Origin of the sequence: Photobacterium sp. GB-36, from assembly GCF_003026135.1 — a bacterium.
In the GTDB taxonomy this organism is placed as follows: Bacteria; Pseudomonadota; Gammaproteobacteria; order Enterobacterales; family Vibrionaceae; genus Photobacterium.
The window spans coordinates 1-52421 of sequence record NZ_PYNY01000027.1; the positions used below are offsets into that span (position 1 = coordinate 1).

Below are 52421 nucleotides of genomic sequence, written 5' to 3' on the forward strand. Positions count from 1 at the left end.
GCGTTGAGCTCTTTAATTAAATCCGCTTGCTGCGTCGCATCAATGGCAACGGTGGTTGGATCGAGGCGATCTTCACCCGCAACCAGCGTAAGCTCACCGGTTTTCTCTACCGGATAAGTGGTATCTGCGCCACCTGTGCTTGTGCCGCTGCCATCCACATCACGGTCACCTTCGGTGATTGTGATATCAATGTTTTCACCACCTGCCGCATCTGTACCATCTTTTATCGTGATGTTGAGTTCACCACTAGCCGTATCACCGTCTTTATCTGTCGCGGTAACATCAAGCTTAATATCAGCAATATCGACACTGTTTTGGTCAACAGGCCCAGTTACTTTAACGGTATAGGTACCGTCATTAGCGATCGTCACTACCATCACAGGATTAGAGTCTGCATCAACCACGGTTAATACATTGCCATTAACAGTAAACGTGGTTTGCTGACCGTTGCTAGTAATGTTGGCTAGGCTATCTTGGGTCGTATTAAAGTGGATGGTCTGAATATCATCAGAGCCGACATTTAACGGGATCTGACCCTGCATCACTTTATCAGCGTCGGTGGTTTCATTGATGATGATACCTTTATCGGTACCAAATTCAGGGTTCGCCCCATCAACAATCGTGATATCCACATTGGCTGGTTTGTCTAACCAATCGCCATCGGTATCTTTCGCCTGTACGGGGACTTTAATCGAGATGTCATCACCATCGACAGTGACAAAACCTGAACTGTTACCTGAAGCCTGATGATCCAGTGGTTGTTCTTGGATGATTTTAACTTCGACGTTAACGTTTTGACCCGCTTGCGTTGGGGTTAATTCAACACGTACGGCAACCGTATCAGTACCTGCGATAGTACCGACCAAGTTACCATTGGCATCAATCGTAAAGGTTAATGGTTTGCCGCCGGATGTAAGCTCAGCGTTGAGCTCTTTAATTAAATCCGCTTGCTGCGTCGCATCAATGGCAACGGTGGTTGGATCGAGGCGATCTTCACCCGCAACCAGTGTTAACTCACCGGTTTTCTCTACCGGATAAGTGGTATCTGCGCCACCTGTGCTTGTGCCGCTGCCATCCACATCACGGTCACCTTCGGTGATAGTGATATCAATGTTTTCACCACCTGCCGCATCTGTACCATCTTTTATCGTGATGTTGAGTTCACCACTAGCCGTATCACCGTCTTTATCTGTCGCGGTAACATCAAGCTTAATATCAGCAATATCGACACTGTTTTGGTCAACTGGCCCAGTTACTTTAACGGTATAGGTACCGTCATTAGCGATCGTCACTACCATCACAGGATTAGAATCTGCATCAACCACGGTTAATACATTGCCATTAACAGTAAACGTGGTTTGCTGACCGTTGCTAGTAATGTTGGCTAGGCCCTCTTGGGTCGCATTAAAGTGGATGGTCTGAATATCATCAGAGCCGACATTTAACGGGATCTGACCCTGCATCACTTTATCAGCGTCGGTGGTTTCATTGATGATGATACCTTTATCGGTACCAAATTCAGGGTTCGCACCATCAACAATTGTGATATCCACATTGGCAGGTTTGTCTAACCAATCGCCATCGGTATCTTTCGCCTGTACGGGGACTTTAATCGAGATGTCATCACCATCGACAGTCACAAAACCTGAACTGTTACCTGAAGCCTGATGATCCAGTGGTTGTTCTTGGATGATTTTAACTTCGACGTTAACGTTTTGACCCGCTTGCGTTGGGGTTAATTCAACACGTACGGCAACCGTATCAGTACCTGCGATGGTACCGACCAAATTACCATTGGCATCAATCGTAAAGGTTAATGGTTTGCCGCCGGATGTAAGCTCTGCGTTGAGCTCTTTAATTAAATCCGCTTGCTGCGTCGCATCAATGGCAACTGTGGTTGGATCGAGGCGATCTTCACCCGCAACCAGCGTAAGCTCACCGGTTTTCTCGACCGGATAAGTGGTATCTGCGCCACCTGTGCTTGTGCCGCTACCATCCACATCACGGTCACCTTCGGTGATTGTGATATCAATGTTTTCACCACCTGCCGCATCTGTACCATCTTTTATCGTGATGTTGAGTTCACCACTAGCCGTATCACCATCTTTATCTGTCGCGGTAACATCAAGCTTAATATCAGCAATATCGACACTGTTTTGGTCAACAGGCCCGGTTACTTTAACGGTATAGGTACCGTCATTAGCGATCGTCACTACCATCACAGGATTAGAGTCTGCATCAACCACGGTTAATACATTGCCATTAACAGTAAACGTGGTTTGCTGACCGTTGCTAGTAATGTTGGCTAGGCCCTCTTGGGTCGCATTAAAGTGGATGGTCTGAATATCATCAGAGCCGACATTTAACGGGATCTGACCCTGCATCACTTTATCAGCGTCGGTGGTTTCATTGATGATGATACCTTTATCGGTACCAAATTCAGGGTTCGCCCCATCAACAATCGTGATATCCACATTGGCAGGCTTGTCTAACCAATCACCATCGGTATCTTTAACTTGGACTGGAACATCAATAACAATTTTGTCATCAACGCTTTTAATTAAGCCATCGGTGCCATTGTCATTATGATCAAGTGGCTTAAATTGCGTAATAGACACGTTAATATCAACATCATGCCCATTTACCGCTTGAACCGCGCTCACAGTTACCGTTAATACCGTTTCACCACCCGCAGTACCTGTAATTAATCCCGTTTTAGCATCATAGCTAAAGTTAATTGCCGTACCATTTGCTGTTGTAAGTTCAGTAGTTAACTCATGGATTAACGCATTAACTTGTGTCTGGTCAACGGTCACTGTTGTCGGATCAAGACGATCAACCCCCGCAGCAATAGCTATGGTTGTATTACCACTTACTGGGTAACCTTGCTCATTACCTTCAGGTGTTAAATCACCTTCTGTAATAGTAATAGCTCCTTGCTCATTACCTGATGCATTGGCACCATCATGAATAGTAATCTCAATATTACCTGGCTTGCTTACGTCACCATCTCTATCTTCTGCCACAACAGATAAAGCAATGTTCTCATTATCAGCTGCAGTATCATCGACCTGATCGATAGGTTGTTTTTGCGTTACAACGTAATGACCATTGATATCAATAGTCACTTCCATTACCACTTGCGATGGATCACTCGCTAATACCACCGTCACCGTAGTGCCATCAGCACTCAGTGAATAAGTTGTAGCATGACCATTACTGGTTAAACCATTAAGGGAGTCTTGGTTCGCCTCAAACGTAACCTTAACGACCTGATCACTACCGCTATCAACAGCAATATTCCCCATACCGGTTGCAATGCCATCCTTACCTTCATTTAAGGTCGCTTTGCTATCCACACCAAAAGCAGGGATTTCGCCATCGACAACGGTAATATCAACGGTTGCAGGATCTTTTAACCAATCACCATCGGTATCTTTCACCTGAATAGGTAAATCGATAACAACTTGATCATTATGGTTAGCGACTAGACCATCGATCTCATTACCATTGTGATCTAATGGTCCGTACTGAGTCATGGTAACTTTTACATCAACATCTTTACCATTCGCTGCTTGAAGGGCTGTCAATGTTACGCTAACAACAGTTGCACCATTTGCGCTTCCGGTTAATACGCCCGTTGCTACATCATAAGTAAATGTTAATGGCTTACCGTCAGAACTAAGCTCTGTTGTAAGCTCATTTTTTAAAGCCTCGAGTTGTTTCTCATCAATCGTAATCGAGCTTGGGTCTAATCGGTCAGCACCAGCGGTAATCGTTAAAGAAGTACTTGCTGAAACGGGATACCCGACTTCATTACCTTCTGGGGTTAAATCCCCTTCTGTAATCGTAATACTTGCAGACTCACCGCCACCGGCAATTGCACCGTCTTCTACTTGAATATTTAATTGGCCTTGTGCGGTATCGCCGTCTTTATCTGTTGCTGTGACGTTTAATTCTATTTTCGCAATATTAAGACTATCTTGGTCCAACTCGCCTTCTACAATAACTTTGTAGCTACCATCATTAGCGATAGTAACAGTCATTACAGGCTTGCCTTCAGCATCAACGACGTTAATGGTATTACCTGAAACAGAAAAAGTAACAGGTTTGCCATCACTCGTAATATTCGCTAAGCCTGGTTGTTCAGCATCAAAGTGAATGTGAGATATTTCGTCTGAGCCAATATTAAGGGGGATTTTCCCATCGACAACTTTACCTAGATCATCGGTCTCATTAATTGGATTTTCTGTTCCAAGATCAATACCAAAAACAGGATTATCACCATCATTGATCGTGATATCTACTTGCGCAGGTTTTTCAAGAAAATCACCATCAGTGTCTTTTGCTTGAATAGGAAGATTGATTGAAATGTTACTGCCATTCACAGTAACAAAACCTTGTGAATTTCCAGAAGGGTTATGATCAAGTGGTAATTCTTGAATGATTTGAATTTCGACGTTAACGTTTTGACCCACTTGCGTTGGGATTAATTCAACTCGTACGGCAACTGTATCAGTACCCGCAATGGTACCGACTAAGTTACCATTAGCGTCAATCGTAAAGGTTAATGGTTTGCCACCAGATGTAAGCTCTGCGTTTAGCTCTTTAATTAAATCCGCTTGCTGCGTCGCATCAATGGCAACGGTGGTTGGATCGAGGCGATCTTCCCCCGCAACCAGCGTAAGCTCACCGGTTTTTTCTACTGGATAAGTGGTATCTGCGCCACCCGTGCTTGTACCGCTCCCATCAACGTCAATATCACCTTCCGTTAATGTAATAGAAACGCGTTCCCCACCCGCAGCATCAGTGCCATCATTTATGGTGATATTTAACTCACCTTGAGCGGTATCACCGTCTTTATCTGTCGCAGTAACATCTAATTTAATATTCGCGATATCGTCACTGTTTTGGTCAATAGGCCCAGTCACTTTTACAGTGTAGGTACCATCATTCGCAATGGTCACCACCATCACAGGTTGCGAAGATGAATCTAAAACAGTTAAAACATTACCATCAACGGTAAACGTTGTTTCTCGACCATTACTTGTAATTGCCGTTAAGCCTGCTTGTTCAGCATTAAAATGAATGGTTGCGATTGCATCAGAACCAACATCAAGTGGAACCTTTCCGTCAATAACCTGATCAGCTTGAGTGCCTTCATTAATTGTCACGCCGGTATCAGTACCAAATTCGGGATTTGCACCGTCGATAACACCAATCTCAACATTAATTGGCTTATCTAATGCATTACCACTGCTATCTGTTGCTTGAATAGCAACATCAATATTGATTTGATCGCCATCACGATTGACTAAGCCAGAAACATTATCACCAGAGTGGTCAAGTGGCTGATTAATCGTTGTGGTTACTGTCACCGTTACATCACGCCCATTTTCTGACGTTGCTTCTAATGCAATAGACATAACAGGTTGACCATCGAGAGTACCGATGATCATATTCGTTACTTTATCGTAGACAAAAGTAACAGCCTGACCGCCTGATGTGATCTCACTGTTTAATTCATTTAAAACATTATTGATGGTGAGAGGATCAAATACAAACGATGAAGTATCAAGAGGAAGCGTTGCCGCTTCTACAAAAATAGATGTCGAAGAAACAACAGGATAGGTATTATCACTGAGATCACCCTCAGTAATAAGTAATGAGCCTAGTTCGCCACCATCAGGAACTAAAATAGCCCGTGGATCTAGGTTATCTATATTTCGACTTGGATCATAAGCCGTATCGAAGCCAGCTTCAGCTAAAAGTGCATCGTTATCGTAATTAATCGTTATAAAACTTGCAGCAGAAGATGATCCATTAAGGCCTACATTACCTGCAGATTCATTACCAGCCGCAGGTGCTTCAAAAAGTTGAGTAGGATCCAGACCGTTTAAAATCGCAGCTTGAATTGCATCAATGTCGTCAGAAGCGAAAGTTGTATGTTCCGCTCCCTCATGATTAAACGCGATTTTGTTATTAAGATCCGTTGCTTTAACACCTACAGGCGTTGTTACTACGCAAGTTGGGCATGTCTGATTAATGACTTGCTCAACGCCATTATTGTTAATAATAAATTTAGCGTTACCATTAGTAACAACGATTTCATCAGGTTGAAGAGTATGCTCATCAATAATTGGCTGAACTTTATCACCAGCCTTAAGAATAAAGCCGTCTCCATTCACAAGCTTGATCATGCCTAAATTCTTATTATCAATGGTAGTCATACTCTCTTAACCTTTTTTGTTTATTCAATTTGATAGTAACGATCCCAGTCATACAGAACATGTTACGCACCACCAATTGATGTTTTTATAATCGATAGAGGTTTTCTATTAAAAACGGTATTTTTTTAATTGATTTAAAAAAACATATCGTCAATAATTTGACGACATATTTAGCTAAAAATTCTTATTATTCAACTATGATTTTGCAAGCTTTTGTAACATACTTCATAGAAATATCAATAATAAATACCAATTAAGAACAAATAAGAGCGAAAAAATGCCCTGCAAACTTAATGATACTAGTGTTGATAGCATACAGTAAATAGTATAAAAACTGTAATGCGAACGACCATTTTAAATAACAAAATACATGGACGTCGGTCAGCATTTCCCTTTAGTGAGCATCTAACGCGGACAACTAATGAACAAGAAAAACACTTCTATTTCAGCAGACAACCTAGAGTATGTGGATGATAAATCAGCAGCATTGTTGCTTAATACCCCTAAAAGCGCTCGTGTTATTCTGTGGGTAATGATCTTATTCTTTGTCACGGCTTTCATTTGGGCTTACTTTGCCAAGTTAGATAAAGTGACCACCGGTAGCGGAAAAGTTATTCCGTCATCTCAACTTCAAGTCGTTCAAAACCTGGAAGGTGGTATTGTCAAAAAAGTGCTTGTTAAAGAAGGTGAACAAGTAAAGAAAGGTCAAACACTATTATTAATTGATGACACGCAATTTAAATCCGATTTTAAAGAAAAAACACAAAGCTTAGCTTCTATGCAAGCAGACTCCCAACGTTTAAATGCGTTACTTGCGAGCGTTACAGTGAGCAACAAAGCCGATAATACGCATTGGCGAAATAGTGTCACGATTGAACGTAAACCACCTGTTTTTGATGATACATTTAAAAAAGCACATTCAGCATTAGTTCGTCGGCAGCTCAATCAATTTACAGACAAATTAAATAACCTACAAAACCAGCTTTCTGTTGCTTCTGAGCAAGCATCGCAAAAAGAAAGAGAGTTGGCTGAAACACAATCTCGAGTCAGCAACTTACGTAACAGCTACAATATTGCTCTAAAAGAATACAATATTACGAAACCATTAGCTGAGGAAGGTGTTGTACCACGGATAGAATTACTGAAGTTACAACGGTCACTCAACGATACGAAACGTGATTTAAACTCTGCAAAAATGCAAATCCCTGTCACGCAAGCAGCGATTCAAGAAGCTGGCTTTAAGTACATTGATATTGCATTACAGTTCCGTTCAGATATTCAAGCACAACTAAATGAAACCAGTGACAAATTAGGGAGCTTAAGTGAAACCCAAATTGGTTTAGAAGATCGTGTTAAACGAACAACCGTGGTTTCACCGGTAACTGGCACAATTCAAAAAATATATGTCAATACTGTAGGTGGTGTTATTCAACCAGGCATGCCACTTGTGGAAATTGTTCCAACGGAAGATACCTTGCTCATAGAAGCTAAAATAGCACCGCAAGATATTGGCTTTCTACGACCAAATCTACCTGCAATTATTAAGTTTAGTGCCTATGATTTTACTAGCTATGGTGGTTTACATGGAACATTGGAAACAATCAGTGCAGATACAATCCAAGATAAAGAAGGCAATAGTTTCTATCAAGTCAGAATTCGTACTGATGCGAGTAGTTTAAAGGGACCTAATGGCGAAGCTTTACCGATTATACCCGGTATGACAGCCACCGTTGATATCATTACAGGAAAACGCTCTGTACTTGACTACCTTCTTAAACCAATACTCAAAGCGCGACATACCGCGTTAAGAGAATAATGAAGTGACTATGAAATATAAATTAAAAAAAATTACTCTTCTCATCGGTCTTCAATGTATGGCTGCGCCTGTAATGGCGCAATCATTGGAACAAGCTGTAGCTGAAACGCTCTCAAGTAATCCAGAGATTAAAAGTGCCTACAATGAGTTCCAAAGTAAGCATCAATTGATCAATGCTTCAAAAGGTGACTACCTACCAAGTGTCGATCTTGAAGCGGGTGTTGGCTATGACGATTACAAAGCGAAAAGCCCTTCTGGTGAATATAAACCTCGTAATGCGAAAATCAACATTCGACAGCTAATCTGGGATGGCTCGATTACGTACAACGATATTCAACGTAATAAGTCAGAAACAGAAGCAGAGCGTTATCAATTACTGTCTGATGCACAAGACAAAGCATTAAAAAGCACAGAAGCATATCTAAATGTGCTTCATGCTCAAGATGTACTCGCTTTGTCTGAATCAAACCTTAAAGTTCATCAAAAAATGTATTCAGACATTAAAAAACGTGCAGACTCAGGTATTGGATCAACAGCTGACTTAGCACAAGTCGAAGGCCGTTTAGCCAGTTCTAATACAAATCTACTGGCAGCACAAAGCAATTTGCAAGACAAGATCACCCAGTTTGTACGTATCGTTGGCCAGTATCCTAAAGATCTTGTAAAGCCTGAAGTTGACGTGAACTACCTACCAAAATCATTAGATGATGCATTAGAAAAAGCGAAGAAAAATAACCCTGTGGTACACGTTGCCTCAAATGACATTGACGCTGCTGAATATCAGTACAAGCAAGCAAAAGGTACGTTCTACCCATCATTTAGTATAGAAGCATCACAAGAATGGGGAGATGACTTAAATGGCTCTGAAGGTAAAACTGATGAGCTAAAAGCCATGCTAAAAATGCGCTATAACCTGTATAACGGTGGCAGTGATGTAGCAAAATCTCGTCGTGCTGCATACCAAATTAACAAATCTAAAGACATTCGTGATCGTGCTCACCACATGTTAGAAGAAGGTACTCGCCTATCTTGGAGCGCACTAGATTTAGCGAAAAAACAAAAACTGTTCTTGCAAGAGCACGTTGATGCCTCTGCACGTACCGTTATCGCATATGAAAAACAGTTTAAGATTGGTCAGCGTACATTACTGGATGTACTCAACACCGAAAACGAATTATTTGAAGCACGTAAAGCTTATTTAGCAGCTGAATATGATGGTATTTTAGCAAAATACCGTGTTCTTAATGCAACCGGTCTAATCCTTGATGAGATGCGCGTTGAGATCCCAGAAACTTGGGCAAAGTCTGTTAAATAAAAGGATTAAAAATGAAATACGTAATCACGGTTTTACTGTCTTTTTCTTTACTTGGTTGTTCACTCTCTGTACCGCAGCCTCCTATTGCAAAGCAAACAAAAGATCTGTTTGACGCAGATAGTGATGGTGTGATCAATCAGCGTGACCGCTGTGCTGATACGCCTATAGATGCCGTCGTAGATAACGATGGCTGTCCTACATATGTTAAAAATTCAGAAGAGAATAATATTCACGTATTATTTGCTAATGACTCTGCAGAAATCCCTGAAAGCTATATGGAAAACATTAGCAATATGAGTGAATTTTTAGCCAAATACCCAAAAACACACATTGAACTAAAAGGGTATGCGAGTCCAGTTGGTAACGCGGCATACAATGTTGCGTTATCAAAGCGCCGTGCTGCAGCTATTCGACAAGCACTGATCACTGAAGGGGTTGCACCGTCTCGCATTAAAACTATTGGTTTTGGTGATAGCGATCCTGTGAAAGCGTCAGATGTTGAAGAAAGTAACGCACTTAGCCGTCGCGTTGTCGCTCAAGTTGTTGGATCTCAAGGTAACGTTGTGAAAGAATGGAGTATCTATACTGTTCGTGAAAATTAATAAATAGAATCCACGTTGAAAAAAATAATCTTCTGGGCTCTGTGTTTAGTCGTGGCAGTGAATGTATTCGCTGCCACGAACAAGCAACAGATCGCAAAAATAGAACACTTTTACGGAGAAAGAGCTGGGAAACGAGCGACTGCGTGGCGAGCACTCATCCAAAATTCACAACACTTAAGTGAACAGCAAAAACTGAAAGCTGTTAATAACTTTTTCAATCAATTTGTTTTTATCAGTGATGAGAAGTTATGGGGTAAAGAAGATTACTGGGCCACACCTTATGAATTTGTAGGTGCAGGTGCCGGTGATTGTGAAGATTTTAGTATCGCCAAATACCAAGCATTAAGAGAACTGGGTATACCAGATAAAAAGCTGCGATTAATTTACGTAAAAGCTTTAGAACTGAATCAATTCCACATGGTTGTCGCTTACTACCCTACTCCCTCCTCTGTACCTCTAATTTTAGATAACTTAAAAGGTGAAATTTCACCTGCAACACAACGAAAAGATTTACTACCGATTTACAGCTTTAATGGTAGCAAGTTGTGGCTAATGAAAAATAGAGGGCAAAGCCAAGTCGCAGGAAAAGCGTCACGTCTTAGCCTATGGAACGACCTCCGTGATCGTTCTAATAAAATAATACTACACCGCCCTAAAAATACTTATTAACGAGTGAACATCAATGACACTTTATCGACAGCTTTTACTATGGATGCTGGTTGTATTTTTCGCATTTATCAGTGCGGTCTTTGCAATCCAATTCAGTACTACAAAAGACTATCTTGTTCACCAGCAATCAACAGAGTTAACAAATGCAATAAGCTCTGTTGGTTTTGCCCTGTCTCCTTACCTTGAAAATAAAGACATGGTTGCTGCAGAATCAGTGATAAGCGCAACGTTTGACTCAAGTTTTTACAGTGAAGTTAAACTTGAGCTCTTAGATTCCGACAAGAAAATCGTTCGTCAGTATCCTCAGAAGGTTGCTGGTGTACCTAGCTGGTTCCAAAGCCTCATTAATATTGAACCGATAACGCAATCAACAACACTGGCAAGTGGTTGGATGCAACTTGCAAACCTTACAGTAACAAGTAGCCCAGCCACAGCTTACCAACAATTGTGGAAAGCTACCGTGCAGCTCATGCTAGGTTTCGTTATATGTTCAGTTTTAGGTGCAATAGTTTTATCGCTTGTTCTCAATAAAGTATTACAACCGTTAAAACAGATCCAAAATAGTGCAAAAGAGATGGCATCACAGCATTTCACATCTTCTCTTCCAATGCCTCTCACCCGCGATCTAGCTGATGTGGTTACCGCTTTTAACTCAATGAACCAACAACTTCAAAGTCACTTTGAACAGCAAGCACAAGAGGCAGACAACCTTCGTATTCGTGCTTATCAAGACCCTGTATCAGGTTTGGCTAACCGTAGTTATCTCCTATCAAAAATTAACACCTGGCTATCTCACAAACCAAGTGGCGGTATGGCGTTATTGAAAGCAGATGATATTGAAGATAGCTATACTCAATCCGGCTATGAAGCTGGTGACCAATTAGTTCAAAAAGTTTCTTCTCGCTTAAAAGAACTGTCGAATGACGATGTAACCATTGCACGTCTAAACCAATCAGAGTTTGCTTTAATATCTCCTAACGCGACCAAAGAAGAACTTATCGAAACTGGTCGAAAAATGCTTAACATGACTTCAGAACTTAATTCAGATCCATTAGGCATAGCACCATTACATGCTGCTGTCGGCATTGTGATTTGTTCAGACAATGAAACAATCTCTACATTATTAGCCAGTGCTGATAATGCGTTAAACAAAGCACGACAAGAGCCTAAAGAACCACTCGTGCTGATTGAATCTCATGAGAAGAAAGAAACGGCATCATTAGGTAAGCAACAATGGAAAGCACTGGTTGATGAAGCTATCGCCAATAAGCTTATCCACTTCACATTCCAAAAAGCGATCAATGTTGGCAATAAAATACTGCATAAAGAAGCTTTCGCTTACATTCAAAAAGACAACCAGCGCTTTAATGCCGGTCAATTTTTATCTGCGATAGAACAACTAAATGAAGGTGCTAATTTTGACCGCTACATCGTTGATGCATTATTTAGCGATATAGAGAGAAATCCAACCTCTGTTCCTATTGCGATTAACATTACACAAAGCAGTATTAACGATACGGGTTTCATTCGTTGGTTAAACAGCAAGCTCCAAAGTTCACAGCAAATTAAAGATCGTGTTTTATTCGAATTACCTGAAATTTGCTTTATTAAGCAAATTGACAATGTATCTTTACTGTGTGAAATCATTCATCAAAATGGCTTCCGCTTTGGTATTGATAATTACGGGCATAACTTTAGCTCAGCTGGTTATTTAAATCGTCTCCGCCCAAACTACGTTAAATTAGATTTTGCTTATACTTCACAACTCGATGATCAGATAAAAACGGATGTACTTCAATCTATCACACGTACGGCCAATAACCTTTCTGTCACCACAATTGCAACACGCGTAGAAACGGCTGAGCAAAAAGATAAATTAGTTGCGATGGATATCCTCGGGTTCCAAGGTTTTGTTACTGATCAATTGAATCACGAGAATTAAAATGAAAGATCCTTTACTTCAGTCACTCGTATATGTCAGCCGTTTTTATGGTCAAGCAAATTCACCAGATGCTCTCGTGGCAGATTTACCATTAACTGATGGTTTACTTTCTCCTTTTCTTCTTCCTCGCGCAGCAGAAAAAGCAGGACTGCAAGCCAAAGAAACAAAAATGGAATTGAAGAGTATCTCTTCTCTTCTATTTCCTGTCATCGCTCTACTTAAAGGTGGAGACGCATGTGTCGTTTTAAGTATTGATAAAGAAAAAGGTGAAGCCGAAGTTGTCCTGCCACAAAATGAAGGTAGTGAACAATGGATCAAATTGAATGAATTAAATGCGCAATACACGGGCCGGTTATTTTTAGTCAAAAAGCGCTTCCGCTACGATGAACGCTCGCCTGAAATTTTAAAAACGCGTGATGGCCACTGGTTTTGGAGTACCTTATGGGAATCTCGTAATATTTACCGTGATGTATTGATAGCCTCAATTCTTATCAATATATTTGCCATCGCCGCTCCCCTTTTCACTCGCTTAGTGTATGACAAAATTGTACCTAATTTAGCGTTTGATTCATTATGGGTGCTAGCCATTGGTATTACGGTTATTTTTGTCTTCGATTTGATATTAAAATTGCTGAGAAGCTATTTCATCGATCTTGCTGGTAAAAAATCAGATATATTAATATCAGCAAAAATATTTAGCCGTGTGATGGGTATTCGTATGGAAGCAAAACCAGCTTCTGTTGGTGCGTTTGCTCGCCACTTACAAGAGTTTGAATCTATTCGAGAGTTCTTTACCTCGGCAACCGTATCTTCATTAATCGATTTACCTTTTGCTCTGCTATTCCTACTGATCATCTACATAATGGCAGGGCCTTTAGCATTAGTACCTTTGATTGCTGTACTCATATTAGTGGCGTATAGCTTCTTTATCCAACGCCCACTTCGAAAAAGTATTGAAGAAGGCTCACGTCTTTCTTCGCAAAAACATGCCAACCTCATCGAAAGCCTATCAGGTTTAGAAACAGTTAAAATGTTTGGCGCACAAAGCCAATTCCAATACCGTTGGGAAGAAGCTGTCGCGCATATGTCTAACTGGAGTTTAAAATCACGTCGTTTAACAGACTCTGTACAAAATACCGCAGGTTTCTTACAGCAGTTCGTTTCTGTCGCAATGATTGTGGTAGGCGTGTATTTAATTGCCAATGGCGACCTCACTATGGGTGGTTTGATAGCCTCAACCATGTTAAGTGGACGTGCGGTTGGTCCAATGGTACAACTTGCCCTGCTTTCTACCCGTTATAACCAAGCAAAATCAGCAATGACGGTAATTGAACAATTGATGGCTATGCCACTAGAGCAAGAAGACGGCAAACGTTACATTCATCGCCCTGTTATTCGCGGAAAAATTGAATTTGATAATGTATCCTTTGCTTACCCCAATGCAACACATGCCGCGCTAAAAAATATTAACCTCACCATTAATCCTGGTGAAAAAGTGGCAATTATTGGTCGTATTGGTTCTGGTAAAACAAGCTTAGAACGTTTGTTAATGGGGCTATATAGACCAACAGAAGGTTCTGTTTTAATTGATGATACTGATATTAATCAACTTCATCATATTGATATCCGTAGGAATATTGGCTGTGTTCCACAAGATATCACATTATTCTTTGGCTCGATTCGTGACAATATTACATTGGGGCGCCCGTTAGCCAGTGATAATGAAATATTATTAGCAGCAGAGCGTGCTGGCGTGACAGCCTTTACACAACACGATGCCGCAGGTTTAGAAAAACAAATTGGTGAAGGTGGTCATGCTATTTCCGGTGGTCAACGACAAGCAATTGCGATTGCGCGTGCATTCTTATCTAACCCACCCGTTATGATTATGGATGAACCAACGAGTAGTATGGATAACCGCTCTGAAATGTATATAAAACGTCAACTGACTAATATGACCCCAGAAGAAACACTGATTTTAATCACTCATAAAACCAGTATGCTTGATATTGTTGATCGACTTATTGTTATGGAGCAAGGACGCATTGTCGCCGATGGTCCAAAAGATGCCGTGTTGAAGTCACTCCGTGAAGGTAATGTAAGCCAGCCAAAATCAGAGCAATAATAACCGTCATCTTGTTTAATTAAGTTACACATCAACGCCGATATCTTAATATAATAAAAAAGATATCGGCGTTTTTATTTATTAACAATTACTTAGTTGAAATTTCCCATACCGCAATACTGCCAGAAATTTCATTACCAATAATCACTAACGGCTTTTGAGTTGGGCTGTTTTTTGCTTCCACAAATGTCATGCCTTCAGGTGCCAAATCACCCGTGATCGCTTCACCTTCTACAACACCACGATTAATGAAATAATCGACATAATGCGCTTTACGTGGTTCTGTAATATCATAAACAACTACCCCACCCATGCGCTCTAAACCAACAAAAGCATATGTCTTGTCACCCACTTTTCCGACGGTTAACGCTTCAGGTTCAGCACCTTTAGCGTCAGAACGCGCATCACCTGCATTTTCATCTTCATCATTATTAAATGCTTTACCGTGAATTTTAGCGGTGAGTTGTCCAATCTCATCGCCCGAATCAAAAATCATCTTGCCTTGACTATCTAAAATAGAAAAAGAACGTCCGCCAAAGGTATATAGCTCTTCATACTTACCATCGCCATCTTTATCACCTAACTGAGGATTAACTTTAAGACGACCTATATCCGATTCATCATTTTTTAAATAATTAAAATTATCAGCAAGCATTAATTTTTTTGCGCGAATATCATTAACAAAAGACACACAGCCCTTTTTCTTGTCAAAATCTACTCCGCCTTGTGCTTTACATGATTCCTTATCTTTCGCATCAAAGAAATATTCGCGACCATCACCTTCATTTGCAATAACGACATAGTTGTTTCCATCTACACTATAACTTGCGAGAGTGTCAGGCTGGAACATGCCATAGAGTCCGGAATAAGTCTTCATATTAATGCCGCCATCTTTATCAGATGCATCCATTTTATATTTAGACCAATCTTTGAAACCTAGGCCTTTTAAAGTGAGTTTATTTGTCGCTAAATCAACAATAGCGATACCGTTATTTTCCTGCAACGACACATAAGCAGTTTTACTGTCTTTCGATATAGCGACATATTCAGGCTCTATGTCTTGGGCGACTGTTGTTATAATTTTCGAGCCCTTAATGGTTTGACCGCTAGGATTAGAAAAAACCATCCCTTGTTTTTCTAGTTCTGATTGTCTGCCATTAAAAGAAGTAAAGTCGAGTAATTCTGCTTTATCTGCCACTTTGCCATTATTAATACTAATAATACCAATAGAGCCTTCAGGATCGGTTAAGTAATCCCCTGATGGTTCACCCTCATTGGCGACGACAACTTTGGTTTCATCCGGTGTAAATGTCACCATATCTGGTAGATAACCCACTTCGACATTCTTAATAAATGCAGGTATGTCTTTACTTATGTCATAAAAAGCAATGACGCCTTTTTCACCTGTTTTATTAGCAGCCATAGCAACAGCAGCTAATCCTGATTTTTCAGCAATCGCAATACTATTCGCATTTCCTGCTGTATATTTATTTAAATCAATCGTATAGCTAGATTTTAAATTACTACCATTAACCACCCCTTCAGATGTTCGTTTGAGTTTTTTTAAGGGGGTATTAGCAATATCAACAATTTCTACCGTCGATGTCGAACCAGATCCATTAATTGCAAATATTCGTTTTTTGTTATTCTGGTACGCAACAATTTCAGCTGCACCTTCTGGCGATTCAGCATTAAGCAATGCACGTCCAATTAAATGTATATCAAATTGACTTTCAGCCTGAGCGTTAGAAAAAGGTATAGATAAAGACGAAATCAATAGCCCAGCAAATAATGGTTTTTTCACAGTTGATCCTTAACATTAATAAAAAACCACTACACTTTGGCAAACAAAAATGAAAATTTTACTACAATGGAAGGATGTTTTTATGACGAAGAGTAAAGGTGCAATATTCTCTAACATAATACTTATACTATTAAGTCATTAATTTAGTTATTAATTTTCTGACTAGCATGTAACTTAATAAAGGAATTATCATTAATACATTGCGCTATTTCATTGATTTAACTAAAATTCACTCATCGGATGAGTTAATTTATGCGACACAAAGCACGAAAAAGTTTGTGAAGATGTAATATCTCGCTAAAATACGTGCCCCCCTACAAGTGGGTTATATCAACGAAGGTTATGCTCTATGAAAGAAAAAGTAGTCGATTTTATCAAACGTAAGCGTGAAGACTTAGCGCATCACCAGTTTGAGTTTAAAGACTGGCTATCACCAACAATCCGAGATTACTGGGTTGAGTTCTTAAACAAAGCAAACAATAGCCAAATTGCTTCATGGGTTAAAGATCATAGCTTGGTTTCTGTCGCCAATGACAATGCTATAGAAGTTGAAAAGCCAGAACCTATTGAGATGCACCCTGAAGCTCAAAAGCTAATGAATACCTTAACTGCAACATTAGGTGAAGAAATTCATGTTGGGGAATGGTTAACAGTCGAGCAGTCACGTATTAACCATTTTGCTGATGTCACTGAAGATCACCAATGGATACATACTGATCCAGAGCGCGCACAAACAGAATCACCTTTTAAAACAACTATTGCTCATGGATTTTTAACACTGTCATTATTATCAGTATTAACAGATAGTGTCGATCCTAAAGATCAAAAATTTCCTACAGCCAAAATGACCGTGAATTATGGATTAAACCAAGTGCGCTTTCCATATCCTGTAAAATCAGGCGTAAATGTGCGTGCTCGTACTAAAATTCAATCCGTCACGCCAATTAAACGCGGCTTGGAAATTGTGCAAGAAATTACAGTTGAAATTGAAGGATGTCGTCGTCCTGGCTGTGTTGCTGAATCAGTTGTTCGCCTCTATTTCTAACAAATAAGAATAATAAGTCGCAAAGCCGAACATAATGTTCGGCTTTTTTATATAAAAATTAGCCTCGGAATAACGGTCATAATATGAACTCCATAAGCAACCTAACTTTCCATTAATGGCTCTTTATCGTAAATTTTTGCATGGTATGGTGAGAAGCTATCTCTACTATCGGTATATTAAAATGAAAAAGTGGTTTAAATTTCTTCCTCTTATTCTACTTGTGGGTTACTTCATCACTTATGATGTTGTTACACAAGTTGAAAGTACAACGCCCTCTGCACAAACCAGCCAGCAATAAATTTTCATCACGATTAGAGGCATGGTTTCAGCCATGCACTCATTTCAACTTTTTTAATTATTTGCTTTTCAGGTCAGTATTCTTTAACTACGCTTTATAGGGACAGGTTAGAAAATTAACATTTATGTTATCAACCTTACCTTTCAACAATAGCTATATGTTCTGACAACCTGCAATGTTATCCTAATTTTAAGCAATAAAACGCATTAAAATTCTCTATAGAGAAACATAAATATCATTCCCAAATCATATATTCTTCCAGTTTATAATATGTGATTTGGTTTTTTTTTAACTATTACTTTTATTACATTTAGCGATTTAAGCCAAACCTCACCTCCTTGTACAATAGAAACAGAATCTTCCTCTGCTTTACCTCAATAACGTTACCCTGTAAATTCACTATATTGTCTAGTCATTGTCAGGTCTGTTAAATGTCCGTAACAACACGTGTTTTTATTTCTCAATCAACACAACCTTGGTTTAACCTTGCTGTTGAAGACGCTATTTTCCGAAATATGCCAGCCAATCAGCAGGTTCTCTTTTTATGGCGCAATGCGGATACAGTTGTGATTGGTCGAGCTCAAAATCCATGGAAAGAATGTAACACTAGGAAAATGGAGCAGGATGAGATCACCCTCGCTCGTCGTCAAAGTGGTGGCGGTGCAGTCTTTCATGATTTGGGTAATACTAATTTCACTTTTATGGCAGGAAAACCAAAATATGATAAAAACGTCTCAACAGAGATCGTTTTATCAGCCTTAAAACAACTTGGAATAAACGCAGCAGCAACAGGTCGAAACGATCTCGTTGTATCAACAAAAGACGGTGATCGAAAGTTTTCAGGTTCTGCATATAGAGAGACAATGGATCGTGGGTTTCATCATGGCACTCTTCTTCTAAGTGCAGATCTGACACGTTTAGCTAACTATCTAAATCCTGATAAAAAGAAACTAGAGGCTAAAGGGATCACATCCGTCAGATCTCGCGTTATCAACCTAAATGAACTTCTTCCAAATATAGACCATAAAAGTGTATGTAAAGCGATTACAGCCTCTTTTTTTGCCCACTATGGTGAATGTGTAGATATTGAGTATATCTCACCAGAAAACCTGCCAGACTTACCTGGATTTAAAGAAAAATACCAACAACAAGCAAGTTGGAACTGGAACTTTGGCAATACGCCCCAGTTTATGCATTCTCTTGATGAGCGCTTTTCTTGGGGAGGCGTTGAACTTCATTTAGATGTTAAAAAAGGTCATATCATTTCTGTAAAAATGTTCACAGATAGCTTAGATCCTACACCTATTGAGCTAGTTGAAAAAACACTCTTTGGTCTTGAATATAATGCAGCCACTATAAGTAACGCCATATCAGAATTAACAGTAGAGCAGGAGCAATATAAAAACGAGCTGTTCGATATTAATACATGGCTTAAACAGGTTATTATCTAGTCATTAATAGCGGCTTTATTCTTTCATTAAATTTAGATATTTGCCGCTTATTAATTATCTTCCCAATTAACCAAGTAGCCTTGATTATATATCCCCTACTATAAGAAGGTGTATAGCTGATATTGCTAATAATAGATATATTAAAAAATAAAGAGGTAATGTGCAGCAACAACATCGCCTCTTTAATTTTTTAAATTTATCGCCTCAAAATTAACTAGTTATTGTCATCACAGCTATCACAACAAGGATTTAATATTCGTTCTTGGCAGTTAAAAGGTTCAATGTGAATAATGATATCAACCACTTCATCTAACACTTCGAGTAAATGCATTTTAAAATTTTCTGCAATCGTATGCGCTTTATCTACACTCATTTCAGGATCGACAAGTAAATGAAAATCTAACAAAATTGTACTGCCAGTACGACGACTACGAATGGCATGTACTTCTTTGATATCCCTTTCCTCTGCCGCGTATGCTTGAATTTTATTTTCAATTTCAGCGTCAGCTTTCGCTTCTGTAATTTCAAGTACCGCAGGCCATAAAATTTCAGCCGCTGCTTTTAAAATCATAGCCGTAACAATTAGCGCGGCAATTTGATCTAAATAATGCAGTTCAGGTACAAAATAATTAGCAATAACAGCAATAGCGACAGGAAGAGAGCTAAGAGCATCAGAGCGGTGGTGCCATGCATTGGCATATAATGCCCGACTATTAATTTCTTTTGCTTTCACTGCAGTCCAGCGATACAGCACTTCTTTGACGACAATTGAGGTAACTGCAGCTGCAAACGCCAGCATACCAGGATGACTATGTGATTGTTCACTAATAGACGTCAGTGATTCCCAGCCAATACCAATACCAACAAGAGCGAGTAATATACCAATAAATATATTGGTTAACGTTTCAAAACGCCCATGACCATAAGGGTGTTCTTTATCGGCAGGCGCCGTCCAATAACGCGATCCAATAAGTATTGCAGTATCTGTGACTAGATCAGAAAAACTATGTACACCATCAGCAATAAGTGCCTGACTTCCCGTCATTTTACCAATAGTAATTTTGATAAATGCGAGGCTAATATTGGCGATCGATCCTATCCATGTAACTTTTTGTATAACTTTTACTGCTGTTTTAGGCATAATTAACCAATTAAGTAACTATTATAAACCAACACATAATAGCGAATTTTGTTCATGAATGAGACAAATTTTCTTTAATCATACTAAGTTAAACACTCAATTGTTCACTTACTTTGATTTAGATAATGACAATTAATCAGCGTAAAAATAAATTAAATATTAGTTATCAATTGATTCTCTTAAAGTATTGTTTTCACTATGCCTAATTAACAAAATTATACATGTAACACACCGAATAATTCGCCCACAAACATTCCATAAACATATATTTTGACAAAAAACAACCTATTTACCATGCCTTTTTGAAATATTAATGAAACTATTCTTTGTTATATTTTATAAATCATATGATAAAAAATGTTGATAAAAGTAATAATTTCCTTAAATATCATTTCAGATCACTCTATCTATAAAAAATTTCAGGACTATATTTCATAATTTAGTTTTTTGTACATAATGAACATGTGAGTCAATATTTTATATTGATCAACATAAAGGACGTTTTATGAGAAATCTGGCAGATTTTATATATCAAATGGAAAGTGAATTGCAAAATTTCACTACTTGGGTACACGATTCAAGAGGACACTATAAAAAACTGCATATTTCTGATATTGATTGCAAAAATATAAGCTTAAGTGATTTTTTAGAAAATCAACTTAATGTTATTGTTGAAATTATCACAGACGATGGCACCAATTGCGCCTATTTACTGTTACCTGAAATCAACGTTGCAACCACTATCAACTTCGATAACGGAGATGTTATCTCTATTATCGATGCAAAAGCAGCATAAACACAGAAACAAATTAAACACGAACGATTAAGAAATACTACGGCTAGGCTTTCTTATTATTCACTCTAAAAAACAGATCATTTGATCTGTTTTTTTTTACCTGAACATTTTTCATCTTATTGTAAGAAGATTATTACATCTATATTCTTTTACCAAATTATTTATTGCGTTATTTGAGATTGGTCTCATCTTATCCATTAATTAGAATTTTCAGCATTTACAACTTTAAATAGATAAATTCTTAGCATTAATATCATCAATAACTTTCATTTCTCCCGTAGCACACGCTTGCATCCCATCATCCCATCCCATATTAAAGCGAGAGTCTGAACCATCTAATGTCGAGTCTTTCTTAAAACCAGCATTCGAATGACCTCTCTGAGCCAATACAGACTTGCAACCTTGGTTATAACCATAATAATAAATGCTATCGTGTTGAACATTACTGACATACTGTTCAGGTAAGAAACGTACTCCGTTATTAGCAGTATGAGTACAACCGAGCATCATAAGTGCGACAAATACTACAGTGATATTATTTTTCATTGAACGTCTCCTGTTAAATAATACTTCAGTAAATCAAGTTTGGCTCACTATCCAATAAATTGTTAATCGATTGTTGGTATTTTCACATGTCACATCACATTTAACGCAAAAAAAAGCTGCCCTTAAGACTCGCTTAAGGACAGCTTTACAACTCTACATTTTCCGATTAAGGCTCTTCAGCTATTGGTTTCGGTTGGTAATGTTCAGGTTTTAAGCCTAAATACTCTGGTAATAATGTACCGACAGAGATTGAAGACCAAGTACCCGTTAAGATACCGATAAACATCGCAATAGAAAATCCTTGTAGTGACGAACCGCCTAATAACCATAGTGAGCTTATAGTCATCAATGTGGTACCAGATGTCACCATAGTACGAGAGAACGTTGCAACAATCGCTTCATTGTTTGTCGTTTCAATATCTTGCTTAGGTTTCGCAATCAATAATTCACGAATGCGGTCAGCAATAACAATTGAGTCATTTAGCGAGTAACCTAGGATCGCTAGGATCGCAGCAAGTACTGTTAAATTAAATTCCATTTGCGTCATAGCAAAGAAACCAACAGCAAGAATAACGTCGTGTAATAACGCTAGTAATGCACCTGCAGCAAGACGCCATTCAAAACGGTAACTTAGATAACCTAAAATACATAGCATTGTTACTAATAGCGCTAAACCACCTTGCTCGGCCAACTCAGCACCAACTTGGGGACCAACAATACTGGTATTTAACACCTGTATATTGGCATGGAGCGGCGCAAGAACTTTTGTAATTTCTGGATAGTCAACACCTTTAGCTGGCGCTGCATAACGTAAAATCCAACGGCCCGGTTCATCTGCAGCAATAACAACAACATCTTGATTAAAGCCTGCATCCATTAATGGCTCAATTTCACTGTTTGTGATTTGGCTGTCCATTTGAATTTCACTAACAACACCGCCAGTAAAATCTAAACCCCAGTTAAGACCTCTTACACAAATAAAAGTAATAGAGATAACCATTAAGGCGATAGAGACAATACCTGTCATGTAACGCAATTTGGTTAAGTTTTTAATAATCCAATTTTTCATTGCGTTAAACCCTTACATTTCGACGCGAATCACGACCCCAAACCAAGTTAATAATGGCTCGAGAAGCGAAAATACCAGTAAACATACTTGTTAATAGACCAAGACCTAACGTCAATGCGAAGCCTTGAATTGGACCATTACCAATAGAGTAAAGCACAACAGCTGTGATCATTGTTGTGAAGTTAGCATCGAAAATAGTACCAAATGCACTGCTAAAACCACGGTCAATGGCTTGAGCCATGCTTCGACCATCACGGATCATATCGCGAATACGTTCAAATATAAGTACGTTGGTATCTACCGCCATACCGACGGTTAACACTAAACCAGCGATACCAGGTAAAGTTAATACCGCACCTGGAATCAACGCCAATAGACCAAATAGCATGATCATATTTGTAATAAGTGCAATGTTAGCAACCCAACCAAGACGACGGTACCACACAGCCATAAATAGCAGTGTTACACCCATACCTAGAGCAAGTGCAGCGAAACCATTTTTGATGTTTTCAGCACCCAATGTTGGACCAATAGTACGCTCTTCAACAATTGTTACAGGCGCAGTAAGCGAACCTGCACGTAGAAGTAAAGCAAGTTGCTGTGCATCTTCTAGTGAACCTGCCCCCGTAATACGGAAGCGACTACCTAATTGTGTTTGAATCGTTGCAACACTGATGATCTTATTAGTTTGTACCGTCTGACCTTGCGCATTACGGCTATATTCACTGTAAGACGTCGCCATTGGTTTACCCACATTCATACGTGAGAAATCAGACATGATCTTACCGCCAGCACTGTCCAGCGTAATATTTACTTCAGGCGTACCGTTTTCACCGAAACTTGCACGCGCATCAACAATGTGATCACCTGTAAGTACAGGCTTACGGCTAACACGAATAGGATTACCATTCTTATCAGGTAGAATCATTGTGCTACCTGTGCCTTCTTCTTTCACAGCATAGAAAGCAAGGCTTGCTGTTGCACCGATAACATTTTTCGCTGCCGCTGGATCTTGAACACCAGGAAGTTCAATACGAATACGGTTTTCACCTTGACGCTGAACAGATGCTTCCGTGATACCAAGCTCTTCAATACGACTACGCATTGTTTGTAAGTTCTGCTGAACGGTTAGGTTACGCAAATCTGTTTTCTCTTTCTCACTAATTGTAAGAAGAAGATTATCAGCAGAACCATTGGTAGCTTGCCATTGTGGGTACTGTTCCCGAATAAACTGGCGAACCTTATTATTTGCCGCCTCACTAGGCAAACGAACAATCACTTCATCCATACCTTTTAATTCAGCACGACCGCCACGAATATCTTCCTTACGGAAATTAACGCGTAAGTCATCCATTAATTGCTGAGCATGGTTTTTGTAAACTTGCTTAACATCAACATCTAAAAGAAATTGAACACCACCGCGAAGGTCAAGACCTAGCTTAATTGGTTCAAAGCCCATGTCTTGTAGCCACATTGGAGCTGCTGGTTCTAATGCTAACGTTAAACGTTTTTCACTTTTCAACAGTGTATCTAACGCCGCTTTAGTATCCGTTTGCTGTTTAGTGTTATCTAATACAACAATTGTTTTATCAGGCTTTTGTTCAATTTTTAGCGGTACAATATCATGTTCTTTTAACACCTTTTGAATTTCAAAAGGTGTCGGCATTGGACCGCCTTTATTGCTGATTTGTACAGCTTCATTGTCGCCATACCACGTTGGAATAGCGCTTAATAACATTATTAAAACTGTCACAATTAACACAACATATTTCCATGCTGCGTAATGATTCAGAATCTGTTTAGTATTCTTTTTTCTCATTATATTTAGCCATGTACCTTGCAACAGACAGCCTGTCGCAGTCGATAGAACACCTATAATTATACCTTTATCACAAGAGTTTGTTAAAGATACTCATAAATATGACCACTTTTAAAGGATCAATATAATTACAGATACGATAAATAGAACTTAATAATCAGACAATTATTAATATATTTTGAAAGGCTATTACTATTAGCTGAATCGTAATTTTCAACTAATAAATAATATTTTAGACAACTTGTAGTTGTTCGCCATATTGAGAGTAGATCAGATTTGTATCTTTCCAACCTGAAATACGTGATGAAGATGATTTAATTTTGAGTATCCACTCAACCGTTGGTGACAGAGGCTCTTGATAACCGAGGGTAAGTGGTACAGCAACAAGGATAGGAAGCTCAAATGCTAATCGATATTCAGGCGAGACTTCTTCAGGGTTAAGATGAAGCGCATTTAATAAACGGCTCGATGTCCCTAAAGCAATATTGTAATCGCTAAATTCAATACGATGTTGCTTATTCTTATCACTGCTTTTATTTGGCTTAGAAATTGGGAAATTCCAGACAAATTTTGAATTATTAACAGAAACAGGTAAACCAATACTGTTATTGCTTTGTGTTTGTGTTAATGGGTGTTTATTATCAGAAGAATGCTTAACCGTTTGATTTTTATTACAGTTAAATTTCGCAACATCTGAATTAAGGTTAACAGAGTGCGATTGAACAACCATTTCATTACATTGCTTAATCGTATTTTGCACGACATACTTTTGAACATTTTCGTTGATATGTGTAGATGCCGAAGCTAATGACGCAGCCCCTAAGCAAATACTTAATATCAAAAAACGAACAAAGGTCAGAAACATAATACCTAAAAATAGTGAACAAAAATAAGGTCATTGCAATGATAAGCGTCGATACTCATGGTGACAAGGAAATTATTCACAAAATCTTGTTATATTTTAATTTCTAGCGCTAAAATCAAATAGTTTCCTTCTTTGTTACTGATACTAATAAGTATTAAATAACAATAAGATATGGATATTTATTGAAAAGCACGTATTAAAAAACCGCAAAGCAAACTCTACGGCTATAAATTTTTATGCTGTTAATAACGCTTATAATCCGATAAAAATACCAGCAAGCGCCGCACTCATTAAGTTAGCTAATGTTGCCGCTAAAACGGCTTTAATACCTAATTTTGCAACATCACCACGACGCTCAGGTGCCATAACACCAATTGAACCAATTTGAATAGCAATAGAACCAATATTCGCAAAACCACATAATGCGAAAGTGATGATCACTTGGGTATGTTCAGATAACGTTTGTTTAACCGCTGCGAAGTCCATAAAGGCAACAAATTCATTTAGAATTAGCTTCTCACCAATAAAAGTACCTGCTTTCATCATTTCTGTCGCCGGTACACCGATAACAAAAGCAAGTGGCGAGAAAATATATCCCAAAATAGCTTGCATAGTTAGTGGCGTTGTAGCGAACCAATGCGATACCGAATCAAGACCAATCGTTGCCGTAATGCTTGCTAACCAATGCCCTACCCCTTCAAGGCCAGCATTCGCCATTGCGATCACACTAACAAAAGCAATAAGCATAGTACCAATCGCAACAGCTACTTTCATACCGTTCATTGCACCAGCAGCTAATGCATCAATAGCATTACTGTGCTCACTTTTTGCCATTTCGACCTCAGTTTGTTCCATTGGCGTTTCTTGTTCTGGTACAAGAATTTTAGCCATTAGTAAACCACCGGGTGCCGCCATAAAACTTGCTGCAATCAGATACTTAAGTTCAACACCTAATCCTGCATAGCCACCTAATACAGAACCCGCAACTGACGCCATACCACATGTCATTACCACGAAAAGTTCAGAGCGTGTCATTTTTGCAAGGAATGGACGAATAAGAAGAGGAGACTCACCTTGAGAAAGGAAGATATTACCTGTCGCAACCAAAGACTCTGCGCGACTGGTGCCTAATAGTTTTTGGATACCACCACCTAAAACTTTAATTACCCATTGCATAATACCGAAGTAATAAAGGAGAGAAATTAAAGCACTGATGAATATAACAAGAGGAAGAACACGAATAGCAAAAACAAAACCGCTTTTTTGGATATTAGCTAAATCACCGAAGACGAAATTGATACCAACATCAGCGAAACTAAGAAGACCAGCTACACCGTCACTCATTGCACCTAGCATCTTCTGACCAATGGGCACATATAGTACAAGAGCGGCAAAGCTCGCTTGTAAGAATAAAGCACCGCCAACGGTTCTCCAATTGATCGCCTTTCTATTATCAGAAAGCGCCACTGCGCATAGAACCAGTACTACGATACCGGCTAATGTAATTAACAACTGCATTATTTCGTCCTGCTGTTTTTTAAATGGGTGTCGAATAATGAAGGTATTGCTGTTTGCTGCCATTGAGTAACAATTACTTTTGGGGAAAAAGTAAAAAAGGTAGGATTAACGTAATACAACGCTAAAAATATGAATATGTTCGCCCAATAATACAACATACGAGTCACCTAAATTAACAAGCTACAAATAACGCCGGTCCAACTCCGTGGGTCGTTCACTTATCCCTGGTGACAGCTTGTAAAATAAGGTGGCTGAACTTAACTGTTCTGACCGAGGCGAGAGTATATAGAGATCTTGCTCACAATAACAATATCATTTTTCATAATTAGCATACTTCAAGGCCAAGTGAATACTATATAAGCAAATAATACCTTATATAAATCCTTTAACGCATAACTGTTGATTTATCGTACAGCGCACTCAATTGATAACAAAAAAGCCGAACACGATAAATGTTCGGCTTTTGGGAATATATTATTAGTGAGCAATGTTTACTTTGTAAGTGCTTCATTTAGCCATTGGTCGAAATGCGATTTCGGCATTGCGCCATTTAGCATATCAACCATCTTGCCTTCTTTAAACACCATGATTGTTGGAATACTACGGATACGATATTGAGCAGCGAGTGCTTGTTGTGCTTCAGTATCAATCTTCACACAACGTATTTGGCCATCACGCTCTTGAGATACGTCTGAAAATACAGGAGCAAATCCTACGCATGGATTACACCACGGTGCCCAGAAATCAACAACGACAGGCTTATCACTTTCTAATAGTGTAGAGAAATTATCGCTAGTACCTTCAATTGGCATGCCGTCGAATAATTTTTCCTTACATGAGCCGCAGCTTGCTTCATCATTTACGCGCTCAGAAGGTAAACGGTTCAGTGCTTTACAGTGTGGACAGCGTGTTGTGATTGTAGTCATTATTATCATCCATCTTTAAACTTTATCTGTATTTACTGTAACGCTTACAGATAAAAAAGCAATATGATTCAACTTATTAGAGCAATAGTCTAAAACTATCAAAAGCCGAATGTCGCAAAAAAGATTGATAAAAAACTATTATATCGAACGCATACAAATGGGATGCAAACATCGCATCCCATTCAGTGTCACTTATTATTAGTTAATTATGATTACACTGCTTATTCTGGAACTCCCACAACTACAGTGACAATGTCACAATACGATTAGCGTTAATAACTTAACTGGTAATTAATGTAATAACCCTAACTCACGGGCTTCGGCAATGGTAAGCCCGCTCGCTTGAATATCACGGAGAAGCTCTATACGTCGTCTTGCTGCCGCTTGTTGTTTTTTACTCTCAGCAATATTGGTTGCCGACTCATCCTTGTGATCCCACTTAGATGATACGGAAGAAATTTCTGAAAAATCGATAGAGTTAATAGACACAACAACCTCCTAAAGTAACCTGTGTCATTATGATTTACTTAGTATCAGAGGTAATTAGAGGAGTTAAGCTGATAAATTTAACTTTGTGATCAAATCGAGGTTCATGTAATAAAATTACAAAAACAACTGAAAATGACTAGTCAATAACGAATAACAAGCGTAGTAATAGAAGTTCTTGGCAAATAAAAAACGTTTAATATTTAGACATATTTGACCCAAGCTATTTATATATAAGCTTTAATTAATAAGGCATGAATATAACAACATTTTGTGTATATCTATTTATCAATAAAATGCGTCAACATTTTTGATTTAAGCTTATGATAAAAAAAATAACTGTTTTCTGTCAGTATGTTATGTCGCACTTTACACACTCACATTTAGTAATTTAACATTACATTATTCATACTATAGTTATGAGTATAAAAAGCGTAGCGTAATAAAAAAATTTAAAGGTTTTTATTATGAATACTCAATTATCTGAACTTGCACAACCTGGTGCTATTTCTAACCCTAATACTTTCGCTGAATACCTCACCTTTATTTTCAAAGAAAATATTGAAAATGATGACGTAACAAAAATCTTTGCCAAAATTCAAATTATTGAAAAATCCATCGCGCAAAAAGATCCTTCAGCCAACCTTTCTTTAACCATTGGTATTTCAAATAAAGGTTGGCCTACCGTTTTTCCTGATGTTCAAGCGCCATCTTTATTGCATGATTTCATTGCTATGACTGACGGCGAACGTAGTTTCCCAAGTACACCGGGAGATATTTTCATCATGATAAAATCTGAACGTATGGATATTAATTTTCAAGCTGCGAAATACATTGCCGCAGCGCTTCAACCTGTCGCTAATTTAATCGAAGATATTCAAGGCTTTAAATATCTAGACAACCGCGACATGATCGACTTTGTTGATGGAACTGAAAACCCAAAAAATGAAGCTCGTTTTAATGCCGTATTAGTTGATAATGACCGTGATATCCATCAAGGCGGGACTTACTTAACCGTACAACGCTATGTAGATCGTCAAGGCTTATGGGATAAACAAACCACAGAATACCAAGAGCAAGTTATTGGTCGTACCAAGCTTGATGATATTGAACTTGATGATGATCAAAAACCCGCTTGGGCGCACAATAATAAGAGTAAAGTTATTATTGATGACCAAGAAATTAAAATGCTACGTCAGAACCGTCCATTTGGTAATGCTATGGAACATGGCACTATGTTTGTCGGGTTTGCCGCCTCACCTGAAATTCTAGATATCTCATTGAAGCAAATGATTTATGCTGATGAAAATGGTAACTACGATCGCTTACTGGATTTTGTGGAAGCAAAAACAGGTACTCACTACTTTGTACCTTCACAAACACTAATGAATACTTTCGCCGGTTAATCTATCGCCTCAGCAATGTGCCTACAAATGAAAATTTGTGGGCATTTTTTTGTTAAAAATCATAAAGAAATAAAAATGTAATTTATTTTTAACTTAACCAATTGAAAAATAACAAATACATTTTATTTTACAGAATATTTTCTTGATTCCTCACACGTTCTGTTGTCCCCTATACACTTAATAATTAATTCTATCTTTTTATTTATATATACGAAGAGTATTTCTGGGGGCAAGAATGCGCAAAACCCTTTTAACCCGAGTATCACTAGCAAGTCTTATTGCTACCGTTGCGGGTTGTTCATCAACACCACCGCCGCCAGCTCCAAAAGTTGAAAAAAGTTTCAAAACGATAGCTAGCCAATTTATGACTTCTGATGCAACACGTAGCCAAGGTACAGTTGTTGATAAAGGTATGTTTTACCCTAAAGAAACCTTCTCTCTAAGTTATCGTTACTGCTCTGCAAGTGCCGAACAAGCGAAACAAGATATTGATCAATTTTATCAATTAGCAAAAAAAACATGTAAAGCTAACTCTGGCACCATGATCAACCAAGATACTGATGCCTGGTGTGTGAGTCACCCTAATACGCCTGATGAAACACCTATTTTCTCAGCACGAATTACGTCAACAGATCTATGGGCTGATGTTTGTCCTACAGGGCCATTTGTTACAATGCGTGTCATTGAAAATAAAGACGTCAATGAAGCCGCTTGGATTGATGGCGCTAAACTTCTTGGTTATCAACCCTATTCTGTACATAGAAAAATTGTCCCATCAAACCAATCTCAAGCAGCACTGTTTAATGAGAAAGAAACACCTGCACCGGAACAAGAACCTTGGACTGAAGAAACCGGCTTTATTGCGACACACGTAGGTGAAACTGTGTGTATGTATAAGAAGACCAAAGACGAAGCTTATGGTGTGACCTACAAAGGTAAAATCCAAAGTGTAAATGACAACCGCGTTAGTGTATTAGCGACTGAAAAGTTAAAAGGCGATATTCGTATTGCACCTGAAATTGATCCACTACCTTGGTATAAAGAAGCGGTAATTGAAGCAGATGCACGTTCTTGGTTTATTTGTCAGTAAATAGTATTACTCTCTTTAAAAAATAACAAAGCCCAGCATAATCTCATCGTTATGCTGGGCTCTTTATTTATCTTACGCATGAATAGCATAAAATCATTAACTGTAAGTCTCAAAAAAGTCTAACGTATCGTCTAATGCCTGATTACGTAAGCAATCTTTTTCCATTAACAATTCATGTCGAGCATGTGGGATCACTTTCATTTCACACTCTGCACATTTTGCGTAAAAAAGATGATGAGAATTATTATCTACAACGGTATCGTCGCCTGCCTGCAACAATAAAATGGGCGTATGGATATGTTCCACATCCCGAATACAGCTTTTCGCGGCAGCTAATGCTTGCCATACCCATCGTGCACTAGGACCACCAACACGCAGTTCTGGGTGGCACTGATACAAATGCTTCGCCCAAACGTAACGTATTTGACTTTGGCATTGATCATTTTTTTCAAAAGGTGCTTCGTGATACGGCTTATATCCAAACACATAAGACGGCTGTGTTTGATAATGCTCGATAATTTTAGCGATTGAAGATGCGACTAATTTAAGGGGGACAGGAAGATTGATACCAAACATAGGTGCATTAAGAACAACGGCATTAAAATGAGTCTGATAATGCTCTAAATATAAGGTTGCTACCGCACCACCCATTGAATGAGCTAATAAAAACCGTTGTCTGTATGTTTGTTTTCCAACGACATTTGTAATAAATGAATGAAGATCTGACACATAATCATCAAAACAAATCACATGTCCAAGTTCACTATCGTTAGTTAATCGTCCTGATGCGCCTTGACCGCGATGATCGTAGGCATACACGTCATAACCTTTACGAGATAACTCATAACATAACTCCTGATATTTCCAGAAGCTCTCATTACGCCCATTAACAATGACCACACAACGTTCATTTTGAGGATGTCGAATACTTATCCATCGGATCGGTATTCCATCAACACCTTTAAATTCGCCTTGCTCCCTCTTCTGCCACATATAATGGACTTCACTCGCCATTAATTGTGTAAAAACCGACTCCTTGGTAACAAAATCCCTCTCACAATTTTGTTTAACCATGACAACTTCTTATAATTATTATACAAACTTACATAAATCGCTGACTTCTTCTCCCACTAAATGGGATGCATTACAATGAGGTTCATCAATATCAATATAACGACCCACAGTGTTTAAAAAATACTTACCTGATTGATAACCAAGCCTATAATCTTCTTCTAAAGATGGCATATCACTACCAATCATTTTTGATTTTAGTGCTTTTTGCGGATGAATCTCATAAATAGTAACATCATCAGGTGGATTACTAAGAAACTCTTGTGTTTTTCTATAGTTATCTTCGTGCTCTAACAACATCTCAATCATACCTGCGGCTTTTGATTGGCCTAACGCACGACGAATATTACTCATCCAACAATGATCAAATGATGTATCAATAGGCACAGTGCGGATCACCACAATATGACGATAACCGCGCTCATAAGCTTCTTGAACAGGAATGGGGGCAGATAAGCCACCATCAACCCAATATTCATTTTGTGAGTAAATGGGTTGTCGATTTAAAACAGGGATCGCGCATGAAGCTTTTAATGCCAAAGACCAATTATCCGTATTTAAATTAAAATACGCCGCTTGATGACTCACCGTATTACTTGCTGATGCGAGTACAGTTCGATTACGCATATTCTGTCGGCCTTGATGCCAATCAAGCTCAAAGCGTGTCTGGGTTTGCTGCATTAACCAATCAAGATCAAGCCCTTCACGACCAAACAAAAAACGATATACGTCAAAGAAATGGTGATTCGTTGTTGCTTCTGTGATCACCTTAAAAGCATGTTTCTTTTGACCACAGATATAAGACGCTAAATTAAGCGATCCTGCAGACGTACCAATCATTAGTGAGAACGGATTAAAATCCTGATCTAAAAATGAATCCAATACCCCTGCGGTGAAAATCCCTCTTTGGCCTCCACCTTCAGTGACAAGTGCTATCTTAGATACGTCCTGAGGCTTATGGGACAATGCGTCATAATTTTGTACCGCATAAGATACATGCTTACCTGTCATGTTACTCTCTCAAGATTACTGCATACTTTGATGCATATTCATCATACAAATATCGCAAGGCATACTATCAAATAGGGGTCTAATGTCTAATAAAAAACGATCAATATTTGATTGTAAAAATATACGCTCTAATTTCTAAACATTAACAGCTTGAACTTTAGGTTTTATGTGATTATACAAGTTAATATTATCAGAGAGTATTTAACTCGTTATTCAACATTACCTCATATAAGGCTTAAATAACGCATGAACATTCACTCTTGCTTTAAGCTTGGCTGCCAACAAATATAAACCACCCAATTTACGGTGTAAAAAAATAGCATCTGCGGGCGGTGTATGCCAATAACCACTATTCATACTCAAGGCACTACCGGCATCGCGAATGCGTTTCCCCATATCTGTTGCACCAAAATCATACACACCATCAAAGGCTAATGGCTCACAAGCTTCTACACACAAATTCACGACTGCTTGTTGTGCGACATCTTCAATGTGCTGATGGAAAAAGCCTATTTGTTTTAACGCGTTAAGCATAGATCCCCGATCATTTTTCACCGCACCAGTCATCAATTGGCGATAGCCTTCAGAGACGTGCTCGGGATATTCACGCGTGGCGCCGAAATCAAGCAAGATAAACTGATTCGTTGTGAGGTTATAACGATAGTTAGCAAAATTCGGGTCGGTTTGCACCAATCGAAATTCAAACACTTCTTTGAACAATAAGGTAAAGGCTAATGCCATCACCTCATCACGTACCGCTTGGGGTTGCTTAGCCAGTTGCTCTATTTCTATGCCTTCGACAAAACTCATCGCAAGGATCGTTTCACATGTTAAATCATCGTATATATCAGGGATCAAAAAGCGGGCATCATCAGAAAGTAACTGGCGAAACTGTTTAAGATATTGTGCTTCTTTCTGATAATTAGCTTCGGCATGTAACTGTTTTTTCGCCTCGTCTAATAACTCTGACACATCAATAGACTTAGGGATCAATCCTGATACATTTAGTAAGGTTGAAACATTATGTACATCGCTATCAATACTTTCTCCAATACCTGGATACTGTATCTTTAAAGCAATATCTCGACCGTCTTTGGTTTTTGCTCTATGAACTTGTCCTATTGATGCTGCAGCAACAGGGTAAAACGAAAACTGAGCAAATTTGTCTTGCCAATCTTCCCCCCAGTTAGCAATGAGCACATGATTCAATTGGCTAATAGGCATAGGTTTAGCATCAGCTTGCAAACGAGATAGCAGTTCAGTTAATTCTTTCGGGAGTAAATCACCAGCATCCATCGATAAAAGTTGACCTACTTTCATCGCAGCACCACGTAACTGTGCTAATTGATCAGCCACACGTTGAGCATTTTTCGGCGTTAAGAGCAACTCACTGGCTTTAGGACGATGTCCTGACGCTAACTGTTTCACCCCTTCAGCAACCATGCCCGTTGCGACTCTTGACGCCAGTGAGCCTAATTTCGATAGTCGTGATAATCGCCCTTTAGGCACTTTTGAATACTGATGTGGATCTTTCATGCTTAAACCTTATCTTACGATGATGTGTAACAACGTCATTACTGGCGATTAAACACGCCTTTTCTTTATAGTGAATTAATATGGCGTAAATAATACTCGGCTTGCTCTACAATAACAGATTGCTCATTATCATCTAATTTATCCCAATGACTAAATAGCATACCTACACGAGGATTGTTTGCTAATAACCCTCTATGTTTATCCATAAAACGCCAATATAAACTATTAAATGGACAAGCATTCAGCCCTGTTTTCTTTTTAACCTCATACTGGCATGATGAGCAATAATCGCTCATTTTATTAATGTATGCCCCACTTGAAGCATAAGGCTTTGTTGCAACCACACCACCATCGGCAAACAGCGCCATACCTAGCGTGTTGGGCTTTTCTACCCACTCAACCGCATCAATATAAATACCTAAATACCACTGTTCGACTTCACTCGGCGCAATCCCCGTTAATAAACAAAAATTACCCGTGACCATTAAACGCTGAATATGATGAGCGTAGCTATAATCAAGCGACTGCTTAATCGCATGATGCATACACTGCATATTGGTTTTTGCATTCCAGAAAAAATCAGGTAACGAGCCGCTAGCTTCTAACGTGTTCTCTTTTCCGTAATGGGGCATATTTACCCAATAAATAGCGCGAATAAATTCACGCCAGCCTAGTATCTGACGAACAAACCCTTCAACTTGGGCAATATCAATTTTTGAATCTGGCTGAGAGTAAGCATCAATAGCCGCTTGGATCACTTGCATGGGATGCAACATTTTCGCATTCAAAGCAAAAGATAAACGAGAATGGTATAAGCTCCATGCTGACTCACTTCTCGTGGTCATCGCATCTTGAAAGCGTCCAAACAAAGGCAATAAATCACGGCAAAAGTAAATCAGTAGCGCTTGTGATTGTTTACGGTTTGTTGGCCAAAGTAACTGCTCACAAGATTGACCGATTGTGTTGATACCGTATTTTTCGAGTCGTTTAGAAATAGCACTAACATCATTACTAAACATTAACGGTTGAGGAATAGCTTCAATATCAACAGCCTTTAACTTATTTCGATTTGCGCCATCATAATTCCATTTACCACCTTGAGGCTTTCCTTCAACCATTAATACATCAAATCGTTTCCGCATAGCGCGATAAAAATGCTCCATACGGTGATGTTTGTTTGGTGTTATATACTGCTCAAGTTCGGCCAATGTCAGTAAGAAATGCTCGCTATCACATGCTTGAACGGTTACATCAGGAATCTTTAACGTCGCTAACTGTTGCGATAATCGGTATTCGTCTGGTTGTTGATATTCAAATGCTTGGCAATGATATTGCTGACAAAGTGAAATAATTAAATCAGGTAAATCATGATAGGTATGAGTATCGTCTAATGTTAAATGTAAAACCTCATGTCCTGCTTGTTGCAGCGCAATCGCAAAATTTTCCATCGCAGCAAAAAATGCACAGATCTTTTGATGGTGGTGAGTAACATAGTTGGTTTCTTGCTTTAGCTCTGCAATAACATACAGCACATGTTCATTGGGTTGTTGATACCAATGATGACTCGCATTGAGTTGATCGCCTAAAATAAAACGAAGAGTTGTATAGCGCGATTGCATGATTATCCTCTACCACTCATTGGCCAATCATCAATATTTACGCTGTCTAAGGTATTAAGATTTTCATCCCCTCGCCAATGGCGAATAAAATGCTGATTAGGATCAAATATTCGTGTTTGTTTTTCTAAGTCAAACCAACGTTTTTCACGACTGTCTGTTCCAACACCTGCAATATATTGCCAATTGCCCCAGTTTGCCGCGACATCATGATCAATCAGCTGTTGTTCAAAATAAGCTGCACCGTAGCGCCAATCAACAGATAGCTCATTAACCAAACAACTTGCAACTATTTGGCGCCCACGATTAGACATATAGCCCGTTTGGTTTAACTGTTTCATAAACGCATTAACAATAGGATATGGTGTTGAGCCCTCACACCATTGTTTAAAACGAGTTGGATAAAAACTGCTTAATAAACGTTTATTTTGCACGCCACTGAAACGATACAGATCTCGCCCAACAGCATGGGCATGCCATTGAAAAAACTCACGCCATAACAACTCAAAGAAGATCCAATAGGTTGATGAATTTTTCTCTTTGTATTTTTCATAATCTAGCAAGGTAGCCATGATCATTTTGCCGGATAATGCACCACATGCTAACCACGGTGAAAATTTGGTTGAGTTATCCCAACCCTCTATGGCATTACGCGTTTCTTTATAACTAGACGGTAAACGAGAAGAAAAATACTGCTGTAAGTGCATCAGTGCTGCATTTTCACCACCATGCCACTCCACCTGATCATTATCTAAAATGGGAACATTTCGAATATCTAAATATCCAGAACAATATACATTGGGTTGTGGCGGTAAATAATCAGGCACAGGTAGGGACGAAAAAACAGTGACGCTTTGCTCTATCTGTTTACGAAATTTTGAAAATCTATTTGGCATATCTGAAAGAGGAAACGGCAGTTGATTTTGTGAATACAACGTATGCGTATCAACTTCTACAAATTGAAAATGGGGGTAACATTGTTTTAGGTAATGCCATTGCTGTTGTTCATACCAGCCGCAGTGACGACTCCGATAGATAAGGTTAATACCGTATTGTTCTATTAATTTAGGCATAAAAACCATAGGATCGGCTTGCATCACTAATAAACGCTGACCCAATGTGGCTAAATTAGATTGCAGTGCTTGTAGCGATTGCAGCAGGAAGCGATGGCGAATGGCTCCCACCGAGACAAGTTGATAACGATTAAACTGCTGCTTTTGTGGCTCCATAAAATAAATACACAGCAAGTTGTCACAATACTCGTAAGCTTGATGAAGTATAGGGTTATCGTGTAAACGTAGATCATTGGTAAACCAATAAAGAGCTTTTACCGCCATAAATTATATGCCTTATTTTTTATCGACTCTTCATTTACGATACGAATAGGCATAACGATCGATTTTTATTCTTGCTGTCAAGAAATTTAGGCAATAAAAAAGCCAGTATTATTAACAAGAAAGGTAATAATACTGGCTGAAAATGTAATTAGTCGTTAATCAAATTCTGGCTGATTACGGTTTTTAAAATTCACCAATAATCCCATCACCAGTACCACAACCGTCACTATTAAAATAGACTGGAATACGTGGTGATATTGCGCAGCAGAAGTAATTAAATCAATGGCATCACCTTTTGGTGTATTGGTTGATGTTAACTCAGCAATGTTTGCTGCTAAATAGTTTGCTACCGAACCACCCATTAACATGTAAATACCCGCAACCGTACCTGTTGCTCCTTGCGGATTCATACGCGTAATTGCAGCTAACGCGACAGGGTCAATAAATAGCTCAGCAATACCAATGAAAAACAAACCAATAAATAGCCATAGGAATGTTGTATGACCTGTTGCCATTGCTAACTTAGAAGACAACGTAATCAAACTAAAGCCCGCAGTTAAGAGAAACAAACCCATGTTTAATTTAGTTAATGTACGAACAGAGATCTGACGTGTCGATAATACTTTCCACAACCATGTCACCGCAGCACCACCCACAATAACGGCTACAGGATTCACCGATTGGAAGAAAGCTGTTGGAATATGGTAACCAAAAATATCAGTATCAATATTACGCTCGATGAATAAGCTGATTGAACTGCCACCTTGCTGATCAAATGCCCAAAACACCATACCAAAAATCATAAAGTACATAATTGAGTGAAGTTTCTTGCGATCTTCAGCATCACTCTTACGGTATAAACGCAGCATTTGTAGTGCTGAAAATGCAAGGATCACGGCAAGAATGTAACCGGCTAATAAATCTTTAAGTACAAATACAAGACCTATCGCGGCAGCAACGACACCGAGAATGATTAAGAACCAGTGACTAATACCTGCTGTTTTTTGTGTTAACGCCGCTTTATTGGCTTTTTGTACATGGGCAAAGTTTTTACGGCCCGTACTAAAAATGATTAAGCCAATAAACATACCAATACCTGCAAGAGCAAAGCCCACATGCCATCCCCAACGGCTTGCAGCATACCCACAGAAAATTGGCGCTAAAGCAGAACCAATGTTACCGCCTATATAGGATATAGAAAATCCTGATTCACGTGCGCTTTCATGACCTTTATATAACTCACCCAATAAACAGCTTGAGTTAGTTTTAAAAAAGCCATAACCACAAATAATTAATGCTAACGCAGAATACAAGGTCGTATGATCGTTACTCGGAATACTTAATACAATGTGGCCAGCAACCATCAGTGAGCCGCCAATAACAACAGCCCAGTAATTACCCAAATAACGGTCTGCTAAATAACCCCCTAAAATGGGTGTCACATAAACTAAAGATGTATATGCACCATATAGAGCATAAGCATGTTCATCTGACATTAAGAGTTTTTGGGTTAAAAATAGAATTAATAGCGAACGCATGCCGTAGTAGCTAAAAAATTCCCACATTTGTATTGCGATGAGGTGAAAAAGCCCTTTAGGCTGAGAGGATAATTGCATATTGATTCCTGTAAAAAGGCCCGTTTAGCTAACGGTTGTCATTCTTATGGGTGTGTTTATACCTAGGGTATTTAAGAATGAAAATACACTGAACTTCTCTAAGCTCAAGCATATTCTTACCCCATATTTAGTATCTTACTTTTCATAGTTTTAGACATTTAATCATTGCTTCACTAGAAATAGATTATTCCATTTACAAGCAGTAAACAAACATCATTCCATTTTTAGTTCTAACAAAGCATCAATTTTGAAAAAAACTAAGTATTCATAAGGTTATGTTAAAAACACGTCACTAAACTAAAATCTTCAGTAGAGCTATATAACAAAAATCACAACATTAATGTAACAAAAAAGCCGTAACAATCGCTGCTACGGCTTTAATAAAAGAAACAGTTAGAACACGTTATAGCGTTAAATCTAACTCATTATGAATTAATACGATGCATTGAGAAGCAAATAACATCTTAGGACCTAAGCTAATCTTCTGTGCGCCTAAGCGTTTTAAGCTATTATAACTTTTCTTCGGCATTGGCATGTGATCGGTTAATAAGAAACAAGGGTTCGCAGCAAGTTCAATATCGCGAACAAAATCCCCTTTCTTATCTAACATGTATAATTGGTAGTCTTCAGCAAGTTCAACTATCAGCTTTTCAAAACTGATCGTACGAACTGTGATCCCCGGTTCTACATTACGACATTGCTCTTTACCCATGCCTAATGATTTATCAAGCGCATGAGTGATCTTATCTAACCATGCTTGCTCATGAAAACCCGTTAAATTAGTAATATCATTTGAATTAAAGCTAATGGTACGAGAAAAGTCTTGCGTACTTTCAAGCACTAAATGCACCATAATATCTTCGCGGTGAGACTGCGCCACAAAAATAGCATTCATTAAAACGTGAGCCAAAATTTCAGTGTGAGCATCTTGACCCACAGATGCTAATAGCATTTTACTGTCGGTGGGTGCAGAACGGGCTCTTAATACGAAAGCACGCATAGTTAATATCCTAGAAGTTGAAAGTGACACCAGCATCGCTACACATAGGTATATACCAATCATATACCTACAGCGAGCGCAGTATTATCCCCGCTTTTCATCAATATGTAACCCCCATTGATCAGATTCCTATTTTTAAGCGTATTAAGTTAATCAATCAATGACGACTAGGAAATATGAACACTATCACTCGATTACCCTCCCACACACTTGGCTATCTAGGACTTTTTCCTTTTGCCCTAAGTGCACTCGCTATCAGCCTTGAGATACGTATTTTTAACACTTCCGCTTTGCTAATCTTCGTCAGTTATAGTGCTATTATTCTTAGTTTTCTTTCTGGTGTTATGTGGGGAAACAGTCTGAATCACAAGGAAAATTCAACCAGTCGGTTTGCTTTACTCTTGAGTAACTTTTTTGCGCTACTGGCTTGGTTTTCGCTATTACATTCTACAGATCACTACACTTGGGCTCTTGTTGCATTAATGCTGGGGTTTATCTGTATTCGTATCGCCGAGATAAAATTTAACTCCGCTCATCAAGATGAGTATTATCAACAATTACGTAATCGTCTAACTACTTGTGTTTGCGGATTACATGCGGTTGTATTTGCAATCACATAACCAGGGAATATGAAAAATGGAAAAGATGATCATCTTTTATGATGGAAGTTGCCCACTTTGCGTCGCTGAAATGAAACAACTTCGACAACTTAATAAACATCAAAAATTACAATTTGAAGATATTCTTGCGCCTGATTTTATCCAACGCTTTCCTGATATATCAAAAGAAAAAGCCAGCACTGTTTTACACGGTTTACTCTCATCTCAAATAGGCGCAGAACAACAGCTTTTACTTGGTCTTGATGTCACTTATAAAGCATGGAACCTGGTTGGTAAAAAGAAATGGTTAAAAATACTCAGGCTTCCAGTGATACGTATCGTTGCCGATAAAGCATACTTATTTTTTGCCAGAAACCGTTATCATATTTCCTATTTATTAACCGGAAAATCCCGTTGTAATAGCTGTTCAATTGATTAATAGACGTCAGCTAAGCTAAATGTTTAACACTATGCTCAATCACGATCTTACTTTTCTATTAGGTTATTTATCTTTTGATAAATCAGTGGAATGAGCCCAATACGACATCCATAACTTAACATCACGGTTGACTATATTCAGCCGCAACTCTTTATTAATATACGCTAGAGTTTTAGTTCTTGTACTAAGTACAAAAAACAATTATTCCCAAAAAAATTAAAATCAATACAAGCCTAACATTTAGAATAAAACGCCATCAATCAGACTACACACAGTCATAAAAATGACAATTTTAATTCTTTTAAGTGATACCTCTAATTTTTGTATTTATTTACGTGCATATATATAAAACACTATTTACACTCGCCGCACTTTCTAACACCTCATTTTCTGAGACAACAATGCAACTATCACTGAAACAAAAGCTGATCAGCGCGAGCTTGTCTGCTGTTGTCCTTATGGCAACAGTATTAACTTGGCTTGCTGCCAGTAATTTACAACAACAAACAAATGAAAATATCTTAGATCGCGTACAAAGCGTAGCAACCACAGCTACCAGCGGTATTGAAGATTGGATTAATATCCGTCGCAGTATTACCTCTTCAGTAAAAGAACCCTATCAAAAAGCAGATCTTGTGCCTTTCCTTCAACAAGCACGCGATGCTGGCGGTTTTGACGATATTTACTACGGCACCGTTGCAGGACAAATGCTGCGTTCACACCCAGAACGTAACCGTGCTGATTACGATCCTCGTACTCGCCCTTGGTACGGTGATGCCGTTAACAGCAATAAACAAGTGATCACCACCGCTTATCAAGACGCTATTACTAACGCCCTTTTAGTGACGATTGCCGAGCCTATTCGACATAGCGGCGCACTTGCCGGTGTTATCGGTGCCGACGTATTAATTGATCAACTCATTAACGATGTGATCAGTTTGAACGTTGGTGATAATGCTCATGCTATGTTAATCGATAAAAAGAATGGAACTTTCCTTGCTCATTCTGATAAGTCACTGTTATTGAAACCGATTGCTAATTATAGCAATCAGTTAAACATGGGTAACATTGAACAAAGTGCCAATACAAACCGCTTAGAGCAGATCTCAATCAAAGGGGTAGATAAGCTATTTTACTTTGCAAATATCCCAAATAGTGATTGGATATTTGGCCTTGAAATGGATAAATCGACAGAAGAAGCCAGCTACTATTCACTATTAACAGAGTTAATCATCACCGCTATTGTGATCACTTTGATCGTGGTTATGGCGGTAGCGTGGTTAGTAAACTATCTTCTTCGCGATCTTAACCGTGTATCTAAAGCACTGGCTGAAATTGCAAATGGTGAAGGTGATTTAACACAACGTTTAGAACCAAGAAGCCAAGACGAAGTGGGTAAGCTTGCACTAAATTTCAACCAGTTTGTCGGTAACATGCACCAAATGGTGACTCGATTACGTCATGTTTCAGAATCACTTAATCATCAATCTCATATAACCGCTTCACAAGCCGAAGAGCGCAGCACTCGTATTCAGCATCAGCAAGATGAAATTAATATGGTCGCAACAGCAATCAATGAAATGGCAGCCGCCACACAAGAGATTGCTGCCAACGCAGAAAACACAGCAAGAACATCAGAGCAAACGGTAACCGCTTCTAATCACGGTGCAACACAGGTCAACCAAAGCCAACAATCCATCAGCACATTAGCGCAAGAAGTGGATACGGCAACATCTGTGATCAGTGAGCTAAATCACCATGCTCAAAGCATTACAACTATCCTATCTACAATTCAAGGGATTGCTGAACAAACCAACTTATTGGCATTAAATGCCGCGATTGAAGCAGCCCGAGCTGGTGAGCAAGGTCGAGGGTTTGCTGTTGTTGCAGATGAGGTACGTGTACTTAGCCAACGGACGCATGCATCAACTCAAGAAATTCAACAAATGATAGAGACCCTACAAAAAACCACAGGTCAAGCTGTGAATATCATGGAGGATAGTCGTCATCTCTCTGAAACCAGTGTTGATGATGCCAATGCAGCAGCAGTAAGCTTGTCACAAATTACGACTGCCGTAACCACGATCAATGATATGGCAACACAAATTGCTTCCGCCGCTGAAGAGCAATCTTCCGTAACATCTGAGATCACCCGTAATACAGAGGGAATTCGTGATGTTTCTAATGAACTTGCTGTAGAAGCCAATGAAGCCGCCAAACAGGCAGCTGAGCTATCAAATTTATCTCATGAACTACAACAAGAAATCAGTCGCTTTAAACTCTAAACATACCGTTATAACAACGAAAAACTAACGACAAAAGCTAGCATATAGCATGCTAGCTTTTGTTCTATATACCGCTAACTACTATGCCAATATTTCCATTTCTCTTCACACTTTGTTTCAGTATTAACACCATGCGGCATGGGGTAACCCAACAGATCGCTATAAAAATGAATATGAAAAACACTTAAGCGCAAGCTGCCCTATTGCTAGTGATAACATGAAACATTTCGTCTATTTTGCTAAAGACAGACAAGCCATTAAATCTCATCCTTTACTCAACAAACCTCGTTTTGTAGGCGCACAAATCATGTATTCATGGTCTGACTTAGAACCTCAAAAAGACGTTTAAGATTTCTCTATCATTTTTGATGATTATGAATACCTAAAAAAGCACGGTAAAAAACTGTTTATTCAACTTCAAGATGCAACCTTCTATTCTGAAAATAAAGCCGTACCTAAATACCTTCTCACTATTAGTGCAAGCATTAGGACGCCAGTTTGACGAAAAATGGAAGGGATAAACTTACAAAAAACCGCTATTGGTGTATCAGTAAAAACCGATCCAAGCTTTAATGAAAAAGACTATATAACAGGTATCAAAGCAAACATGCTGACCTTGAAACAGACGTTTCCTTCCTCAACAACCATGCAATATGCCAACTTTGTTAACGGTGAATGGCTTCCTTGGGAAGACAAAGGTTACCTGAAAAGTATTTATCGATATGGCGAAAAAATGGGTGTGGGATTAGGTGCACCTGATCTCATGGTTAAGCGTCGAGGACAATTAAACCATGCTTTAGCTATGATGCATGAAAATAAGTATTCCGTCCCTTTAGGGATTGCCATTCAAGACGGTAATTACATAGGGCAAACAAACACAACTGCAGTAGTTGAAAAACGAAACAACATCGCACCGATGCTGCACTCATTTAGTCAGCACTTCCTAAAAGTAAAATACATGTTCTGGGGATACCAAGAACCCTACTTTACAGAAGATGTTGTTACTTGCTTAAACGCTTAACTTAACACATCAGGTTAACAGCAAAGCCAGCATTTATTGCTGGCTTTGTTAACTTAAAACGAACATATAAATTATTGCACAGACTAATAATAAATAAGTAATAATTCGATAAATAATAACTTTAATAATAATTTATTGTTATTGTATATGATCTTAAAAACCGTCCAAACTGAGGTCCGGTATCATTACGGGGATTAAAATCCTTAATCGGCTTTACTATTATTTGATACTTTAAATGATTAAGCTCATATAAATTATCATTATATATATGACCAAACTGAATTGGATCAAACCCATTACGATAAAAATGAACATCAACTGCATCACGGTTAATTTCATCAAATACTTCATTTGGCGTCATTGTATATGTCGCATACATCGTATTCGGTTCAGGAGAAATTCCTGCTTGTCCAGTACTAATATCACTATGTGTACACTGTAGAGCAGCATCTAGATCTCGCATACTTGAAGTCTCACCGGGAGTCATATCACCAACATCATTATTCAATTCACTATCAACAAATCCACATGTATTTTGAACAATATGTAACTGTATATAATCTGTATCAATTATTGAGGTATTATTATTTGTCGTTCTTTTGGTATGTATCGGAATACTATAAATTGTACTTACAGGACTGATAGGAACTTCAAATTGAATCTTGGTTAATTTAATATCGTAACTTGCTTTATAACCATCAAGCCTTCCATTACCTGTTTTAAAACTAAAACCAGCTCGAACATTGTTTTCGACATTTTTTTGTATCATAATCACAATTATTTATATTTCCCCAACTCTACCCCTTTCGCTTAATTCTCATACGGTTATATGTATTCACAATTGTTGCTTGGATATCTTTAAATTTATATGTTTGCACACCTAGTTATGCTCTCTAGCTAAAGATAGGCCATTCCAAACATGATTCTTACCAGTATCAAACTCACCGTTATAACCATCAAGATTGACATCAACAATAACAGTACGTCCCGGATTTACATAAATATGTTGCTCATTAGCCTGTGAAAAAGAAGAAATTAAAGATAAACACAGAATCCTTTTATTCATTAATTAATACCAATATAAATATAGCGTTTTAAAGATTAAATTTTATTAAAATATTCTAATATTAAAAATATAAGATAATTTAACAATCTCGATATACAACAACCACAGTTTATATTGTAATAAAAAACTAATATAGAGAATAACAAGATACCATTCAATTCCAAAAAGGAAACAGACTATCTTTATCATTAAAATAACTATAAAGATGAATACTTTACTTATTGATAAAAAAAGGCTTAAGCTATTAAAATATAGCTTAAGCCTTTTTAAAACCAATATCATGATTAAAAATAATCAATTATTACATTATATGATCGAGTAAAAGCACCAAACTGAGCAGCCGTGTTATCATGAGGATCAAATTCATCAATTGGACTTGGTATAACTTGATATTCCAAGTTGTTTAATTCAAATATATCATCATATACTTGACCTAAATTAACACGAACATTATTCGGTCTAAATAAGAACACATTTACAGCCTTGTCATTAAAATTACTCGCTATATTCTCTTCAATACGATAATTTGCCAACATTGTATTTTCCGTATTCGATAAGCCAGCATTAACAGCGGTTCCAACTTCATTATTTTCAGAAATACAGGTTAAATCAAGGTCCACTGGAGTTCTCGGTCCATCGATACCGGGTGTAATATCGCCAACATTAATATCTATATCAGCGTTATTAGCTCCAAACGTACAGGTATTTTGTATAATATGTACAGTGATTCTATCAGCAGTGCCGACATTAATAGGTCTATCAGCATTATTTCTTTGCACTCGATGGAAAATAGAAAATCTTTCTTGTTGAGTGGTAGCATTAGCGGGTACAACTATACGTACCTGATTTACTCTAGTTCGAAGGTTAACTCTCCAATTATTGCGCAAAACCCGATTTCTGAGGTGAAACCCCAAACGTTGACTTCCTCCTCCACAAAATCTATGCAATATATTACCCGCTAAATTATGGCCAGGAAACGCACCAGGAAGTGGATTACCGCCAAGGTTACAATTCCAATTTGTTCCACCACCATTAAATAACAAGCGAAATGTTGATGCAGTTCCTACCATACTAAGAGTTATATTACCTCTAGTTTCAGATCGTGAGTATTCGTCACTAGTACCGACTCGTTCATGAGCCCAAAAGAACTCACTGTTAACTAATTGATTATTTAAAGTAATTCCATCTAGCACAACTGGAACTACAACGTCTCTACCTGGATTAACAAAAACATCAATATCATTAGCATATACATTAAAAGTACTGGTAACAATTAGGAACAACATGATTCCTTTAATTTTAATCATTCTGATAGCCTAATATGTATTCTAAAATTAAAACGTTTAATTAGTATTTAATATCCTAATTTCCCTTGAAAATGACTGACTGTTCCGTAATCATTAATAGCGTCAAATTCAAATTTTGAGATTGTTGCTACATAATTGTTTTTAATAAATACTGAACTTTCAGGTGGAAAAACACCTAACTGCTGTTTCATCTCATTGTTTAGTTTTATTTCTTTACCATTAAATTTAACGTTAACTACTGCTAGATAAAAAGGTGTTGGATTCGTAATTTTTATATTTCCATTAGATTTAACAATTGATAATAATTTCTCAGCATTAGCCCTTTTACCTAAAAGAACTTTAGGTCTATAAATTAGTTTTACTCTTGTTTTTAAAGCTAGTGTTATTCTACTTTTTTTAGACTTATCAACAGGTGGTATTTCTTGTAAATTGAGCCAGTACAGAGATTCATTATTAAGAGATGACGATTTATGTGTATTTAGCAGTCTAACAACTTGTGTTTCACCTTTGTTAAATTTAAAAAAGTTAGGCATAGGGATAAAGTTAACGTTTTTATCTTTTTTATTTTCGTTCTCTATCCATATTTGAGCAGCGTATGTTTTATCTGCTATATTCTCTATCTTAATTTCAACGCTTTTATCGCCTTCATTAACAATATATCTTGTTGCGTTTAATTGTAATGCAGCTAACGAATTGCTACTGTAAAAAAGTATAAATAGCCCAATATGTAAAATATATTTGAATGTCATGAATCAACCTAAGTAAAATACGATTAATAATAAGTTAAAGTAATTCTTAACTTGCTTGTAAACTCCCCTGCATTTAAATCTGTATAATTACCGTTACCCGTGTAAATCAGTGTAGCAGTAACATCATGGATAAATTCTGTTTCATTACCGATAGGAACAGGGTAGTTTTGATCAAATACCAAGTTACTGCCTTCAACTAAGAGTTTTATACCAAGTTCATCTTTACTCGTAGAAAGTATTCCATCAGAACTTCCTAATGTATCAATAGGGTCATATTTGATATTAATGCCGTCAATAATTTCAGGCCTAGCGCAATGAATCACAACTGGCACTGTTTCTGTTATAATACCCGTTATTACCTGCCCCGTATCAACAGTTTCAAAATCAACGGTTTCATCATTATTACTATTAACAGTACAACCTGGACTAATAATATTACCGCTAATATTTACAGTTACTTCAGCTATATGTGCCATTACGTAATTAGATGATAAAAGTAATACTGCAAAAGCAATTTTATTCACACTCATATAAATACCATTTAATAAGTCTTAGTAATTACCCATTGATAATGTATTCTCTACTACTGCCAAAATCATCGAGTGCATAAATTGTAATTTTTGAACTAGATTTAACCTTTATCCCAGATAGATCTATTGAACTTTTTGGAGAAAATAATCCTAATTTTTTATCAACGGATTTATTAAAATGAATCAATTTACCATCCACTATTACTTTACTAATAGCAAAATAATATGATGTTGGGTTAATTATCTTATAACCATGATTCACTTTTTCTATTTTTATTTCTTTTTCTGCTTCCAAACGAGTCTTTTGTAATGATGTTGGTCTGTATATCAACTTCACTTTTGTTTGAAGCGCTATTTGCATAAAGCTATCAGGAGTATCTTTTGGCCGAGGTGGCATTTCAAGAACATTAATAAAAAAGAGTGACTCTTGATCCTTTCTTATATTATTTCCAATCTTTTTTAATCTTATAATTTGTCGACCATTTTTTACTATTTTAAACATTGAAGGAAGCACAATAAAATTAATACTATCCGTATTTATTTCATTCAGACTATCTATCCATACTTGGCCGCCATAGTTAACATCACTATCATTGACAATTTTTACGGTAATATCACCTTGTCCTTCATTATAAATATAACGCGTTTTGTTCATTTTAAGCCCAGCATATACACTGCTAGAAAGTAGCATACAACTTACTAAACAAAATGATATTAAGTAATTTTTCATTAAAACCTCAACATTATTGGCAATATATATCTTTAACTTCATTAAGATCTGGCTTAATTTTCGAAATGTCCACTTTACAAGTTTGAGTATTTGTTTTGATATGTAGGTAATGTGAAGGTGAGTCAAGCGTTGCCATTAACACCCCTTGTGTTGCAATAAAACCAACATAAACATTATCGTCCGTTGTTACCTGTGAACCTAATGGTAATTCAGTTCCATTCTTATCAAACACACGAAGTAAGTATCTTTGCACTTTCTTATAATCAAATTTACGAACAATTATTGCTTTATCAGTCGGAATTACATTATATGACGTTTTATTTAACTCAATATCATGAGATATATCTTTACTATTTAAATTAATACGATTCTGTGTATAAGTTGAAAGCGGAATAATAATGTTTCCAAAGTTATCAGCTTTACGACCGTTAACTTTAGCTTTATCTATCCCTTTTGTATTCACAATTGCTATAGTTTGCGAGCGACGGCTTGAATAAGCAATACCAGCCCCTTCTGCAGCAGCAACTGAGCCCGAGATAGATCCGCCAACAGACGTTGAGTTATTACTCGTTGAAGCATTAAAACCGATAGCAACAGGATTCAAGTTGGCATTTGTACTAAATGACGCAGAACGTTCAGACTTCGAAGCACTTGCACTTACAGAATGAGAAATATTATCACTGCTGTTGAATGACGTATTGGTACTAACGGTAGTCCCAGATGTTTTAGAATAAGTCACTGATGAATTAGTGAATATATCTCGTTCTTTATAAGATAATGGAATACTTAAACTTAGAGTCGTTGAATAGTCCTCACCAAGAGATTCAGACGATGTTATTGAACCACTAATACTTGCAGTCACACCATTCTCAAATGCTGTTGAGAATGATACGTTGCCACCATATTCGCTAGCGATTATCCCTCGATAATTACTGTACCAGCCAGAAGCAGATAGATATGAATGATCAAAACTATGCGTAAGAATTGTTTCAAATCGATTTCTTAATGACTCACTGCCATACTCATCATAAGAATCAGGATCAAAGCCATTAAAATCAACATAACCAGTACTGTGGTATTCATACGCTACAAATTGAACATGTGTACGTTCTGTAATATCTTTCACATAACGTAAACTTGTGTTGATCCCTTCTAGACTTCTTTTTTGACTTTTATCCGTTTTGTTATATTCGCTTCTAGAGCCATTGACATTAAAAGAAATTGCACCGAAATAGCTTAAAGGAACTCCAGCTCCTATACCTAAGCTTTGGTACTTATCATGTAAAACCACAGCTGTATTTAACGTTGCATACCTAAACCCACGATCTAAAGAAGCAAATATAAATGGATTTTTAATATAGTTATCAAAATCACCTTTGCGTCCCGTTGCTATATTATAATCGTAGTCACCTTCAGCAAGCAGATTTGGTAACGTTGACATTGGATATATTTTTTTAGTAATTTTTCCAGTGTCACTTTCTACCTCCACAACAATATCTTTACTTCCAATAGGGTTAATATTACTAAAAGAGTAATGACCTGCAGGGATATCACGAGAAAGTAATATATATTTACCTTGCTTAATGGTAATTGTTGAGCTGGAATCAGCAAATCCTTCAATAATCGGTGCATAACCTCTCGTTTTATGAGGTTCCATTGAGCTATCAGAGTATAATGTTAAGCCGACAAAACTAAAATCATTGAGTACAGATGATCGGGTATATGTTTTACCAATAGAGAAAGCACTTTTTATTGGTTTTATCGCTGTTGACACAAGATATTCTGAAGATCTTATACCTGTTTTATTAGTACCACTCGCCTGTGTTGTAAATACCCAGCGATCATAGTTCATCTGTAAATCAAAATTCACAAATGCTGAAGATGTATCTTTACCATGATCCCGATAATAGTGATGACTTGCATTTGCATTGTAATTTAGAATAAAACCATTAGCACCATAGTCCCAGCTATACTCATTATCTTCTAATAAAATAAGTTGTGGTAATTGAAGCGATAAAGATTGCGTAGAAAAATCAAATATAGCTGAAGCTTTCGGTATTTTTTCTAAATTATAGCAATGATCTGTTGGATTGAAAGCGTCGATCATTTTTTCATAATTAATAGGTAGATCTAACGTTTCTAATAAAGTTAATGGCAAACAAATAGATTCTTTATCATCATCTTTTATCACTAAAACATGACGACCATAACTTTTATTATTTAGATAAAAATCAACCAAATATTTTCCAGGAACATTGCTACTTGAATAGTCTAAAAAATCTGATCTTACATTTTTGCCTCCATTCATAAATGAAGTATCAAACTCAGTTTGTGCCAAGCACAAAGAAGAGTTCATAACAGCTAAAATAGTAATCACATTTTTTATATGCATGCGTATCTCCATCGCATTTCAACCACGAATTAAATCCATCTTAATTTGTAATCATTGGTCTCTAATAATTAATAGAGTTCTTGTGATATTATGCTTACTGTAATGTTCACATATAAGTTATTAATAATATAATTACTATTAATAAGAGTAATTGAGAAGTACTTATAAAATACTTATAAAGTACTTCTCCAATTTATTAACGATAGCCGACAACAAATTTAGCTTGCGATTTTACGTTACCAGCTGTCACTGCTGGTTCTGTACTCGCATCATCAGAAGATTTTACCATTTGTGCTTTAAATTGATATCTTGTAGGTGTGTGAATAGCATCAGTACCTGGAGCTATTTTCTCAAAATGAACACGTGAATCAGTTGATGTAATTTGAGTGCCATCGTCTCCTTTCATTAATCTTACGGCAACTTTTTGTGCTTTTGATGCATTTGGCGCCAAATTAGCCAAGTTATTATCAGCATCCCATCCATTAACAGGTACCCAAAGAACTGTCACATCATGAGCTGCAGTGAAACAATCAGAACCATCATTTTTTTTTGCTGAAACAATATCAAAAACGACTTCTTCGGCATTACCAGCTTCTACTTCATCAACAGTAGCTGTCTTTAAATTCACAACGTTAGAAGCATTCGTTGTACCAGCACTGTCTTGAATAACAAAATTACATGTTGCTTTCGTTACTTCTCCTTGAAATATAACATCACCTTGATTTGCCAAAGCTGATACTGAAAAAAAAGCAGTAGATAGTAAGATAGTAGAAGCTAATGTAGTCTTTTTATCCATTTTCATATTATATCCTTATCAATATTCGTTGTTCAAAAATGCATTTAAAGTATTACCTTTAAATATTTCATTTTTCACATTAAATTTATTTCCAATAAAATAAATTAGTTAACACCAGCGTGTTTAATTAAAATAAAAGCGATCAATTAACATAAGAGCGATTAATTAACACCAGAGCGATTAATTAACACCAGAGCGATTAATTAACACCAGAGCGATTAATTAACACCAGAGCGATTAATTAACACCAGAGCGATTAATTAACACCAGAGCGATTAATTAACACCAGAGCGATTAATTAACACCAGAGCGATTAATTAACACCAGAGCGATTAATTAACACCAGAGCGATTAATTAACA

At 37.7% G+C, this 52421-nt stretch carries 41 protein-coding genes; 16 read left to right on the forward strand and 25 right to left on the reverse strand.

Going from position 1 to position 52421, the window contains the following annotated elements; all coding sequences use genetic code 11:
- Positions 1-6230 (reverse strand): retention module-containing protein (locus C9J46_RS18160; protein WP_146144670.1); only part of this gene is annotated, 6230 nt, incomplete at its 3' end.
- A 421-nt stretch (positions 6231-6651) separates the two neighbouring features.
- Here C9J46_RS18160 and C9J46_RS18165 point away from each other — a divergent pair.
- Genes C9J46_RS18165 through C9J46_RS18190 form a run of 6 tightly spaced genes read left to right on the forward strand, consistent with a single transcriptional unit; the run spans position 6652 to position 14699 of the window.
- A complete protein-coding gene (locus tag C9J46_RS18165; RefSeq protein WP_107206652.1) occupies positions 6652-8046 on the forward strand; it encodes an HlyD family type I secretion periplasmic adaptor subunit in 1395 nt (464 codons plus the stop codon).
- Positions 8047-8056: 10 nt separating this feature from the next.
- Positions 8057-9361 (forward strand): TolC family outer membrane protein, encoded by a 1305-nt coding sequence (locus C9J46_RS18170; RefSeq protein ID WP_369917486.1) that lies wholly within the window; start codon positions 8057-8059, stop codon positions 9359-9361.
- Positions 9362-9372: 11 nt separating this feature from the next.
- The gene (locus C9J46_RS18175) at positions 9373-9963 is read left to right on the forward strand and encodes an OmpA family protein (RefSeq protein WP_107291330.1); all 591 of its coding nucleotides are present in this window, start codon (positions 9373-9375) and stop codon (positions 9961-9963) included.
- A 15-nt stretch (positions 9964-9978) separates the two neighbouring features.
- Positions 9979-10632 carry a transglutaminase-like cysteine peptidase gene (locus C9J46_RS18180; RefSeq protein ID WP_107206655.1) on the forward strand — a complete coding sequence of 218 codons (654 nt, stop codon included), beginning with the start codon at positions 9979-9981 and terminating at the stop codon, positions 10630-10632.
- Positions 10633-10645: 13 nt separating this feature from the next.
- Complete coding sequence (locus tag C9J46_RS18185) at positions 10646-12574, forward strand: EAL domain-containing protein (protein ID WP_107291331.1); 1929 nt, start codon at positions 10646-10648, stop codon at positions 12572-12574.
- A gap of 1 nt (position 12575) precedes the next feature.
- Positions 12576-14699 (forward strand): type I secretion system permease/ATPase, encoded by a 2124-nt coding sequence (locus C9J46_RS18190; protein WP_107206657.1) that lies wholly within the window; start codon positions 12576-12578, stop codon positions 14697-14699.
- An 88-nt stretch (positions 14700-14787) separates the two neighbouring features.
- Here the strand turns inward: C9J46_RS18190 and C9J46_RS18195 are convergent, their stop codons facing one another.
- Positions 14788-16503: a choice-of-anchor I family protein gene (locus C9J46_RS18195; protein ID WP_107291332.1), complete on the reverse strand. Its 1716-nt coding sequence runs from the start codon at positions 16501-16503 to the stop codon at positions 14788-14790.
- A 349-nt stretch (positions 16504-16852) separates the two neighbouring features.
- Here C9J46_RS18195 and C9J46_RS18200 point away from each other — a divergent pair, with 349 nt between their 5' ends.
- Complete coding sequence (locus C9J46_RS18200; protein ID WP_107206659.1) at positions 16853-17548, forward strand: MaoC family dehydratase; 696 nt, start codon at positions 16853-16855, stop codon at positions 17546-17548.
- A 729-nt stretch (positions 17549-18277) separates the two neighbouring features.
- Complete coding sequence (locus tag C9J46_RS18205; RefSeq protein ID WP_107206660.1) at positions 18278-19297, forward strand: lipoate--protein ligase; 1020 nt, start codon at positions 18278-18280, stop codon at positions 19295-19297.
- Positions 19298-19511: 214 nt separating this feature from the next.
- On the opposite strand, the gene C9J46_RS18210 is transcribed toward C9J46_RS18205, so the two are convergent.
- Complete coding sequence (locus tag C9J46_RS18210; protein WP_107206661.1) at positions 19512-20438, reverse strand: cation diffusion facilitator family transporter; 927 nt, start codon at positions 20436-20438, stop codon at positions 19512-19514.
- A 505-nt stretch (positions 20439-20943) separates the two neighbouring features.
- Between C9J46_RS18210 and C9J46_RS18215 the strand changes: the two genes are divergently transcribed.
- Positions 20944-21234: a hypothetical protein gene (locus C9J46_RS18215; RefSeq protein ID WP_107206662.1), complete on the forward strand. Its 291-nt coding sequence runs from the start codon at positions 20944-20946 to the stop codon at positions 21232-21234.
- Between the two features lie 225 nt (positions 21235-21459).
- On the opposite strand, the gene C9J46_RS18220 is transcribed toward C9J46_RS18215, so the two are convergent.
- From C9J46_RS18220 to C9J46_RS18250, 7 genes are all read right to left on the reverse strand, one after another.
- Positions 21460-21780, reverse strand: coding sequence for a hypothetical protein (locus C9J46_RS18220; protein WP_107206663.1), 321 nt, complete (start codon positions 21778-21780; stop codon positions 21460-21462).
- 166 nt (positions 21781-21946) lie between these two features.
- On the reverse strand, positions 21947-22849 hold the full coding sequence (secF, locus tag C9J46_RS18225) for a protein translocase subunit SecF (protein ID WP_107206664.1): 903 nt from the start codon (positions 22847-22849) through the stop codon (positions 21947-21949).
- A gap of 4 nt (positions 22850-22853) precedes the next feature.
- On the reverse strand, positions 22854-24668 hold the full coding sequence (gene secD / locus C9J46_RS18230; RefSeq protein ID WP_107206665.1) for a protein translocase subunit SecD: 1815 nt from the start codon (positions 24666-24668) through the stop codon (positions 22854-22856).
- A gap of 232 nt (positions 24669-24900) precedes the next feature.
- Complete coding sequence (locus C9J46_RS18235) at positions 24901-25533, reverse strand: hypothetical protein (RefSeq protein WP_107291333.1); 633 nt, start codon at positions 25531-25533, stop codon at positions 24901-24903.
- A 252-nt stretch (positions 25534-25785) separates the two neighbouring features.
- On the reverse strand, positions 25786-27051 hold the full coding sequence (locus tag C9J46_RS18240) for a NupC/NupG family nucleoside CNT transporter (RefSeq protein WP_107206667.1): 1266 nt from the start codon (positions 27049-27051) through the stop codon (positions 25786-25788).
- A gap of 491 nt (positions 27052-27542) precedes the next feature.
- Positions 27543-27977: a thioredoxin TrxC gene (gene trxC / locus C9J46_RS18245; protein WP_107206668.1), complete on the reverse strand. Its 435-nt coding sequence runs from the start codon at positions 27975-27977 to the stop codon at positions 27543-27545.
- A gap of 291 nt (positions 27978-28268) precedes the next feature.
- A complete protein-coding gene (locus tag C9J46_RS18250) occupies positions 28269-28466 on the reverse strand; it encodes a hypothetical protein (RefSeq protein WP_107206669.1) in 198 nt (65 codons plus the stop codon).
- Positions 28467-28930: 464 nt separating this feature from the next.
- Here C9J46_RS18250 and C9J46_RS18255 point away from each other — a divergent pair, with 464 nt between their 5' ends.
- Together C9J46_RS18255 and C9J46_RS18260 are read left to right on the forward strand one after the other, a co-directional pair.
- Positions 28931-29869, forward strand: coding sequence for a Dyp-type peroxidase (locus C9J46_RS18255; protein WP_107206670.1), 939 nt, complete (start codon positions 28931-28933; stop codon positions 29867-29869).
- A 235-nt stretch (positions 29870-30104) separates the two neighbouring features.
- Positions 30105-30959 (forward strand): hypothetical protein, encoded by an 855-nt coding sequence (locus C9J46_RS18260; protein ID WP_107206671.1) that lies wholly within the window; start codon positions 30105-30107, stop codon positions 30957-30959.
- A 96-nt stretch (positions 30960-31055) separates the two neighbouring features.
- Here the strand turns inward: C9J46_RS18260 and C9J46_RS18265 are convergent, their stop codons facing one another.
- The 7 genes from C9J46_RS18265 to trmY form a co-directional block, all read right to left on the reverse strand.
- Entirely contained in the window at positions 31056-31973 is a 918-nt protein-coding gene (locus C9J46_RS18265) for an alpha/beta fold hydrolase (RefSeq protein WP_107206672.1), read from the reverse strand.
- Positions 31974-32051: 78 nt separating this feature from the next.
- The gene (locus C9J46_RS18270) at positions 32052-33041 is read right to left on the reverse strand and encodes a patatin family protein (RefSeq protein ID WP_107206673.1); all 990 of its coding nucleotides are present in this window, start codon (positions 33039-33041) and stop codon (positions 32052-32054) included.
- Positions 33042-33260: 219 nt separating this feature from the next.
- Positions 33261-34577 (reverse strand): AarF/ABC1/UbiB kinase family protein, encoded by a 1317-nt coding sequence (locus tag C9J46_RS18275; RefSeq protein ID WP_107206674.1) that lies wholly within the window; start codon positions 34575-34577, stop codon positions 33261-33263.
- A gap of 65 nt (positions 34578-34642) precedes the next feature.
- On the reverse strand, positions 34643-36196 hold the full coding sequence (locus tag C9J46_RS18280; protein WP_199190653.1) for a cryptochrome/photolyase family protein: 1554 nt from the start codon (positions 36194-36196) through the stop codon (positions 34643-34645).
- Between the two features lie 2 nt (positions 36197-36198).
- Positions 36199-37530, reverse strand: a complete 1332-nt coding sequence (locus C9J46_RS18285; RefSeq protein ID WP_107291335.1) for a DASH family cryptochrome — start codon at positions 37528-37530, stop codon at positions 36199-36201.
- A 155-nt stretch (positions 37531-37685) separates the two neighbouring features.
- Positions 37686-39146, reverse strand: coding sequence for a peptide MFS transporter (locus C9J46_RS18290; protein ID WP_107206677.1), 1461 nt, complete (start codon positions 39144-39146; stop codon positions 37686-37688).
- A gap of 403 nt (positions 39147-39549) precedes the next feature.
- A complete protein-coding gene (trmY, locus tag C9J46_RS18295; RefSeq protein ID WP_107206678.1) occupies positions 39550-40146 on the reverse strand; it encodes a tRNA (pseudouridine(54)-N(1))-methyltransferase TrmY in 597 nt (198 codons plus the stop codon).
- Positions 40147-40322: 176 nt separating this feature from the next.
- Here trmY and C9J46_RS18300 point away from each other — a divergent pair, with 176 nt between their 5' ends.
- The 5 genes from C9J46_RS18300 to C9J46_RS21860 all read left to right on the forward strand — a co-directional run bounded on the left by C9J46_RS18300 (position 40323) and on the right by C9J46_RS21860 (position 44490).
- Complete coding sequence (locus C9J46_RS18300; protein ID WP_107291336.1) at positions 40323-40766, forward strand: DUF3429 domain-containing protein; 444 nt, start codon at positions 40323-40325, stop codon at positions 40764-40766.
- A gap of 16 nt (positions 40767-40782) precedes the next feature.
- Complete coding sequence (locus C9J46_RS18305) at positions 40783-41184, forward strand: thiol-disulfide oxidoreductase DCC family protein (protein WP_107206680.1); 402 nt, start codon at positions 40783-40785, stop codon at positions 41182-41184.
- 401 nt (positions 41185-41585) lie between these two features.
- Entirely contained in the window at positions 41586-43469 is a 1884-nt protein-coding gene (locus tag C9J46_RS18310; protein ID WP_107246187.1) for a methyl-accepting chemotaxis protein, read from the forward strand.
- A gap of 217 nt (positions 43470-43686) precedes the next feature.
- Positions 43687-43818, forward strand: a complete 132-nt coding sequence (locus C9J46_RS21895) for a hypothetical protein (protein ID WP_255418312.1) — start codon at positions 43687-43689, stop codon at positions 43816-43818.
- A 159-nt stretch (positions 43819-43977) separates the two neighbouring features.
- Entirely contained in the window at positions 43978-44490 is a 513-nt protein-coding gene (locus C9J46_RS21860; protein ID WP_233217813.1) for a hypothetical protein, read from the forward strand.
- Between the two features lie 121 nt (positions 44491-44611).
- Here the strand turns inward: C9J46_RS21860 and C9J46_RS18320 are convergent, their stop codons facing one another.
- From C9J46_RS18320 to C9J46_RS18355, 8 genes are all read right to left on the reverse strand, one after another.
- On the reverse strand, positions 44612-45265 hold the full coding sequence (locus C9J46_RS18320) for a hypothetical protein (protein WP_146144671.1): 654 nt from the start codon (positions 45263-45265) through the stop codon (positions 44612-44614).
- A 105-nt stretch (positions 45266-45370) separates the two neighbouring features.
- Positions 45371-45556 (reverse strand): hypothetical protein, encoded by a 186-nt coding sequence (locus C9J46_RS18325; RefSeq protein ID WP_107206683.1) that lies wholly within the window; start codon positions 45554-45556, stop codon positions 45371-45373.
- Positions 45557-45840: 284 nt separating this feature from the next.
- A complete protein-coding gene (locus C9J46_RS18330; protein WP_107206684.1) occupies positions 45841-46863 on the reverse strand; it encodes a hypothetical protein in 1023 nt (340 codons plus the stop codon).
- A gap of 47 nt (positions 46864-46910) precedes the next feature.
- Positions 46911-47612, reverse strand: coding sequence for a fimbria/pilus periplasmic chaperone (locus tag C9J46_RS18335; protein WP_107291338.1), 702 nt, complete (start codon positions 47610-47612; stop codon positions 46911-46913).
- A 23-nt stretch (positions 47613-47635) separates the two neighbouring features.
- Positions 47636-48142, reverse strand: a complete 507-nt coding sequence (locus C9J46_RS18340) for a fimbrial protein (RefSeq protein ID WP_107206686.1) — start codon at positions 48140-48142, stop codon at positions 47636-47638.
- Positions 48143-48170: 28 nt separating this feature from the next.
- A complete protein-coding gene (locus C9J46_RS18345; protein WP_158259620.1) occupies positions 48171-48872 on the reverse strand; it encodes a fimbria/pilus periplasmic chaperone in 702 nt (233 codons plus the stop codon).
- A 13-nt stretch (positions 48873-48885) separates the two neighbouring features.
- Positions 48886-51264 (reverse strand): fimbria/pilus outer membrane usher protein, encoded by a 2379-nt coding sequence (locus C9J46_RS18350; protein ID WP_158259621.1) that lies wholly within the window; start codon positions 51262-51264, stop codon positions 48886-48888.
- A 196-nt stretch (positions 51265-51460) separates the two neighbouring features.
- Positions 51461-52066: a fimbrial protein gene (locus tag C9J46_RS18355; RefSeq protein ID WP_107291341.1), complete on the reverse strand. Its 606-nt coding sequence runs from the start codon at positions 52064-52066 to the stop codon at positions 51461-51463.
- Positions 52067-52421 lie beyond the last annotated feature (355 nt).

What these genes read in the sequence shown, in the direction of transcription:
- C9J46_RS18165 (WP_107206652.1), top strand. Translation starts at nt 6,652, where the DNA reads ATGAACAAGAAAAACACTTCTATTTCAGCAGACAACCTAGAGTATGTG.
- C9J46_RS18170 (WP_369917486.1), top strand. Translation starts at nt 8,057, where the DNA reads ATGAAATATAAATTAAAAAAAATTACTCTTCTCATCGGTCTTCAATGT.
- C9J46_RS18175 (WP_107291330.1), top strand. Translation starts at nt 9,373, where the DNA reads ATGAAATACGTAATCACGGTTTTACTGTCTTTTTCTTTACTTGGTTGT.
- C9J46_RS18185 (WP_107291331.1), top strand. Translation starts at nt 10,646, where the DNA reads ATGACACTTTATCGACAGCTTTTACTATGGATGCTGGTTGTATTTTTC.
- C9J46_RS18190 (WP_107206657.1), top strand. Translation starts at nt 12,576, where the DNA reads ATGAAAGATCCTTTACTTCAGTCACTCGTATATGTCAGCCGTTTTTAT.
- C9J46_RS18200 (WP_107206659.1), top strand. Translation starts at nt 16,853, where the DNA reads ATGAAAGAAAAAGTAGTCGATTTTATCAAACGTAAGCGTGAAGACTTA.
- C9J46_RS18205 (WP_107206660.1), top strand. Translation starts at nt 18,278, where the DNA reads ATGTCCGTAACAACACGTGTTTTTATTTCTCAATCAACACAACCTTGG.
- C9J46_RS18210 (WP_107206661.1), bottom strand. Translation starts at nt 20,438, where the DNA reads ATGCCTAAAACAGCAGTAAAAGTTATACAAAAAGTTACATGGATAGGA.
- C9J46_RS18215 (WP_107206662.1), top strand. Translation starts at nt 20,944, where the DNA reads ATGAGAAATCTGGCAGATTTTATATATCAAATGGAAAGTGAATTGCAA.
- C9J46_RS18220 (WP_107206663.1), bottom strand. Translation starts at nt 21,780, where the DNA reads ATGAAAAATAATATCACTGTAGTATTTGTCGCACTTATGATGCTCGGT.
- secF (WP_107206664.1), bottom strand. Translation starts at nt 22,849, where the DNA reads ATGAAAAATTGGATTATTAAAAACTTAACCAAATTGCGTTACATGACA.
- secD (WP_107206665.1), bottom strand. Translation starts at nt 24,668, where the DNA reads ATGAGAAAAAAGAATACTAAACAGATTCTGAATCATTACGCAGCATGG.
- C9J46_RS18235 (WP_107291333.1), bottom strand. Translation starts at nt 25,533, where the DNA reads ATGTTTCTGACCTTTGTTCGTTTTTTGATATTAAGTATTTGCTTAGGG.
- C9J46_RS18240 (WP_107206667.1), bottom strand. Translation starts at nt 27,051, where the DNA reads ATGCAGTTGTTAATTACATTAGCCGGTATCGTAGTACTGGTTCTATGC.
- trxC (WP_107206668.1), bottom strand. Translation starts at nt 27,977, where the DNA reads ATGACTACAATCACAACACGCTGTCCACACTGTAAAGCACTGAACCGT.
- C9J46_RS18255 (WP_107206670.1), top strand. Translation starts at nt 28,931, where the DNA reads ATGAATACTCAATTATCTGAACTTGCACAACCTGGTGCTATTTCTAAC.
- C9J46_RS18260 (WP_107206671.1), top strand. Translation starts at nt 30,105, where the DNA reads ATGCGCAAAACCCTTTTAACCCGAGTATCACTAGCAAGTCTTATTGCT.
- C9J46_RS18265 (WP_107206672.1), bottom strand. Translation starts at nt 31,973, where the DNA reads ATGGCGAGTGAAGTCCATTATATGTGGCAGAAGAGGGAGCAAGGCGAA.
- C9J46_RS18270 (WP_107206673.1), bottom strand. Translation starts at nt 33,041, where the DNA reads ATGACAGGTAAGCATGTATCTTATGCGGTACAAAATTATGACGCATTG.
- C9J46_RS18275 (WP_107206674.1), bottom strand. Translation starts at nt 34,577, where the DNA reads ATGAAAGATCCACATCAGTATTCAAAAGTGCCTAAAGGGCGATTATCA.
- C9J46_RS18280 (WP_199190653.1), bottom strand. Translation starts at nt 36,196, where the DNA reads ATGCAATCGCGCTATACAACTCTTCGTTTTATTTTAGGCGATCAACTC.
- C9J46_RS18285 (WP_107291335.1), bottom strand. Translation starts at nt 37,530, where the DNA reads ATGGCGGTAAAAGCTCTTTATTGGTTTACCAATGATCTACGTTTACAC.
- C9J46_RS18290 (WP_107206677.1), bottom strand. Translation starts at nt 39,146, where the DNA reads ATGCAATTATCCTCTCAGCCTAAAGGGCTTTTTCACCTCATCGCAATA.
- trmY (WP_107206678.1), bottom strand. Translation starts at nt 40,146, where the DNA reads ATGCGTGCTTTCGTATTAAGAGCCCGTTCTGCACCCACCGACAGTAAA.
- C9J46_RS18300 (WP_107291336.1), top strand. Translation starts at nt 40,323, where the DNA reads ATGAACACTATCACTCGATTACCCTCCCACACACTTGGCTATCTAGGA.
- C9J46_RS18305 (WP_107206680.1), top strand. Translation starts at nt 40,783, where the DNA reads ATGGAAAAGATGATCATCTTTTATGATGGAAGTTGCCCACTTTGCGTC.
- C9J46_RS18310 (WP_107246187.1), top strand. Translation starts at nt 41,586, where the DNA reads ATGCAACTATCACTGAAACAAAAGCTGATCAGCGCGAGCTTGTCTGCT.
- C9J46_RS21895 (WP_255418312.1), top strand. Translation starts at nt 43,687, where the DNA reads ATGAAACATTTCGTCTATTTTGCTAAAGACAGACAAGCCATTAAATCT.
- C9J46_RS21860 (WP_233217813.1), top strand. Translation starts at nt 43,978, where the DNA reads ATGGAAGGGATAAACTTACAAAAAACCGCTATTGGTGTATCAGTAAAA.
- C9J46_RS18325 (WP_107206683.1), bottom strand. Translation starts at nt 45,556, where the DNA reads ATGAATAAAAGGATTCTGTGTTTATCTTTAATTTCTTCTTTTTCACAG.
- C9J46_RS18330 (WP_107206684.1), bottom strand. Translation starts at nt 46,863, where the DNA reads ATGATTAAAATTAAAGGAATCATGTTGTTCCTAATTGTTACCAGTACT.
- C9J46_RS18335 (WP_107291338.1), bottom strand. Translation starts at nt 47,612, where the DNA reads ATGACATTCAAATATATTTTACATATTGGGCTATTTATACTTTTTTAC.
- C9J46_RS18340 (WP_107206686.1), bottom strand. Translation starts at nt 48,142, where the DNA reads ATGAGTGTGAATAAAATTGCTTTTGCAGTATTACTTTTATCATCTAAT.
- C9J46_RS18345 (WP_158259620.1), bottom strand. Translation starts at nt 48,872, where the DNA reads ATGAAAAATTACTTAATATCATTTTGTTTAGTAAGTTGTATGCTACTT.
- C9J46_RS18350 (WP_158259621.1), bottom strand. Translation starts at nt 51,264, where the DNA reads ATGCATATAAAAAATGTGATTACTATTTTAGCTGTTATGAACTCTTCT.
- C9J46_RS18355 (WP_107291341.1), bottom strand. Translation starts at nt 52,066, where the DNA reads ATGAAAATGGATAAAAAGACTACATTAGCTTCTACTATCTTACTATCT.